This window comes from Mesorhizobium sp. RSR565B, from assembly GCF_054719465.1.
The window spans coordinates 1,118,798-1,175,301 of sequence record NZ_JBTTIE010000001.1; the positions used below are offsets into that span (position 1 = coordinate 1,118,798).

Sequence of the window (56,504 nt, forward strand, 5' to 3'; positions counted from 1 at the left end):
TGTCAGCCTCTTCCACCACCTTGCCGGCGTAGAGCACAGACACTTGCTGGCTGATCTTTGCAACGACGCCGAGATCGTGGGTGACGAACAGGATCGCGGTGCCATGCTCGCGCTGCAGCTCGGCGATCAGTCGCAGGATCTGCTTTTGCACGGTAACGTCGAGCGCGGTTGTCGGCTCGTCGGCCACGATCAGCCGTGGCTCGGCGGCGAAGGCGGCGGCGATCAGCACGCGCTGGCGCATGCCGCCGGACAGCTCGTGCGGATAGCATTTCAGCACCCGGTCGGGATCGCGGATCTGCACCTCATCCAACAATTGCCGGATACGCCTGTCCGCCTTGTCACCGTTCCAGCCGAGAATGCGCACCAGCCGGTCAGTCATCTGCGGACCGATGCGGCGCGACGGGTTGAGCGCAGTCAACGGATCTTGCGGGATCAGCGCCGTGCGGGCGCCGATCAGCGTGCGCCTTGCCTTGGGCTGCAGCCTGCCGAGGTCTTCGCCTTCGAGCTGCATGGCGCCTTCGACGATGCGCACGCTTGACGGCAGCACACCGAGCACCGCCTTGCCGATCATCGTCTTGCCGGCGCCGCTCTCGCCGACAAGAGCACGCACCTCACCCCGCTGCACGGAGAGCGACACCGAGCGCAGCACGCGCTGGCCGTTCGGCAGCACGGCGCTCAGATTGGCAATATCCAGGCAAGCGCTCATCGCAGCACCGGATCGAAGCGCGTCTTCAGCGCCTCGCCGAACTGGCTGAACGACAGCACGGTAAGGATCAGCGTGATCAGCGGAAACACCAGCACCCACCAGGCCTGGTGGATCGACAGCCGACCCTCGGCGATGATGCCGCCCCAGGTCGGATCGTCGGTCGAGATCGACAGATTGACGAAGGACAGGATCGCCTCGACGATGACGGCGATGCCCATTTCCAGCGACAGCAGCGCCACGACTGACGGCACCACATTAGGCAGCACCTCGCGCAGCATGATGCCGATGCGGCCATAGCCGGCGATGCGGGCGTTCTCGACATAGTCCATGCGCGACTGGCCCATCGCTTCGGCGCGGATCACGCGGCAGAAGCGCGTCCAGTCGATGATGGCGATGGCGAGGATGACGGAGCTGAGGCCAGTGCCGAGCACCGCGACCAGCAGGATGGCGAACAGCACCGGCGGAAACGCCATCCAGACATCGACGATGCGCGAAATGATCCGGTCGGCCCAGCCACCGAAATAGCCGGCGACCAGTCCGAGTGTCGAGCCAACGAGGCAGGCGGCAATCGCCGCCGCAAAAGCGACGATGAAGGCGATGCGGCCGCCGAAGATCAGCCGGGAGAGGAGATCGCGGCCGAGGCTGTCGGTGCCCAGCCAATAGCCGGATTCCGCACCACTCATCCAGAATGGCGGCAGCCGTTCCAGCATCAGGTCTTGCGCCAGCGGGTCCTGCGGTGCGACCAGCGGCGCGAAGATCGCGGCCAGCAGCGCCAGCAGCAGCCAGCCGCCGGCCAGCCACAGCCTCGGGCCGAGTCCGCGCCGGGCGATGCGTGCCTCATCCATGGCGCAGCCTCGGATTGAGCAGCGCGTACATCATGTCGACGCCAAGATTGATCAGCACGAACAGCAGCGCGAACACCAGCACGATGCCTTGGATCAGCGGCAGGTCGCGGTTGATGACGGCATCGATCGCCATGTTGCCGAGCCCTTCGTAGGAAAACAGCCGCTCGACGATGACCGTGCCGCCGACAAGGAAGGTGAACTGGACGCCGACGAGAGTCAGTGTCGGCAAGGCAGCGTTCTTCAGCGCCTCGCGCAGGATAACCTGCGTTTCCGAAAACCCCTTCACCCGGGCCAGCACGACATAGTCGAGGTCAAGCACTTCCTTCAGCGACTGTTTCAGCAACTGCGCGATGATTGCCGCCAGCGGCAATGCCAAGGCTACTGCCGGCATCAGCATGTGTTTCAGCAGATCCCAGGTCAGGTCGAAGCGCAGCCGAAGCAAGCTCTCGAAGAAATAGAACTGGGTGACGAAGGGCAGATCGAGCTGCGGCGACACGCGGCCGGAGATATCGAAGATCGGCACCAGCACGCCAAACAAAAGGATCAGCACGAGGCCCCACAGGAAATCGGGAATGGAAAGGGCGGCGCCGCTGGCGATATCGATGCCGGCTTCGACCGCCGTGCCGCGCTCGCGGGCTCCGAGGATCGCCGTCGTGCCGCCGAGCCCAACCGCCATGACGAGCGCGATGATGGCAAGTTCCAGCGTTGCCGGCAAACGATTGAAGACAAGGCTGAGCACATCTTGCCTGAGCGAAATCGAGGTGCCGAAATCGCCCCTGACGACGCCGGACAGCCAGATGAAGAATTGCTGCACGATGGTCTTGTCGAGCCCGTAGAGTGCACGCAGCCGGTCGATGTCGGCATCTGTCGCACCGGGGGGCAGCATCATGGCGATCGGGTCACCAGGCGCGACGCGGATCACGACGAAGACGACGACAGCCACGCCGAACAGCGTGATCAGCATCGTCAGCAGACGGATCAGGAATCGTTGCAGGAGCATTCTGGTGTTGGCCCAGTGCGTTTCTAACGAAGAGCCCCCTCATTCGTCCGCTTCGCGGCCACCTTCTCCCCGAGGGGAGAAGAGGCCACGGACAGCTGAGCTGGTCTCTTCTCCCCAGCGGGGAGAAGGTGGCCCGAAGGGCCGGATGAGGGGGCCGCTCAGCGAAGGGTGGCGCCCACAAGCCGATATCAGGCCGGGGTCATCAGCGCCGGCAGCAGCGCGCCGGACACATGCTGCACCACGTTGACGCCCTTGGCATGCACGATAGGTTGCGCATACTGAATCAGCGGCAGCACATAGGCCTGCTCGGCGATATACTTGTCGACAGCCTTCCAGCCGGCGATGCGCTTGGCCTCGTCCTTCTCGCCCCAGAGCGGATTGATCATGTCGATCAGGTCCTGGCTGTCCCACACCGAGTGCGGGCTCGGCCCATACATGGCAAAACCCGTCGACGTCGTCGGGTCGCCGATGGCGTTGCCCCAATTGTAGAAGGCGGCCGGCGCCAGCTTGTCGGCGGCGCGCAGTTCATAGTGCTTGGCGATCTCGTAGACCTCGATCGTCGCCTCGATGCCGACCTTACGCCACATGCCGACGATCGCCTGGATCATCTCATAATCCTTGGGCTTGAAGCCCTTGGTCGTCTGGATGGTGAACTTGACCGGTTTTTCCGGCGAATAGCCGGAAGTCGCGAGCAGCTCCTTGGCCTTTTCCGGATTGTGCTCGACCTTGATCGAGGCGTCGAAGGCCGTGTACTCCGGGGTCTCCAGCGTAGCGATCGGTTGGCCATAGCCGCGCAGCAGCCGCTTGACCAGAAGCTCCTTGTCCACAGCCATGACGGCGGCCTGGCGGACGTTCTTGTCCAGCATCGCTTCGATGTCGTTGAAGAAGATCATGCCGATGTCGGAAACGGGCTTGCACGAGCCGGCAAGCCCGTCCTTGGCGATCAGCCGGTCATACTCTTCATAGGGGACCTCCAGCGTCACCTGCGAGGAACCGGATTCGATTTCGGCAACGCGGCTCGCCGCATCAGTGACGAACTTGATCGTCACATTCTCGAAGGCCGGCTTGTCGCCCCAATAGTGCGGGTTGGCCTTCAGTCGAAGGAAAGCATTTCGCTCGAATTTTTCCACCATGTAAGGGCCGGTGCCGATCGGCGCCTTCTCGAAACCTTCGGCGCCGACCTTCTCATAATAGGCCTTCGGCAGGATGTAGCCGGTCAGGAACGACATCCATTTAAAGTAGACCGGATCGAACTGCACGACGTCGCCGGTGATCTTGTTGCCGTCGATCTTGAAATTGTTGACGTTCTTCCAGACGAACTGGATCGGATTGCCGGTCTTTTCGTCGCCCGCCCGCTGCAGCGACCAGACCACGTCCTCGGGCGTGAAGGGCGAGCCGTCATGCCAGGTCACGCCTTCGCGCACCGTCATCGTCACCTTGGTGCGATCCTCGTTCCAGCCCCATTCGGTGAGCAGGCCAGGCGCAAAGGACAGGTCCGGCTTTTGCGGAATGAACTGGTCGAACACTGACTGGTAGAGGCCCTGGATCGTCGGGTTGACGGCCGAGGGTCCGGTGGTCGGATCCCAGGACGGCAGGTTGACGTTATAGGCGATGGTCAGCTCGCCCGCTGCCGCCTTGGCGATCTCAGGCAGGCCGATCGCCGCCACCCCAAGTGCCGCGGCACTGTATCCCAGCAATTCTCGTCTGTTGATTGTCATGGTCGTTCCCCTTGTTGGTTTTGTTGTCTTTGCGCGGCACTATCAGTTTATCGATCCGGGCTTCGTGGGCAGCAGCGCCTTGCCTCTCGTCGCCTTCATGAAATCTTGCGAGCTACCTCCCGCCAAGCTGTTGCGCGAGCATGAAGCCGGAGGCCGCGCCGGTGCCGGCGCCGGGCCATGTCGCGGCGCCTATGAGATGCAGATTGCCGACCGGCGTGTTCCAGCCGGCATAACCGCGCGCCGGGCGGAACAGGAAATTCTGTGCCAGATGGTGGCTGCCGCAGACCTGGTCGCCACCGACGAGATTGGGGTTCTCACGCTCGAGGTCGATTGGCGAGAACACTGCACGGCCGAGGATTTTCGCGTGCAGTCCGGGTGCGTAGATCTCGATGGTGTCGAGCACGCGTTCGGCATAGACGTCCTTGACCTGATCCCAATGCGCGGGCGCGATCCTGCCTGCCGCATCGCCCAGGATTTCGGCGGGCAGCATGCGCACCTGCACCCACAGCACATGCTTGCCCTGCGGCGCGCGTGACGGATCGACCGCTGTCGGCTGACCGACGACCAGCACCGGTTCGCCCGGCAGCATGCCCGCCATCGCCTGCTGATAGGTGCGCGACATCGCGTCGAGCGAGGGCGACAGATGCACATAGGCGAACTGCCGCAGCTCGGCCCCGGCGCGCCAGTCCGGCAGGTCGTCGAGCGCCAGATGGATCATCATCGTGCCCGGCGCGTGCCGGAACTTCTGCATAGCCGTGTCGAAGCCGGTGTCGCCGGAACCGTTGGGCAGCAACTTGCCGGTCAGCCTCCTGGGCGCGACGCCGGCAATGACCGCCTTCGTTACCGTATGCGTCTCACCGGACGCAAGCCGCACGCCGGTCGCCTTGCCGGCGGAAACGGTGATTTCGGCAACCTCTGTCCCTGTGACGATCTTGCCGCCCGCCGAGGTGACCATACCTGCCAGCGCCCGGATGATCGTGTCGGCGCCGCCCTTGCCTAGCACCATGCCAAAGGTCTGGTTGGCCATGGATTCCAGATAGGGGAACACGGCGCCGCCGGCGATGTCGGGTGCAAAGTCGAGATGCATGCCCCAGGTGGCAAGCGTTGCCCGCACATGAGCGGACTCGAAATTTTCCTCCAGCCAGGCGCGCGGCGATGACAGCAAAAGCCGAGCGGTGTCGAATGCGCCTGACATGCCCTTCTTGCGCCACAGGTTCCAGGCGGTGCCGGCAAGCGCGCGGGCACTCATCGGCGAGCCCAGCAGCCGGAACAGATGCTCGGCCTCTGCCGGGAAGGCAGCGACCAGTCTGCGCCATGTCGCGGCATCGGCAGCGGAGAATGCGGCCATGCGGCTGGCAGTCTTTTCCAGGTCATTGCTGACGCCAAACCAGCGTCCGTCCGGAAAGGCGCTGGCGAAACAGTCGGCGACCGGCGCGAACGCCAAACCCTGCGCTTTCAATTCATTTGCATATTTCCGGTGGAAGGCGGAGCCGGCGAACAGGCTCAGATTCATCGCACCGAAATCGTGGCGGAAGCCGGGAAGCGTATATTCGTGTGTCTGGACGGCGCCGCCGATTGCTGCACTGCGCTCGAAAATCCCGGTTTTCCAGCCCTTGAGTGCCAGATGCGCAGCGCATGCCAGACTGTTGTGGCCCGCCCCGACAAAGATGGCGTCGAACTCGCTCACGCCCCGTTCCCATTTCCTTTATGCTTAAAGATAATTGCAGATGCATATGTTTTCGTCTAGTAGGATATTAAGGGCCGAGACGAGCCTTGATCATCACCGACAAGAGGGAACTTCAGATCATGGACACGCAAAAACTCCTCGGCGAAGTCGCCGGCCAACTGCTTTCAGGCGCCATCAAGGTGGTCGACCTCTCTGCGCCGCTCGGACCCGACACGCCGCTGATCAAGCTGCCGCCGGAGCTTGCCGTCGACACGCCGAAGGTCGAGATCCACAACATCTCCCGCTACGACAAGAACGGTCCGTGGTGGGCATGGAACTGGCTGAAGCTCGGCGAGCATTCGGGCACGCATTTCGATGCGCCGCAGCATTGGATCAGCGGCAAGGATTATCCGGACGGCGCCACCGACACCATTCCGGCGCAGAACTTCGTCGGCCCGGTCAATGTCATCGACTGCTCGAAGGAAGCCGCCGCCGATCACGATTTCCTGCTCACCGTCGACCACATCAAGGCGTGGGAAGCCAAGCATGGCGCCATCAACGCCGGCGAGTGGGTGGTGATGCGCACCGACTGGTACAAACGCAATGGTTCGGAAGCCGAATTCCTCAACGCCAATGAGACCGGCCCGCATACGCCAGGTCCGACGGCCGAAGCCATCCAGTATCTGATCAGCAAGGATATCAAGGGCTGGGGCTCGGAGACGATCGGCACCGATGCCGGCAAGGCCGGCGGCATGGAGCCACCATTTCCCGCGCACACGCTGATGCACAAGGCCAATCGCTATGGCCTCGCCAGCCTCTGCAACCTCGACCAGCTGCCGCCGAAGGGCGCCATCCTGATCGCCGCACCGCTCAAGATCGAACATGGCACCGGCAGCCCGATCCGCGCGCTGGCGCTGGTGTCGAAAGGCTGAGAAAGCACGCTGAGGTGAGCCAGCCGGATCACATCATCGTTGGCAGCGGCATCAACGCGCTGGTCTGCGCGGCGATGCTTGGCGGCAAGGGCGCGAAGGTGCTCGTCCTCGAGCGCAACGACCGCATCGGCGGCTGCATGCGTACCGAGGAGATCACCGCGCCCGGCTTCATCCATGACGTGATGGCGACCACCTTCGTGCTGTTCATCACCTCGCCGGCCTTTGCGGCATTGGGCAGCGATCTCGCGCGGCACGGGCTGGAGTTCTGTCACACCGGCACGCCAACCGGCGTGCTGCGGCCGGACGGCAGCCATGCCGTGCTCACCACCGACCGCGCCGCCAACGTCGCTGCAATCAATGCGATCGCCCCCGGCGATGGCGACCGGCACGCCGACGATGTCGGCAGCATCGAGCGCAATGCCGGCCTGCTGTTCGGCCTGCTCGGCGGCAGCCTGTGGTCTTATCCGACAGCCAAGCTGTTGGCCGGCAATGCCTGGCGGCGCAGCCCGCGTGGCCTTGCCGCTTTTCTGGGTGAGGCACTGGTGCCGGCGCGCAGCTGGTTGGAAAGCACCTATCAGTCCGAGACAATCCGCGCGCTGTGGGCGCCCTGGGTGCTGCATGCCGGGCTTGGACCGGAAGATGCTTTCTCAGGGCAGATCGCCAAGGTCATTGCCTTCGCGCTGGAAGCGGCCGGCGCGCCGATCGTCAAGGGCGGGGCGAAGACCCTGCTCGCCGCCTTCGAAGCCTTGATCCGTGAACGCGGCGGCGAAATCCGCACCGGCGCCGATGTCGCCTCGATCGTCCAGAGCGGTGGCCGCGCGACCGGCGTGCGGCTGGCATCCGACGAAACGATTACAGCAAACAAGAGCGTCATCTGCTCGGTCACGCCGACGCAGCTTTACGGCCGGCTGCTCGGCGCGGATCCTCCCAAAGCCGAGGTCGAGGCGACACAGAAATATCGCTACGGCAAAGGCAATTTCCAGATCCACTATGCGCTGGCCAAGCCGCCGGCATGGCGCGGCGAAGGCCTCGACAAGGTGGCGCTGCTGCACCTGACGCCGGGGCTCGACGGCGTCTCGAAAGCCTGCAACGAAGCCGCGCGCGGCATGCTGCCGGAAGTGCCGACCATCTGCGTCGGCCAGCCGCATGCGCTCGATCCGTCGCGCTGTCCGCCTGGCAAAGCAATTCTGTGGCTGCAACTGCCCGAGGCGCCCCGTCACATCAAGGGCGATGCCGCAGGCACGCTGCATGCACCGGCTGGCGGCCGCTGGACCGACGCGCTGCGCGAGGTCTATGCCGACCGCGCGGAGGCGATCCTCGCCAGCCACATCGACGGCTTCAAGGATAGCGTCATTGCGCGCCGCGCCTATTCGCCGGCCGATCTCGAAGCGATGAACATCAACCTGGTCGGCGGCGACCCCTATGGCGGCTCGTCGACTATCGACCAGTCGTTCCTCTGGCGGCCGTTCAAGACCAGCCGCAACCATCAGACCGGCATCAAGAACCTCTACCATATCGGCGCCTCGACCCATCCAGGCGCGGGCCTCGGTGGCGGTTCCGGCTTTCTCCTGGCGGGGAGGCTGTGATGGAGCAGAAGGTTCTGGAAAAGCGCCAGCGCATCTCGACCCTCGGCCAGATCGGCCTGCAGCAATTCGCGCCCTATCTGATGAACCGCATCATGGGGCGCTACAACGCCACCTTGCGCGACGATTTCCGCAAGCAGGGCCTGACTATTCCGCAGGTCCGCACGCTGGCCGTGCTGTCGGTCACCGACGGCGTCACCGTCAACGACCTCTCGGTCTACACCGTCATAGAGCAGTCGACCTTGAGCCGCACGCTCGACACGCTGGAGGGACAAGGCTTCGTGCGACGCGAGCAAGGCGTCACCGACAGCCGCATCCGCCATGTCTTCCTCACCGATGAGGGCCGCGCAGAGTTCACCCGCGCCTGGCCGGCTATGCATGACGCCTTCGAGGCAATGTTCGACGATGTCGACGATGCCGAATATGCAGCACTGATCGCGACGCTCTTGAAGATGCTCAAGAACATTCGCAAGCACGAAATCTAGACGTACGCGCTGCCAAGTTTCGGCGGCAACGGAAGGTTGGAAAAATGGCCGAACGGTCTTTTGCCAAGGAAGTCGAAAAGCTCCGGCTCGGCGCCGGCGAGGAGTTTGCCGGCGAGGGCATCCTCGCCATCACCAAGGCGCTGCTGCAATGCGGCGTCGGCTATGTCGGCGGATACCAGGGCGCGCCGATCAGCCATCTGATGGACGTGCTGGCCGACGCACAGGAGATTCTGGGCGAACTCGGGGTGCATTTCGAGGCGAGCGCCTCGGAAGCCACCGCCACCGCCATGCTGGCGGCCTCGGTGCATTACCCCATTCGCGGTGCGGCGACCTTCAAGTCGACCGTCGGCACCAATGTCGCGTCCGACGCACTGGCCAACCTCGCCTCCGGCGGCGTCACCGGCGGCGCGCTGATCATCGTCGGCGAAGACTATGGCGAAGGCTCCTCGATCATGCAGGAGCGCAGCCATGCCTTCGCCATGAAGAGCCAGGTCTGGCTACTCGACCCGCGCCCCAATTTGCCGTCGATCGTCAAGGCGGTGGAGGATGGTTTCGAGCTGTCCGAGGCATCCAACACGCCGGTGATGCTGCAGGTGCGCATCCGCTGCTGCCATGTGCATGGCCATTTCATCGCCAAGGACAACAAGCGCCCGCCGATGACGGTGGCCGATGCGCTCGACGCGCCGCGCCGCGACACCGGCCGCATCGTGTTGCCGCCCGCCTCCTTCCTGCACGAGAAGGAGAAGGTGCAGAAGCGCTGGCCGGCGGCGGTGGAGTTCATCGCCAAGAACAAGATCAACGAATTCTTCGGTTCGGACCATGGCTCGGTCGGCATCGTCATGCAGGGCGGCATGTACAATTCGGTCATCCGCGCCTTGCAGCGGCTCGGCCTTGCCGACACCTATGGCGAGACGGATGTGCCGCTCTACGTTCTCAACGCCGTCTATCCCCTGATCGATGACGAGTTCCTCACCTTCTGCGAAGGCAAGCAGGCGGTGCTCGTGGTCGAGGAGGGCCAGCCCAACTACATCGAGCAGACCTTTGCCGCCATGCTGCACAAGGCCGGGCGCGGCACCAGGCTGGTCGGCAAGGAGTATCTGCCGATGGCCGGCGAATATACCGGCCAGGTCATGCTGGACGGCATCGGCGCCTTCCTGCGCGCCGAGGCCCCGCATCTCTTGCCGGGTGAGGTGCGCGCGCCCAACAAGGTCGGCGACGGCGTTGACGCCGCGGACCTGATCAACGTCGTGCCGGGACGTCCGCCAGGCTTCTGCATCGGTTGCCCGGAGCGGCCGATTTTTGCCGCGACAAAGCTGGTCGAGCAGGAACTCGGGAACCACCACATCGCATCCGACATCGGCTGCCATTTGTTCTCGATCATGCCGCCTTTCGAGCTCGGCGCCACCACCATGGGCTACGGGCTGGGGCCGGCATCGGCATCGGCGTTCAATTCGCCCGACGCCAAACGGCGGTCGATCTCTTTCGTCGGCGATGGCGGCTTCTGGCACAATGGCCTGACCTCCTCGATCGGCAACGCGGTCTTCAACAAGAACGACGGCGTCATCGTCATCGTCGACAATTTTTACTCCGCCGCCACCGGTGGGCAGGACATCCTGTCGTCGCGTGCGGGCAACAAGACCAAGTCGACCAAGCATCCGATCACCGAGGCGGTGAAGGGCATGGGCGTCAAATGGCTGCGCCATGTCGACCGCACCTATGACATCACCAAGATGCAGGACACGTTACGTGAGGCGCTGACGACGGACGAAAAGGGTCCCAAGGTCATCGTTGCCTCGTCTGAATGCATGCTCAATCGCCAGCGCCGCGAAAAGCCGCTGGTCGACAAGGCGATCAAGGATGGGACTCGCGTCGTCAAGCCGAAGTTCGGCGTCGATGAGGATATCTGCACCGGCGACCATGCCTGTATGCGGCTGTCCGGCTGCCCGTCGCTGTCGGTAAAGTCGCTCGACGATCCGTTGCGCGACGATCCGGTGGCATCGATCGACCAGAGCTGCGTCGGCTGCGGCAATTGCGGTGAAGTGGCGGATGCAGCGGTGCTGTGCCCTTCCTTCTACCGCGCCGATGTCGTGCACAATCCCCGCCGCTGGGATCGTTTTCTGGAAGGCACGCGCCGCGCCGTGATCGGCCTGCTGCAGCGGCGCCGTGAAAGCCGCAGGTTGACGTTCGCCGATGCTTGACCAGGCTTCGCCCTTGCGCCCGAAATCCGATGCCGCCGATACCGAGCCGGTGATCAAACTCGCTTTGCTCGCGGTCGGCGGCCAGGGCGGCGGCGTGCTCGCCGACTGGATCACCGATGTCGCCGAGCGCAATTCCTATGTCGCGCAATCGACCTCGGTCGCCGGCGTCGCCCAGCGCACCGGCGCTACGATCTATTACGTCGAGATGGCCCGCGACACCGGCCGGCTGCCGGTCTTTGCCCTTTCGCCTTCGCAAGGCGATGTCGACATATTGATCGCCGCCGAGCTGATGGAAGCCGGCCGCGCCATCATCAGGGGCTTCGTCACGCCCGATCGCACCACGCTGATCACCTCCTCGCACCGTATCGCCGCGGTGTCGGAAAAGATCGAGCCGGGTGACGGCCGGGCCTCGTCTTCCAAGGTACGCGCGACGGCGGAAGCTGCATCGAAACGCTTCATCGCCTTCGACATGGAAAAGATCGCCGCGGACAATGGCTCAATGATCTCGGCCAGTCTGCTTGGCGCGCTGGCCGGCTCCGACGCATTGCCGTTCACGCGTGAAAGCTATGAGCAAGCGATCGGCGCCGGCGGCCGGGGTGCGAAAGCCAGCCTTGCTGCCTTCGCCGTCGCCTACGACCGCGCGCGCGGTACGACGGCCCCCGCGCCACAGCCGGCAGAACCGGCCACGGTCGACCCCGCTCCGGGTGCAGGGCGCGTGAGCGGTCCGCCGAACCTGCTGCAGGGTTGGCAGGCGCTGGCCGCCCGCATCGACCTGATGCCCGCGGCGGTGCGCGACATGGCGCTCCGGGGCCTGAGAAAGGTCGTCGACTACCAGGACATCTCCTATGGCGGCGAGTATCTCGACCGGCTCGACCAGGCGGTCGCGCTGGATAGCGCTGAACATGCCCATGCATTGTCCATCGCTGCCGCCAAGCATCTGGCCAACGCGCTGTGCTACGACGACATGATCCGCGTCGCCGATCTCAAGACACGTTCGACGCGTGACCGGCGGGTGCGCAAGGAGGTGGGCGTCAAGGACGGCTCCATCCTGCAAGTGACCGAATATTTCCATCCGCGCATCGAGGAGTTCTGCGGCACCTTGCCGGCGGGGTTTGGCAGCTACATCGAGAACCGGCCGAAACTTGCCGGCTTTCTCGACCGGCGCATCAATCGCGGCCGGCGCATCCGCACCGACAGCTTTGCCGGCTTTGCGGTCCTCTGGTTGATTGGCGGCCTGCGCCGCTGGCGGCGGCGCCTGTTGCGCCACAAGGTCGAGACGGCGCATCTGGAGCGCTGGTTTGCGCTGGCGCTCAGCCACGCGCCTCAGGACTACGCGCTCGCCGTCGAAATCTTGAACTGCCGCCGGCTGATCAAGGGCTACAGCGACACCCACCTCCGCGCCCAGTCCAAATTCGATCGCGTGCTGTCGGCGCTCGATCTGGTCAGGAGCCGCGATGACGCTGCCGACTGGATCAGGCGGTTGCGCGAAGCTGCGCTGAAAGACGAGAAAGGCGACATGCTCGATGGCGCGCTGAAGACGGTGGCATCGTTGTCTGATCATGGTGTGGGAAGAGGTCGAGCTTAGGCTGGTACCTCTACGCTACTGCCGCCGTTTCCCTACTCCCACTGGATTCGCGGATTGAACACGCCGCTTCAAGCGATCGCAGCTCGGCTTCCACCCGGATTGCGGGAAGCGTTGCCGGCGGATCTGCCGGGCGTCAGTCGCGCGATATGGACAGCCCCGAGAGAAGCGGAGCGTACGCGGCGAGCCTGCGGGATACGAACTCTGTGAAGAGCCGCACCCGCTTCGTCTTGCGTGTCTCGCCTTGCGTGAGAAGCCAGAGTGTCCCATGCATGGGCACGTCGATCCCCGGCACCCTCACCAGCAGGGGGTCGGTATCTCCGACGAAGCACGGCAGTTTCGTTATCCCAATCCCCTGGTGCGCCGCGATGATCTGCGTCTCGGCGTCAGGTGTCCTGAACGGTACTCCCGTGACGTGAACTTCTCCCTCGCGCGCCCAGTCCGGAATTCCATGATTGTCTATGCCTATCCATTGGATAGGATCAGGCGTGCCCGCACGCCACGCGGCTAGTCGATCGCGAGACATGTAGACGCCGCTGAACAGCTCCGGTCCCTTCAGGCCGTGAAGATTGAGCGGCAGGGTCTTGCGGTCGGCGACAATGCGGATCGCGACGTCGGCCTCTCGGTTGGTCAGATTTGCCAGCTCACCGGACGACAAGATTTCCATCTCGATGTCGCGATGCAAACGCGCGAAGTCGGCGAGATCCGGCATGAGCAGGTGTGTGGCGAGGAACGGTGGAAGCGTCACCCGCAAAAGTCCGCGCGCGCTCTGGTCACGACCGAAGACGCGCGTCTCCAGCAGGTGCGACGACGCTTCCATCTGGGTCGCGAGATCGAGGACCTCTTCGCCCGCAGCCGTCAGGCGGTAGCCGGAAGGCAGCTTTTCGAACATCTGCGCCCCGAGGCGTTCCTCGAGCTGAGCGATGCGTCGCAGCACGGTCGAGTGGTTCACACCGAGGCGCGCGGCGGCGGCACGCACGGAGCCTCCGCGCGCGGCGGCAAGAAAGTAGCGAACGTCATCCCAGTCGATCATGGTGCATTCCTGCGCAGCGCAGTGCGGCTTGCAAAGCCCATACTAACACGATCAGCCGTAGTTCGTGCGGTCATCGTAGCCTTCAATCATCTAGCTGGATCGTTTTCGCACCAGCGATGTGCGCGATTGCGCACTCACCGCCCGACTTCGGCGAACCCATCTTGAGGCTCTCGCGGGACTTTCCCGTACAGCCAAAGATACGAGACGGCGAAACGAAGGATGCATGACATGAACAGACTGAATGGAAAGACCGCTGTGATAACCGGCGGCGCTACGGGCATCGGCCGCGCCGCAGCCAAGCGCTTTATCGAGGAGGGCGCCTTCGTCTTCATCTTCGGCCGCCGGCAGGAAGCGCTCGACGCAGCCGTGGCCGACCTTGGGCCTAGTGCCCGCGCGGTTAAGGGCTCGGTCTCGGATGAGGCCGACCTGGACCGACTCTACGCTGCGGTGAAGGCCGAGCGCGGAAGCCTCGATATCGTCTTCGCCAATGCCGGGGCAGGAAGCCCGCTTCCGCTCGGCCAGATCACCGCCAGGCACATTGACGAAACCTTCGACACCAATGTGAAGGGTACGATCTTCACGGTCCAGAAGGCGCTGCCGCTGATGAGCCAGGGCGGTTCGATCATCCTGACCGGGTCGAGCGCCGGCACCACGGGCGCTCCGGGGTTCACTGCCTATAGCGCGAGCAAGGCGGCAGTGCGCAACCTGGCGCGGACCTGGGCGGAAGACCTGAAGGGCACCGGCATCCGCGTAAACGTGCTGTCGCCCGGAGCGACGGCGACCGAACTCGCGAAGGAGGCGTTAGGCGAGGAAGGCCAGAAGGCCTACGGCGCGATGACCCCGCTCCAGCGCATGGCCGATCCGGCGGAGATCGGCGCCGCGGCCGCCTTCCTCGCGTCGCCGGACAGCAGCTTCATGACCGCCAGCGAGGTCGCCGTCGACGGCGGCCTGGCTCAACTCTGACCCCCAGCGCGGTCCGTACCTGGCCCGTGCGCAACGAAAGACAAAGAATTATGAAAAAACTCGAAGGCAAGATCGCAGTCATCACGGGCGGAAGCAGCGGGATCGGATTGGCCACAGCCAAGCGCTTCGTAGAAGGAGGAGCGCACGTCGTGATTACCGGGCGAAGAGAGAAGGAGCTGAAGGAGGCCGCAGCCTTCATCATGAAAAACGTTACGACGGTCGTGGGTGACGTGTCGCTCCTGGAAGATCTGGATCGCCTCTATGCCGTCGTGAAGGAGAAACATGGTCATATCGACATTCTCTTCGCCAACGCCGGCGCGGGGACGATCGCACCGCTCGCCGTCGCTACCGAGGCACATTTTGATCAGACCTTCGATGTGAACGTGAAGGGTCTGTTCTTTACGGTGCAGAAGGCCCTTCCCCTGTTCAAAGACGGCGGTTCGATCATCCTGAATTCTTCAGTGTCGAACGTGTTGGGGCTTCCAGGGTTTAGTACCTACGCCGCGAGCAAGGCGGCTGTACGCAACTTCGCGCGCGCTTGGACACTGGAATTCAAAGACCGCAAAATCCGCGTCAATGCAATGAGTCCGGGACCAATCGAAACGCCGGCCTTGGAGACAACGACTGGCCTTACGCCTGAGCAAGCCGAGCAAGCGGCCGCCCAGTTTGCGTCACAGATCCCAATGGGCCGCAGGGGCAAACCAGAGGAAATCGCTGCTGCCGTCACGTTCCTCGCCTCCGATGAAAGTTCTTTCGTCACCGGCGTGGATCTCGCCGTCGACGGAGGCATGGCGCAAGTCTGATCCCGGCATTAGCACCAAGATCGGAGAAGCACTATGAACTATGCAATCGTAGGATTCGGCAATATCGGACAGGCCCTTGCCAAGGCGTTTGCCCGAAACGGCATCGAAGTTTCCGTTGCAACCACACGCGACCCGGAAAGCTTTGCCGCCGATGCGGCCGCGATCGGACCCACGATCATCCCCAAAAAACTGGCGGAAGCCATCAAGGCAGACATCATCTTTTTGGCTGTCCGCTTCGAGGCGCACCCGGATGTCGCGAAGGCGCTCCCCACCTGGCAGGGGAAGACGATCATCGATGTGACCAATGCCTATGGCGTGCCCCCGGAGGAACTGGGAGGACAACCTTCTTCCAAGTTCATCGCGCAGGCCTTCTCTCGCGCAAAACTGGTCAAGGGCTTCAACCATTTGGTCGCCCCGGTGCTTGATCAGGATCCGGCCGTACATGGTGGCCGGAGGGTCGTGTTCCTGGCAAGCGACGATGACGCTGCCGCAACACAGATTGGGGAGCTTGCGGAAAATCTCGGTTTCGCGCCGATCAAGCTTGGCGGGGTGTCGGAAGGTGGCCTGCTGGTCCAGGCGCGCGGAAACAGCTGGGGTCATCTGATCTTCAAGGACCTGGTCAAATTCGACTGACGAGCGCGACGTCCTCGGCAAAGAGACGACGCACGCGATCGGAACTCGGATCGGATCAAGCCCGATCCGATCCGAGCAAATGGAGAAATCACTATGAGCACCGAGAAGAATATCCACTCCTAAGGAGATTTCGATGTACGACCAATCCAAGGTGTCCGAATTAATCCGGTTCGCACGAATCGAGGCGGGCTCCACCGTGATCGACGTCTACCCTGGCGACGGAGACTGGACGCGCCTCTTCTCCGACATCGTCGGATCAGAGGGGCGGGTCTACAGCTTCGTGCCGGCCGAAGTCGCCCACTTCAAGAACGATCCGGTCGGCCTCATGCGGACGCTCGCGAAGGAGCCGGGCCGAGAGAACGTCGAAGCCGCCTCGGCGGACCTCGTCGCGATGCCGGAGGTCACGCAGGCAGCCGATGTCCTATGGCTGCACCTGTTTTACCACGATCTTCACACCGCCCTGATCCAGAAGAAAGGTGCGACGGCGGCCGACTTCAATCGAGCTGTCTACAAGCGGCTGAAACCCGGTGGGTCCTACGTCATCGTTGACCACGCCGCCGCCGCTGGGTCGGGCACGAGCGACCTCAGTCGCTGCATCGGATCGACTGCATTCGTCCGCGAGGAGGTGGAGGCGGCCGGCTTCGTACTGGACGCGGAAAGCACCGTGCTGGTGAATAATGATGACCCGCACTCGATCAAGGTGTTCGATCCCGCGACCAAGGGCGAGACCGATCGCTTCGCGTTTCGGTTCGTGAAGCCCTGACAGCTCCCGGGCGCCGACTTCATGTCGACCTCCCATTGAGTCCATCAACTCGGGTTCGCACCCGTCAAGCTGGGAAAGCTCAACGAGGATGGCGCGCTGTGCACGCACGCGATGCGGCAGCGCCTTGAAGGCGTCCGAGGTGATGATGGCCACAGGTTCTGGAGCACACCTGCCGCAGGTTCCTGATCTGAACCTGATGAAATGACGGAAGTCGCCGCGCCGTTTAGGGAGCCGGCGCATCCCCTCAGGATGCGCCGGGACAAACGGTTCAAGAATGGTGGATTTCCGTTCCCAGCACCTTCAGGCATTCACGGATGAATGCCGCAAGCGCGGTCCAGCCTTTGGCTGAAACCATGGTCCCATCGACATAGGCGTCGGTGGGAGACAAATCGATATAAGTGCCGCCGGCAAGCGTCACCTCCGGCTCGCAAGCGGCGAGCGCCGCCACCTTCTTGCCGCGCACGACGCCGTCCACCGCGATCAGAATCTGGACGCCATGGCAGATCGTGAAGATCGGCTTTTTTGCCTCGTGGAAATGGCGCACCATTGCCTGGATCCGCTTGTCGGTGCGGATGTATTCGGGGCCACGACCGCCGGCGCAATACACAGCGTCGTACTGGCTCAGCTGCCTCTCGGCGTCGGCGAAGGTCTTGTTGATCAGCGCATTGTGGCCGGGCTTTTCGGTGTAGGTCTGATCGCCCTCGAAATCGTGCAGCGACGTCTTGATCATGTCTCCGGCGCTTTTGTCGGGGCACACGACATGAACGGTGTGTCCCACCGCTTCCATCGCCTGCTGATAGACGAAGATTTCATACTCCTCGGTGAAATCACCGGTCAGCATCAGGATTTTTTTGGCTGGCATGTCTTTTCCTCTCGGCTTGTTTCAGGGGCGAGGTGCACTGCGCGCCTCCTTCCCGGTATCGAAATCGGCTCAGAACGAGAATTCGTAGGCGGCAGGCTGGGCGGACAGCGGCGCGCCGCGCTTGAGGGTGCCTCGGGCAAGCAGCATCGCCAGGCTACTCGAACGCAGGCAGGAGCCTGTCCCGCGAATTTTCGATGTGCGCACGCATGGCTTTTTCGGCGGCGTCCGGATCGCCCGCGGCAAAGGCAGCGAGAATAGCCTCGTGCTCGTCGAGCGCCTCTTCGGTCACCCTGGAGTGATACATCAGCCGGAAGATATGGAAGTGGGTATGCTGGTGATTCAGTGTCTCGCGAATGAGTTCGTTTTGGGCGAACTCGACGATCTTGTCGTGGAAGATCGCATCCTGACGGGCGAAGTTCGAATAGCGCAGGCGTTCGTCTTTCCCCACCCGCCGAGCCATGACGCCGGCCGTCTCCTGCAGCGCGGCAAGGCGCTCGCCGTCCATTGTTGCGGTGGCTTTGGCCGCGGCGGCAGGTTCAAGCAATAGACGCAGCTCGTAAAGCTCGTCGAAGCGCCGGCGGGTGATTTGCGGGGCGGCGCGATAGCCGATCAGGTGGGTTTTCAGAACCAGCCCTTCCCCCTCCAGCCTGCCAAGCGCTTCACGAATGGGGGTATGCGAGACGTTGAATTCCTTGACGAGATTGTCGACGGTGATGCGCGATCCCGGAGCAATCCTCAAAGACATGAGCTGCGCGAAGATTGCTTCGTAAACGTCGCCAGCCAGACTGTTGGCGCGCTGAATACGACCGGTCGCACGGGCTTCATTGTCAACCGTCAGGTCCGTGTTCTGCATCGTTTGCCTCTTGACAGAACCACCCACTAACATGATGCTCCGCGAAACTCAATCCTATATCCTATACGATTTTATGAGGATATCGCATGATCATGACCTGCAGCGCCGAGGTCGGCCTCTGGCACGAAGCCAAGCCTGTCGGCTTCCAATCCGTCTTCGCAGGATTTTGTGCATGAGCTTGTTTGCAGCGGCGCGCCTGCCGAGCGAGATTCTGTTTGGCAAAGGCCAGCGCCATGTCCTGCCTGCCATTGCCGCCAGACATGGGCGGCGTGCGTTCGTCTGTACCGATGAACGCTTCGCGGCGACGTCGCAGTTCGCCGAGATTCTGGCTGGCTTGCACAACGCGGCGATCGAGGCGCTGGTCTTCGACCGAACGCTGCCGGATGTGCCGCGCGACAGCGTCGCCACCTGCATTGCGGAGGCGAAGGGTTTCAAGCCCGACATGGTGATCGGAATCGGGGGCGGCAGCTGCCTCGACATGGCCAAATGCGCTGCACTTCTGCTCAGCCATGGCGGCAAGCTCGAGGACTACTATGGCGAGTTCAAGGTACCCGGCCCTACCCTTCCGGTAATCGCAGTGCCGACGACGGCTGGAACAGGCTCCGAGGTGACCCCCGTCGCCGTGATCTCCGACCCGGATCGGACGCTGAAAGTGGGTATCGCCAGTCCGCATCTCATCGCGGCAGTGGCGCTTTGCGATCCGGATCTGACGGTGACCTGTCCACCGTCCTTGACGGCGATCGCCGGCGCCGACGCGCTGACGCACGCAATCGAGGCCTATACAGCGACCAAACGCGGCGTCGACCCTCATTTGCCGCAACAGCACGTGTTCATCGGCAAGAGCGCTCTGACCGACCATTTCGCGCTTCTGGCCATCAGGCTGCTCGGCCGCAGTCTCGAAAAGGCATATCGCGACGGATCGGACGAGGATGCGCGCGCCGACGTCATGATGGGAGCGCTGGCCGCCGGTTGCGCCTTCGGTACGGCGGGAACGGCCGCCGCCCATGCGGTGCAGTATCCCGTTGGCGCGCTTACCCACACCCCGCATGGCCTGGGAGTGGCCACGATGCTGCCCTATGTGATGACCTACAATCTGGCCGCAGCAGCCGCGGAGATTGCGGAAGTCGGCACTGCTCTTGGCCTTTCCCTTCAGGGCGGCGGCGCCGATGCCTTGGCGCACGCCACCATCCGTGAGGTGAGCCGGCTGTTTGGCGCCATCGGCATCACACCGACATTGGCCGAACTGGGTCTTCCCGAAGACAAGATCGACTGGACGGCTGAGCAGGCGCTGGGCATCGACCGGTTGATCAAGAACAATCCGCGTCCGTTCGACCGCGCCGCGATGCGACAGCTGGTCAGGGCTGCCTATGACGGCGACATGTCCGCCACCATGATGTGATCGACCAGGAGTTCATCCAATGAACATTGCCGCAGGCATATCCGACGAGGATCAAGATATGTTCGACTACGCCACGGTCTCGCACGGTCTCTACATTGGCGGACGCTGGCGGCCCTCATCGGAGGGCCGCGTGATCGAAGTGGTCGATCCCTCGACCGAAGCCGTGATCGCTGCGGTTCCCGACGCCACGCTCGCAGACGCCGCCTCGGCCGTCGACGCGGCCGCAAAGGCGGCGGCCGGCTGGCGCGAGACCCCGCCACGCAGGCGATCGGAAATCCTGCGGCGCTGCTTCGAACTGATGACCGAACGGGCGGAGACGTTGGCCGCGCTGATCTCGCTGGAGAACGGCAAGGCGCTGCGCGATGCGCGCGGTGAAGTCGCCTACGCCGCTGAGTTTTTCCGATGGAACGCCGAGGAGGCGGTCCGCATCAGCGGCGAGTTCGGCCTTGCACCCTCGGGCGCGAACCGGATCATTGTCGACTACCAGCCCATCGGCATTTGCGTGCTCATCACGCCATGGAATTTCCCAGCCGCCATGGCGACACGTAAAATCGCTCCGGCGCTGGCGGCCGGCTGTACGGTGATCCTGAAGCCCGCCAGCGAGACACCGCTGACGGCCTATGCGCTTGCGGCGCTCTACGAGGAAGCCGGCGTGCCGCCCGGCGTCGTCAACGTCCTGACGACCTCGACCCCCGGACCGGTGACGGCGGCCATGCTGGCCGATCCGCGCGTGCGAAAGCTGTCCTTCACCGGCTCGACCGGCGTCGGGCGCGTGCTGCTGGCCGAAGCCGCAAAGCACGTCATTTCCTGTTCCATGGAGCTTGGCGGCAACGCACCCTTCATCGTCTTCGACGACGCCGACCTGGAAGCCGCCCTCGACGGTGCGATGGTTGCCAAGATGCGCAACGCCGGCGAAGCCTGCACGGCCGCCAACCGGCTTTACGTCCAGGCCGGCATCCATGATGCTTTCGCGGAAGGCTTGAGCAAACGCATGGCTGCACTCAACCTGGGCCCGGGCACAGACTCAGACACAGAATGCGGGCCGATGATCACCAGGAAGGCTGTGCACAAGATCGACCGGCTTGTGCAGGACGCCGTTGCCCGCGGCGCCAAAATCCTGTGTGGCGGCGGCGTATCTGAAGGCAGAGGCTTTTTCTATCCGCCAACGGTGCTCAAGGACGTGCCGGCCGACGTTGCCATGGCTCACGAGGAGATCTTCGGTCCGGTGGCGCCGATCATGCGCTTCGACAGCGAGGCGGAGGTCATCGCCAAGGCCAACGACACAGAATACGGTCTCGCGGCCTACATCTACACGCGCGACCTGGCCAGAGGAATGCGCGTGGCATCAAAGATCGAGTCGGGCATGATCGCGCTCAACCGCGGCCTGATGTCGGATCCGGCGGCGCCCTTCGGCGGAGTAAAGCAAAGCGGGCTGGGGCGAGAAGGCGGCCAGAAGCATGGCGTTGCCGAGTTCATGGAGGCCAAGTACATCGCCGTGACCCTGTGAGCGGACATCACGCCAAAGATCCGTTTCGCATTCGCGATCATGTGGTCGAGTTCGACGACATCGTCGCCGAGATCGTTCGCAGAAGCGAGGAGACCAGGGCGAACGTTCCCATGGTCGCCGATGTGGCCTACGGGGCTGACGCCACCGAAACCATGGATCTGTTCTTTCCCGAGGGCAAACGGGACCGCCTGCCGGTGCACATGTTCATCCACGGGGGCTATTGGCGCATGTTCTCCAAGCGCGACTATTCCTACGTCGCCGAGACCGTTACGAACGCAGGTGCGATCGCGGTCATTGTCGACTACGCGCTGATGCCGACCGTCAGGATGGCCAGGATCGTCGACCAGGTGCGCCGCGCCAAGCGGTGGGTATTTGACAATGTCGCACACCATGGCGGCAATCCCGGCCTGCTGACCGTTAGCGGTCATTCCGCCGGTGCGCATCTGGCAACAATGCTTTTCGACGGTGACGAGCGGCCTTCCGGCATCAAAGCTGCGCTGCTGCTTGGCGGCCTTTACGACCTGAAGCCATTGCAGATGTCGTTCCTTGCCGCCGAGATCGCGATCACCGACGAGGAGGCCGGCCGATTCTCGCCGATCAATCACAGTTTCGATCCATCCGTGGGCGTAGATATCTTGGTCGGCGCCGATGAAACGCCGCCGTTCCACAGCCAGGCCGCACTCTTCACGGACCACCTTGACAAGCAGGGACTGACTGTTTCGCGCACGACCCTTGGCGGGGCCAATCACATGAGCAGCGTCCGTGACCTTGGCTTGGCTGGTACCGAGGCCTCGTCACTGCTGGCCCGCGTCGTGGCCGCCTGAGACTTCCGCCAGAAGCGCTGCTGGACGCGACCGTTCAGCAAAGTAGCGTCGCAGCATCGGGTACCGACAGCGGTGGCCAATCTCCCGCCACCGGTCCCCATACCGTAAGCCCGCCGTCGATGTCGACGTCGACGTGGTTCATGCTTTCCAGCGTGATTGAGCTTGATAACCGATGTCGGCGATCGCCGTCATGCCGGCAGCGCAGTTGAGTTCTCAAAGCCAACCGGCCAAAGATGCCCCTCAGGGGAGAGCGGGCCGGCGTTCCGTAACCTCGCCTTCAGAATATGATAGCCCGCCGCACCCGGAGAAGGGAATCTGCGCTCTCAAAGCAGCATCGACTGCTGGGCGGAGATCCCAGCCGTCGCGCCGTGCGATATTGCCAGGGTGACCGATGGCGGCGTGAGGGGGTTGGCGAGGTCGCCCGCGGCGTAGATGCCGGGCATGCTGGTTTCGCGGCGCTCGTCGACCTTGAGGATTACGCCGAGGGGCGTATCGACCGTGGCGAGGCCCAGTGATTCGTGCAGGCTTGCGGACGGCTTGTTGCGCGGATGCGCGAACAGGATGTCGACCGCGACTTTGGGGCCGGTATCGAGCTTGACGGTGGCGTTATGCCCCCCGTGATGGGCGATCTCGCTGATCCGGCCGTCGACGACAGGTATGTTGCGGCGCGCCAGACCGGCCCGGATATCGGGCGGAATGTCGTGACCATCAGCGAAGACCGTCAAGCTGTCGGTCCAATCGTGGAACAGCCTGACCTGATTCATCGACTGTGGGCCGGACCAGACGAGGCCCCAATGCTGGCCGGCGACTTCAAAGCCGTCGCAATAGGGGCAGGGCACGATGGACGTGCCCCAACCTTCGGCAAAGCCCGGAACATCAGGCATCTGGTCGGCGACGCCATAGCTCAGGATCAGCCGGCGCGCGCCGAGGCTTCCGCCATCGCCAGTGAGGACGGAGAAATCGTCGATGGCCCCGGAGAGGCTGTCGGCCCGGGCATTGACCAGCTTGATCGTGGGATAGCGCGCCAGCTGCCGCCGCGCCTCGGCCAAGATGTCCAGCGGTGGCTTGTGATCGTGGCCGAGCAGGCCATGCGAGTGGCCGGCGAAGCGGTTGCGCGGCAGGCCGGTATCGAGAACGGTGACCTTGCGGCGGGCACGACCGAGTTGCAGGGCGCCGGCGAGACCGGCAAAGCTGCCGCCGATGATGATGACGTCATCCATGATGGGCTCCGTGTTGTGGATGAGGGGCTGGTTGGACCTGGTTGAAACCTACCCATCGGCTTGCGCATTTCAGAAACTACATGGTATCGTAATCCAAGAATTAGGATACTGTCAAGGACTGGAATTGTCGTGACCGAAAATAGCCAGGGCCGGCGCGGCCGGCCCGCCAACGAGGCGCTTGGCCAAACGATACTCGACGCTGCGTCCGAACTCTTTGTGGAATTGGGGTTTCAAGCGACCACATTGGACAAGGTCGCCCAGCGGGCGAAGATATCCAAACTCAGCATCTATCGGCACTTCGAGAACAAGGAGGCGCTGTTCAGCGCGGCCATCGCGTCCGGCTGCCATCAGTTGTTTGCACCACAGGCCCTTCTTGAAGGCGTCGGCGGTTCGGTCGAGGATCAGCTCATGGCGGTGGGATCATCCCTACTTCGCACGCTGTTGAGATCAGATGTCCGCAGTGTCGAAGCCATGGTCATGGCCGACCAGACGAATCCAAAGTCCTTAAGCAAGCTCCATTACGAAGCCGGCCCCGCCAATGTCATCGCCCAAATCGAGGCCCTGTTGCGTCAGTTGCACGCGAAGGCGGTTCTGATCGTGCCCGATCCTCTCCGGTCCGCCCGCTTGTTTGCCGCGCTTTTCAAAGGATCCGATCTTTTGATTATCGCACGCTTCGATGAGGCGAGAGCGGCGGACGACAACGAAATCGAATCCTATTGCCGGTCGGCCGTCGCCATGTTCATGGCTGCGCACGGCTAGCAGTCTGCCCTGCCCGCTAATCATTGTATTTCTGCGAAATACTCCGCTAGAGCCGCCGTCGCGATGGCGCCCATCCACCTCGTGTCGATCGCGTCGGGGTCGGACTGCGCGCCCGCCGGTGAGCGGCATCTCCTACCTGCTCCGGTCACACAGCGCTGACCCTTGAGCGCCTCCGCCGACCTGTGAGGGCGAGGAAGAGAATGCCGGTTATGGCCGCGAGAATCGAGCAGATGAGGTGTCGATCGCCGCGAAGGGACACCTGCGGACGGAACGTTTTTGGTACACTTGAGTACGTCCATTCGTGGGTCGGGCTCCAGCGGCTCGTGCCCGACGCGCCCCGGGGAAGGCCGCTGGTGCCCGCGACAGATCCTTCCAAGGTGCGGGTCTGGAACGGCCCAAAAATTCTCTCGAGCTCCCGGAACATCGGCCCGCCCCTGTGGTTCGACAAGCAGCGGCACAGTCGATCCAACCAGGCATCGGCCCGCTTAGGACAGGCGCGAGGTCCCTACCCACAGATCTTGCGAAAATAGGAGCAAGCTATGCGAGCGTTGGTCTGGCACGGCAAGGAAGACATACGCTGCGATCAGGTTTCGGACCCGGAAATTGAGGATGAACGTGACGCGATCATCAAGGTGACGAGTTGTGCCATATGCGGCTCCGACCTTCACCTCTACCACAACTATGTGCCAGCCATGCTGCCCGGCGACATCATGGGCCACGAGATGATGGGAGAGGTCGTTGAGGTCGGCAAGGGCGTCAACGGCGCTCTGAAGGAGGGAGACCGCATCGTCGTGCCGTTCACCATAATCTGCGGTGAGTGCGACCAGTGCAAGCGACAGAACTTTTCGGTTTGCGAACGCACAAACCGCAAGAAGAATCTCGGTGACAAGGTGTTCGGGCACACCACCGCGGGTCTGTTCGGCTACACTCATTTGACCGGCGGCTATCCCGGGGGACAGGCGGAATACATGCGTGTGCCGTTCGCCGATGCCACGCACGTAAAGGTGCCTGACAGCCTTACCGACGAGCAGGTTCTCTTCCTCGGCGATATTTTTCCTACCGGATGGCAGGCGGCGGCACAGTGCGACATTGAGCCCACCGATACGGTTGCGGTGTGGGGCTGCGGCCCAGTCGGGCAGATGGCCATACGCAGCGCCCTGCTGCTCGGCGCCAAACAGGTGGTGGCGATCGATTGCCTGCCGGAACGGCTTTCCATGGCCGCGGCCGGCGGCGCCATCGCCATCAATTTCGCCGAGGAAAGTGTCGTCGAACGACTGCGGGAACTCACCGGCGGAAAGGGCCCGGAGAAGTGCATCGATTGCGTCGGCATGGAAAGCCACGTCTCGCTGGCCCAGCCCGATACCGTCTACGATCGCGCAAAGCAGTTGATGCTGATGGAAAATGATCGACCGCACGTTCTGCGTGAGATGATCTATGTCTGCCGGCCGGCCGGCGTGATCTCGATCCCCGGCGTCTACAGCGGGCTGGTCGACAAGATTCCGATGGGACAGGCAATGAACAAGGGGCTCACCTTCCGAATGGGGCAGACCCATGTCAACCGTTGGACCGAGGATCTGTTGCGCCGCATCGAAGATGGCCAGATCGACCCATCCTTCGTCATCACCCATACCGTGGGGCTCGAGCAGGGACCCGAGATGTACAAGGTGTTTCGCGACAAGCAGGACAGTTGCATCAAGGTTGTACTGAAACCGTAGGGAAATCGTCATGAACGTGATTGCCAAACTTACCAACATCACCCGATCGCCTGGCGATCCCAAAGTGCTGAAGACTGGGCAGAGTGCGGTCGCGGCCTCCGATGGCCTTGCCCGCAAGCTCGGCTGGTTCAGCATCGCGCTTGGCGTCGCCGAGCTGGTTGGCGCCGAACGGATTGCCGGCGCGCTCGGCATGCGCGGCAAGGAAGATCTGATCCGCGCTTATGGGGCGCGGGAAATAAGCAGCGGCATACTCTCGCTTTCAGTGGACAAGCAGGCCGGGCTTTGGAGCCGGGTGGCCGGCGACGGCCTGGATATCGCGACATTGCTGACAGCATATCGGCATGGCAACCCAAAGCGCGATAATGTAGGCCTTGCGCTTGCCATGGTCGCCGGCATCACATTGCTCGACATCATCGGTGCGAAAAGCGTGACCGCGCGCCACTCTCGGAGCAGGACCAAGCCACGCGACTACAGCGATCGAAGCGGCTTTCCCGGAGGCACTGCCGCAGCCCGCGACCGCGCCCGCTCGCAGCGCAGCCAGGAGGCCGGCGCAGCCTGATAGAGATTTCCGAACCCTGGCGCCATGCGACCTGGACAGGTGGCATCTCGTCGGGCCCTAACGCCAGAGGTGGTTGCTCTCGGCGAGCCGACTTTGCTGGAACAGAGTGGACCGTCGAGTGGCCGTTCTCGCCGTCCCCTGGATCACCGCCGCGCATGGTTGTGTGGCCGGTGCGTTAAAGGCAGGAAGCAAGCAGCGATGCGACCAGGCGTCTAGCCTTCCATGTCTCTTACCTTGGCCAGGTTCCGGCGATCCTCAGGCCGAGCCGCGTTCGGGAAGCTCGGTCTCTTCCGCCACCCCTTTCCGCAGGTCTCGGCGCAAGCGTTCCGCTTCGTCGGAATTATTATCGTCGTCTGTCCGCTCGAGTTCGCGATCGATTGTCTCGCGCGACCCCTCTGCCGGATCCTGTTGCGGAGATGTGTTCGGGCCGGTTTCGATCTTGCCGTCGCCGGGAACGGTGCGGTCGCGAGACTTCGTCATCTTCAGCTTCCCTTTCATCTGTCATCTGCCTCGGCATCTCCGATGGCATGAATTTTGGCCGCTTCCCTGCCGAACCGGATCGTCGACGCTTTGTTCCGGGAAAGCCCCCCGCAGGTTCGTGCTGGTCGGCCCCGGGGCATTGGTCGATGCCCTTGCCGGGAAGCATCCTATGCCAACGAGGTCGGCGGCAGCCTCATCAATGTCGTTATCAACATATGGGCTGTGAAGGCGTTTTCGGCCCGGACACGCGAGCACGCCAGGCTCGCGGCGAGTTTTCGAACCGAAGCAGATGCGCAGCGTAACAACTGGATGTATACGGAAAAGGCTGGCTCATCCACGACATCGCGCTTTCGGTAATGGCCGGCGGCATGCTCGCCTGGGCGGTCCGGCAGCTGGTAGCGAACTGGTCATAGGCCTTTGCAAAGCCGCGTCGATGAAGCGGGTGCGGTAGCGCTGGTCGGTGTAGCGTCGAGGCATCTGTCAATCGGAGACAAGCGCGACCACTTTTGGGACCTCACTGTTTTTTCCACCGGGACTCGACATCTCACTATCATAGTTGATTGTGGCTGCCGGTGACCCTGCGTAATGGATAGCCATTCCAACTCTCCAACAGGAAAACGGTATGTTGTATCCGGGTCGGTTTTTGGGGCCAAGCGAGATTGAGATGCTCGCCCAGGTTTGTCACACGGTCTGCAAAGAGCGCGCCCTACCTCTTGCTTCGCAGAACGGAGAGCGCATAGCTGCCCATATACTCAGGCTGTTTATGAATGGCTTGATTGAGCAGAATGAACTGCTCGATGCTGAGAGGAACTGGGCTCTTCGGCTTGACCGTTCGGTCCAGCAGACGATGTCAACTACGCGCACATGAGAGGCCGCGGGACCCAGTTTGGTTCTTACAGCCGAACACCCGCCGCTATCTGAGATATGTTGCGGGGTTTTCTTCGCCGCGGAGTGATCCGATACAGTGCGCGGAAATCATGGCAATCCTGTTCGCAGTGATTCTATTGAGCGTAGTCGCAGTCCCAGTCTTGGTAGTCGGAAAGCCGCCAAGGCCAGTTGGGAGGAAACCTGACATTTAAGCGTTTGTAGAGCCCTTCCACCGGGCAACTCACCGAAATGCTTCTTGCCGTGCATGATGGAATATCGACGGCCGTTTTGGCGGGCAGGAGCGCCAATGCGGAAATAGTAGGCGTGGTCGACCTCACCAACAAAGCTGAGGTCGACATCGGCATCACCAGCTTGGGAAGAGCCATCCAGTTCGTGGCCAACGCCTCGGTGCTTGGATACGACATTCGCGGCGCCATGGTCTTCTATGGCGCGCCCGGTACCCCGAGCCTAAGGGCGAGAGAGTGCGAGCGCTTGTGGGCGCAGTTTGGCGGCGCGCTTCTACAGCCGTAGCTCTATCAGGACGTTCGCCCCGCCCGTTCTTGGTATGAACGCGTACGGAACTGAGGCGCTACCCAGCCGCAGCGGGAATGGCTCAGTGGTAGCTCTAGCTGGCGACCGCACCAAGCAGCTTTTCGGTGATGGGCTTTGAGCGGCTGAGCCAGCGTGAGAACGTTCGGCCGCATATCTGCCGGTGCCTGCTTTCATGTAACTGGGCGGGGCTATTGGGGAGCCGTGTTGACCACTGGGCCCTTAGCCGAGGGAAGCACAGTACGGCAACCTCGCTCTTTGCTGGCTAACATCCTTCCGCTCTCAGGGACCGGACCATGTGCACAACAACAGGGTCATACGGTTTCTTTTCGGATTTCCGATAATTCATTGTGAAAAGCGCGGCACGCTGGTTGCAGACCATAATTGCACGGACGTAGCGAATCTCGCCATTCTTGACCCCGGAGTAGCTGGCCCATTTCGGGGCTAGGCGCCGATAGGTCAGTCGCCAACCGGCCTTTTCGTCCTCGATCATGCGATGTTCAATCTCGGCGCGAAAACTTGCTTTGCCCAGTCGCGCGCCCCAAACGACCAGAAACGCGTCTCTTGGGCCCTGAAAAGCCGCGCCCTGCTCCGAATTCTGGGTCAGGACGAAATTCGGAGGAATATCGAAACTAAAGCCAAGCTGTCGGACGCCGAAGGGCTGCCACGCCTCGGCCTGAAGCAACGTGGTCCAAAAGAGAAAAACTGTAAGTCCCAGCAGGAGGCGTCGCATTGCTCTGATTTAGCGCTGGCTAACATGGTGTCCAGACGGACAGAGGTCCGTGACATAAAAAATATGCATCATGGCCGCGCAGCATATGGACGCGGGATTCGCGATTGACGGCGTGCGGTCGAAACGGCTTCCGTCCCACGAAAGGAGAGGACGCAGAGGGAATTGGTGCGTCGGTATGATCGACTGGCAGAAAATTGGCGAGGCCGAATGTCCAACGTTCATTGCCCGCAAAAATGGGCGCCGGTTCCTCTTGTGCCTAGGGAAGAGGAGCCGAATTATTCCCTGGCGAAGACCCTGATCTACCTCAGACGGGGGCATGCCTCAGTAACTTCGCCGTGACCTGATCCCTTCGGGGAACAATCACATCGAGCTCCAGTTTGGCCTTCAAGCGAAAGCACTGATGGAGCATGCCATGAGATTTCCACACAGCACGACGGCCGCGGCCGCCGTTTTCATTGCCCTGACCTCCCCCGCACTCGCCCAGACAAGCGGAACACCATCACCCTCGACACCTGCACCCGCTCCGGCAACCGAACCGCCGACCGCCGGACAGTTGCCGGATGCGACCGGACAAGCGGATGGACCAACACGCGAAATGATCCGCCAGATGGTTGAGCAAGCTGTCCGTGACCGACTGCAGCAGGATCGCGGTTCCGAAGAGGGTTTCCGCGAGGAAGATAGTCGCAACTATCAAGGCGATCGCAACGAGGATGCTGACCGCCACGATGAAGATGGCGACCGTTGGCAGAACCACGGTGACCGCGATCGTGGACACAGAATGGCTGGACGCTGGCATCATCAGATGATGCGCGGTGCCGGCATGCGACTGATGTTCGGGCTGTTGGACACCGATGGCGACGGATCGGTGTCCGAGGACGAGGTTCAACGCGCGGTGGGCAGGATGTTCAGTAGCGTTGACGAGAATGGTGATGGCAAGATCGATGTGAACGAGATCCAGTCCTTCATGCATGGCTCCAGCATGCATGGCACTGATAGCGAGGACACGCCGTAGCTGTGTTCAAAGGGAATGCCCTCCCTCGGACAAAGCGGGCGCGTGGCGGCCGATCCCGAAGCGGTGTCTCTTGGCTGTTAGGCGCCCGGCCAGCACCCTTTAGGCTTGAGCTATTCCCGCAGTCCCGCGAGACGCCAGCCGTGACAAAAAAGGCTTCGCATTGCTGATCGAGGAACGATCGAAGCCGACCAACGCAAGGTCACTCGGGCGCTCGGTCTTCCAGCAGAACGAAGGATGCGGCGATCAAGTCGTCGCCATTGATACGTCCTTGGCTGTCCTCCAACATAGTTGCAACCTTGTGGAAGGCCATCATTTCACCCGCGTCAATCTGCGCTTCACGCATCTTGGCTGTGAGATCAGCCACGCGATTTCCTAACGAATGTGATTTTGCAGTCTCGCAATTCGACATGATTAGTCATCCTTTGCCTTGGGGTTTCACGCTGCCGAACGCAATGCTTCAGCGGATGTTCCGAATTTGGCCATCAGTCTTATGGGATAGGACTTGCGTCTGATTGCGGTTGGAAGAAGCCCGAACGGCGGAACACGCAGCCGGACGCCGAATTGGAAACCCACCGTCGATCGAAGTCCCTTGTCGCCGGTTGAGATCCCGCCATCTTCACTGTCGAGAGGGTGGCGGGATCGCCTTCCGAGGAGCGAGCGCATATGAGGTAATAGATATTTGGCAGATGTACTCACGGCCATCCTGCTCGCTTCTTTTGTCTGCGCATGTTCATTCTTTTCGGGAAACCCCATCTCTCCAACAACACGCAACAACCGCGTTGCTACCCACGATTGATGCGATGACAACTGCATCAACAAAGCAAAGCCTCTTCGCCTAAGGTGCGATTGCCGCGGGCTTTTTCGACTTGAAGGTCGTCCAACGCGCCCGGTGGTCAGGCCATGGCGTTCAGCGGGAGCCAGGTAGACTCATCGCGAAAATCCCGCAGCGAGGCATGTCGCAAGTCCTCCTCGCCGCGTGCGGATACTGGAATCCGCCTGGCTCGTTGTGACAGGCATGCGAAGATGAGTGTCGGCGCATGGACGCGGAAAAACCCGCCAGCGTGAGCCAGCGGGCCTTGTGATGGGATGGCCCGCGCGTGCGGTCAAGGCTGCGCGGGCCGACCATGATGAATGAGGGGACATCTTGGTCACCGGCACGACCGATGAAGAACGAGCCGGGTGTGACAAAACACCCTTGGAGCGAGAATGTTCCCGTCCGCACAAAAAAGCCCGCCGGCGTGAGCCGGCGGGCAGCCGCTATTTTGCCGTCAAGCGGACAGACCGCTTGCGGCCCACCCACTGCAGCATTTTCCACTTTGAGCCGGAATCATTCTCAACTATGGTTCGCCAGGCTTAAGGCATGGGGGATTGCCGATGGTTTTATCACGCAGGGGTGTCGTGCTCGGCGGTCTGGCGCTGGTCGCGGTCGGTGGAACCAGCAATATTGTTCAAGCCGCGGGGGCAAAATCCTTTTTCGCCGGTACCGCCAGCGATAACGATTTCGTCTATCGCAAGACCAACTTCGCCAAGATCGACAAGAGATGGCATCGCCAGATCGTCAAGTATTTCAGCAGCGAGCCGGTCGGCACCGTTGTGGTCGATACCCGCCACCACTTCCTCTACCTCATCATGGAAAACAAGACTGCCATCCGCTACGGCGTCGGCGTCGGCAAGGAAGGCTTCAAATGGTACGGCCGCGCGACGATCGATCGCCGCGCGCTGTGGCCGCAATGGGTCCCGCCCCCCGAAATGCGTGAGCGCAAACCGGACCTGCCGCCCATGATCGCAGGCGGCGCGTCCAACAATCCGCTCGGGCCGCGCGCGCTCTATCTGTACCGCGACGGCGCCGACATCGGCTACCGCCTGCATGGCACGCTGGAGCCATGGAGCATCGGCACCGACGCTTCCAGCGGCTGCATCCGCATGTTCCCCGAAGACATCATCGACCTCTACCAGCGGTGCCCGATCGGCACCGCGGTGGAGGTCCTGCCGCACATCGCCGACCAGGCGCCCGCTTCCACCACTGTCGAATGATTGGCGCATCATGAACCGCATGATTGAAAACACGCGCCGGCTGCTCGCCGCCGGCCTGCTGGTTGTGGCCACATCCTGCTCGACCAGCAACACGCTGGCCCCGTCGACGCCCGACGTCACCAACGCCGAGATTGCCGGCTTCCAGAACGTGCAGCCGGGCAGCGAGGAGGATTTTATCCTCAATGTCGGCCGCCGCACCTACTTCACGAAAGGTTCGGCCGCGCTCGATTCTGTCGCCAAGGCCACCCTCGACACCCAGATCGCCTGGTTGACAAAGCATCCGCGCTGGCTGCTCAAGCTGCAGGGTTTCGCCGACGATCCCGGCGCAAGCGAAACGGCGCTGTCACAGCAGCGCGCCGATGCGGTGATGGACTACCTCGCCGCCGGCGGCATAGACCGGAACCGCATGTGGGCCAAGGGCTACGGCAAGGACAGGCTGGTCCGCGACTGCCCCGACTCCGCCTGCAGGTCGCAGAACCGCCGCGTTGTGTCTAATTTGCGCGATGAGAGGGACGAGTCGTAGAGGCTGCTGTTTTGCTGGTCGCCAAATCAGTCTCACAACGCGACGGCGGCATGGCTGCAATGCGCCTATCGGGGACATTCACCCAGCGTTTGCCCCTCCCCGAAAGCTGACGCTCCGGTTGAACCCGGAGTGAAGTCAGCTTCCCGTCTACCAACCTCCGGTTCAGGGTCTGGTGGGAGGCTTCGGCATCCGCCTCGACCAGTTTGCGGACGTGGCGGTTGTCCGCGATCCTGATCGCGCATGAGCCTCGCCACATGTCGGTGTGCTACCGGGAGTGGGCGCCGTGGAGCTGGCAGGTACGCTCGCTCAAAGCATCGGCCGTCCACCGGTGACCTCGTAGAGTGCGCCGGTGGTGTAGCTCGATCCTTCCGAGGCAAGCAGCACATAGGTCGCTGCAAGCTCTGCCGGTTGCCCGGGACGCTTGAGCGGTGTGTTCTTCCCGAACTCCTTGACCTTCTCAGAGGGCATTGTCGACGGGATCAGCGGCGTCCAAATCGGCCCGGGAGCGACCGCGTTTACCCGAATGCCGCGTTCAGCTACCAGTCCTGCAAGTCCGGCGGTGAAGTTGGCGATCGCTCCTTTGGTAGTGGCGTAGGCAAGCAGTGCCGGCGATGGACTGGTCGCGTTGATCGAGGATGTGTTGATGATGGTCGAGCCGGGTTCCATGTGCTTCACTGCTTCCTGGGACAGATAGAACATCGCATAGACATTGGTGCGAAAGGTGAGATCCCATTCCTCCGCGCTGATGTCCTCAAGCTTCTCGAACGACGCCTGGTGGGCTGCATTGTTGACGAGGATGTCCAGGCGCCCGCATTCATCGATAGCTCGCTGCACAAGCGACCGCGCGAAGATTTCGTCCGAGATGTCGCCGCGTGCGAGCACCGCCTTGCGCCCCGCTTCCTCGACCAAGCGCGCCGTCTCCTGCGCGTCTTCGTCCTCTTCAAGGTAGGAGATGATGACGTCGGCGCCTTCGCGTGCAAATGCGATAGCCACCGCCCGGCCGATGCCCGAGTCCGCGCCGGTGATCAGCGCGACGCGGTCCGTCAGCTTACCGCTGCCGCGATAGCTCTCCTCCCCGTGGTCAGGCCGTGGATCCATCTCGTCGGTGTAGCCGGGCATGTCCTGCTGCTGTTCGGGAAGCGGCGGCTGAGGATATTTCTGCTGGGCATCCTGCATGTCAGGTCCTTTTTTGGTTGGAGTTGCGGTTGTGTCGATCCGGTTCCGTGATCGGTCCCTTGGCGGCTTTCGAGCCACCGCCCCATTCCTCGGCCTTGCACGCTTGGTCGCCGCCCATGAGGTCCGGCGAACCGCGATTTGCGGTGCCGCTGTCGGTCTTGTTCAACTCGTGCTCCTTCTTGCGTGTGGTCAGTCTTTCTCGCCGGCGGTAATCATCGACCTCAGCGGCTCTTGCGCCACATTCGCCTCGATTTCCGCGCGTCCGGGGGTATCCGGTAGCGCCTTGCGGAAATTTCTCGCATAATCCGGTGGCATCTTCGGTGGCATCATCGGTTCGTACGGGTCGACCACGGCCTCGATGACCACCGGACCCTCAGCAGCCAGGGCAGCGTCGAGAACACCTTCCACCTCCTCGGCGCGAGAGACGCTGTAGCCGATGCCGCCCATGGCTTCGGCGGCCATGGCGAAGTCGATGGGCTGGAGTTCGCAGGCGAATTGCGGGTTACCGAGGAACATCATCTGCTCCCAGGCGATCTGATTGAGCATGCCGTTCTTGAGCACGAGCACCTTGAGTGGGACCCGGTACCGAACTGCCGTCGAGAACTCGCCGAGTTGCATCGCGAGACCGCCGTCGCCGACGACCGCGAAGACCGGCCGGCCGGGAAAGGCCAGGCCCGCGGCGATCGCATAGGGCAGTCCGCATGCCATCGAGGCCAGCGCGCCCGAGACGCCGAAGGCCTGCCCGTCACGCAGCTCGATATGGCGGGCCGCCATCTCGGTGTTCTGGCCGGAATCGGCAACCAGGATCGCATCATCGGGCAATCGTTTCCCAAATGCGCGTGTAACCACCTGGGGCTTGAGCGAAGTGGCGGCCTTTTGCTCCGACTGCGCCATCATCTCGCGCCAGCGTCGCATGCCCGCCTGCGCCTTCTCGAGGAAGCTGCGATCATCCTTGCGCTTCAGGCGCCTGTTCAGCAATCGCAGCGTCACGGCGGCATCGCCGGCAAGGCCGGCCTCAACGGGATAGCGCAGGCCGATGCGCTGCGGGTCGCGCTCGATCTGCACCCCGCGCGCCTGTCCCGGCTTCGGGTAGTATTCGATGTAGGGAAAGGTCGAGCCGACGACGAGCAGCGCGTCACATTCCTCCATGATTTCCTGCGACGGCAGCGTGCCGAGAATTCCGATGCCGCCAGTCGTCAGCGGGTGATCGTCGGGCAAGGCAGCCTTACCGAGCAAGGCCTTTGCGACGGGGGCACCAAGCAGCTCCGCCGTCTCTTCCAACTCGTGCCTGGCACCAAGCGCGCCCCGACCGGCGAGGATCGCGACCTTCGTCGCCCCGTTCAGGATCTCGGCGGCTTTCGCAAGTTGTTCTTCGTCGGGAAGCCTGCTTCCTTCGAACCAACGATCCGGCGTATGCGACGGTTTGTTGCGCTTCGAGCGCTTGGCTTGGTAGAGCGTGTGCTCCTGCACATCGCTGGCGATCGACAGATGCGCAACGCCGCGACGTGCCAGCGCCGACCTGCAGGCGAGACCGGCCAGGCTTTCCATATGCGCCGCGTCGGAGACCTGCGCGTTGAAGACGGCGACATCGCTGAAGACGCGCGTCAAGTCGACATCCTGCTGGGTGAAGGTCTCGATGAGGTCGTGGAACTGCATGCCGGTAATGGCGAGCACCGGCGCTTGGTCGAGCTTGGCATCGTAGAGTCCAGTCAGGAGGTGTGTGCCGCCAGGGCCGGAAGTTGCGAGGCAGACACCGAGCTTGCCTGTCCATTTTGAGTAGGCGCACGCCATGAACGCCGCGGATTCCTCGTGCCGCACCTGAATGAAGCGGATGCGGTCCTGCCGCTTGCGCAGCGCCTCCATGATGCCATTGATGCCGTCGCCCGGCAGGCCAAAGATGATATCGACGTTCCAGTCGATCAGCGTCTCGATGAGGATGTCCGCGGCGGTCGGCATGTCTCAGTCCTTACCGCGATGCGGATCCCGCCGCCTGGCTGCTCTTGTTCGCGGTCTTGTCAGTCTTACGCTGGTCTTTGTTGCCGCCGCGATTGCCGCCATGCAACTCGTCGGAAGATTGAGCGGTCTTGCCGTCTTCCAAATTAGTGGCCATGCGCAAAGCTCCCTACATCCGGCCTGCCTAACCAGAAAGTCGGTGAGATGTTCCGTGCCCGAAGGCAAGGCCGCCTAGTCAGGTGCCGAAGGCAAACGTGTCAGTACCACCCGATGAGGCGCTGTTCGGCAGTCAGCGGCTGAACAGGCGAGGTGCGATCGAACAGACGAAGGCATCGAACTGCTGCGAGGCCGAGGATTGCATGTAGTGGCCGAGGCTGTCTGATCGCCAAAAGCTCTCGCGGCAGAGCTGGCCGATGTTCAGGTCGCGTCTTCGCAGGTCCCTATAGCCAGAGCGCAACGCCGCCCGGACCGTCCCCATAGGCGAACTCCTCGCACCCCTCGTCGACGATTTCTCGCGCGGGATTCCGCCTCAGTGGCGAAAGGACTCGTTCGTCGCGCACACCGCGGCGGGCGATGTGCGCCTCGACCATGCGGTGCCTGGCGTGCCGGTAGTCTGGGATGGCTCCTCGATAGCCTTAAAAAGACGGCAGGCTTAGTCGTCCTGCCTGCGCTTGTGGTGCTCGCTCTCCTGGTTTTCGCCGCGGATCATCTGGCGATCGTCCTTGTCGGTCAATTCCACGCCCTCGTCGCGTAGATTGGCGCCGTCTTGCCGCGCCTCGCGCTCCTGCTTGGATGTCTTCAGCTCATCCTCGGCATTGAAATCGTCGCCGGCATTGCTGGAGTTCTCGCGCTTTTCGATGATGCGCAGCTGCTGCTCGTGGGTCTTCCGGCCGGCCATGGCAAGGTGCCTCCTACTTGTTCGTGCGTCCGGTCTGGTCAGGGTTGATGCCGCCCTGAGGCGTGACGTCGTTCTCGACATCGCCTTCGAACGTATTGTCCCCATCGAGAGCATCGCTCTCGTCGAGCATATCGCCGCCCTTGACCGCGCCCTTCGAGGTGCCGATTCCCGGGTTGTCTCGCAGATCCTTGTCCGTGGGCTGTTTAGTCTTGGGGTGTTGGTTGGTCATGGAATTTCTCAGCGCTGGTTGAGCTTGGACGAAAGACGGTCCTGGCGCTGTCCAACTTCAACGTGGAGAAAATGTTCCGGAACATATTCGCTTGTCAGGTGCGCGTAAGCGGCCAGGCGGCCGCCGTCTCGGCTAGCGAAACTCCAAGCATGCCACATTACATCCCATTCCGAGGCGAATTGGCAGGCTAAAGTGAAAATCGAGACGGTCGAAAGCTTGCAAGGAGTGGGTGCTCTGTTCCGGTGGCGATCTCGGTTGCAAGCAGTTCGCCGGCAATCAAGCCAAGTGTTGCGCCGCTGTGGCTGAAGGCGACGTAATACCCCTCGATCTCCCGCAACTGGCCGAAGACCGGCTCGCCGTCTCCGGGGATCGGCTTGGGCCCGACACCGTAGCTCTCCAATTCCAATTTCGGATGACCGTCGAGAACATTCGACGCTTCGTCGAGAAGCCCCTGGATGGTCGATGCTTTTACGCGATAAGTCCCGTCCGGATTGACTACCACCTCTTTTTCCGACCAGGCAGAATCGAGCGCGAGGGCGCCATCAGGCGTCGGCCGGATGGCGACGCGCGGCGTGTTGAGCACGGCGCGTAGAGGCAAGTCGACTGGCTTGGTGCTGACCAGCAGCGCGATCGGTGTCCCATCGGCAATACGCTGACCGGCCACGGCAACCATTCGCGGCACATCCGCACCGGTCGCCAGAAGCACCGCGTTGGCGGCGAAGCTGATCCCGCTGGTGGTGGTGACGCCGGTGGCGCGGCCGTTGGCGACGGTGACGGTAGCGCTTCCGGCCTCGGTGACCACCTGGCCGCCCCGCTCCACGAATTCCGCGATCAATATTTCGATCAGCGACGGCAGGTCGACCCAGCCCTCGCCCGGGTTGAAGATCGCGCCTTGAGGCGTGACAGCGCTTGCGCAGACACCCGGCGCGACCAACCTTATGGCGTCCGCGGACAGATGCTGCGCATCATAGCCGAGACGTTTTTCGTGAGCGAAGACATCGGCGATCTCGTTTGAGGCATCGTCCGCATCCCACGTCAGGCCACCGTCGAAACGCAGCCAGGCGGCATCCGGGCATCGCGCCGACAAACTGCGGTAGCGGTCGATACCGATCATGCGCAGGCGATGATATTCAGCCGAGCGCCTGCGCGCCGAATTGATCCAGGCGAGCGAGCGGCCGGAAGCTCCCTTGGCGAGCGGTCCATCATTGACCAGCACGGTCTCGATGCCGAGCCTTGCAAGATGAACGGCCGAGGAGACGCCAAAAATGCCGCCGCCGACAACAACGACCTTGGAAACCTGATGTGATGCAGCCATGAGATATCTTTCACTGGTGGAGGTTGGTTTGGGCGGCCGTCTTGAAGGGCTCATGCGTGATCAAAGCACTTCGGCAAGGAAGTGCTTCAGACGTGGGCTTTTCGGCGTGTCGAAAATCGCTGCAGGCGTGCCGGCCTCGATGATGCGGCCTTCATCCATGAAGACGACCTGATCGGCGACCTTGCGGGCGAAGCCCATTTCATGTGTCACCACGACCATTGTCATGCCGCGCCGGCCGAGATCCGCCATGAGGTTGAGCACGCCCTTCACCAGTTCGGGATCGAGTGCGCTTGTTACCTCATCGAACAAGATGACCTCCGGGTCCATCGCCAATGCACGAGCGATTGCCACACGCTGCTGCTGGCCACCGGAAAGGCTCCCTGGACGGTGGTGTTTGCGGGTCGCAAGCCCGACGTCGGCAAGGCGCGCCTCGGCGATGCGCTCAGCTTCCTGTACAGGGAGCCCCTTTACCTTGGTCAGCGACAGCATGACGTTTTCGAGCGCGGTGTGGTCGGGAAACAGATTGAACTGCTGGAAAACCATCCCGACACGCCGGCGCAGTTTTTCAGGCTTCATCGCCAGGATGCTCGCACCATCGAGCAACACCTCACCGCCCTTGGGCTCGACCAGGCGGTTGAGGCAGCGCAGCAGGGTCGACTTGCCCGAACCTGATGGGCCGATCACGCATGTGACCGTGCCAGGCTTGACTGCCATGCTGACGCCTTTGAGAACATCGAGGTCGCCATAGGCCATGTCGAGATCGGTGATGGCGAGACTGCCGCCCTTGAAGCGGGGCAGCGCTGAGCGGGCATCAGAGCCGGCCTCCGAAGGTGCACTGCCGGTGGCGCCCTCCAGTTCGCTCACTTCGGCCAGGCCGCTGATGACGAGGCCGGCCTTTTGCTTTCCGACCCGCAGCGAGTTGTCGATGTAGTTGACCACATGGGTCAACGGCACGGTGATGACGAGATAGAACACGCCGGCCAGAAGCAATGGCGAGAGGTTTCCGGTGACCACTGCCTGGTCCTGACCGACACGGAAGATCTCGCGCTCCGAGGCGAGCAGACCGAGGAAGTAGACAAGGCTTGAATCCTTGACGTTGCCGATGAACTGGTTGACGAGGGCCGGCAAGACGCGGCGGATGCCTTGCGGGATCACGATCAGGCGCATGCCTTGGCCGTAGCTCATGCTGAGCGCCCTGCAGGCCTCCATCTGCCCGCGCTCGACGCTCTGGATGCCCGAGCGGAATATTTCGCCGATATAGGCGCCGGCGATCAGGCTCAGCGCAAGAATGCCGAGCGGAAAGGGCGAAGGGCCGAAGATTTCACGGCCGATGCGGGCAAAGCCCTGGCCTATCAGCAGGATGGTGACGATCGCCGGCAGCCCACGGAATATATCCGTGTAGACCCGCGCCGGAATGCGCAGCCAGCGCGATTGCGAGATGCCCATGACCGCCAGGATCATGCCGAGAATGACACCCAGCACCGTCGACGCGGCGGCGAGGATCAACGTGTTCTTCAATCCGATGGTGATCATGCTGGGCAGCACGTCCGCCATGGCCTGCCAGTCGAGGAAACTGCGCCGCAGGTTTTCGAGCCAGTTCATTTGCCCCCCTTTCGGTTGCGCTATTCACATCGTCCGCATCAAGGACGGCGGCGTAATCCGGCCGCCGGCATGAGAGCCAGCGGCCGGGTACGGTCTACTTCTTGGGAAGATACTGGTCGGGCATCGGCGAGCCGGGGAACCACTTTTCATAAAGCGTTTTCCAGGTGCCGTCCTGCATGGCCTCGTGAAGGGCGGTGTTCAGCGCATTGCGGAGCTTGTCGTTGCCCTTGCGCAGGACGAAGCCGGCCGGCGCGTCAAAGGAAGGAATATTGACCGCGATCTTCAGGTTCGCATAGCGAACGCCATAGTCCTTGGCGGCCTCGTAATCGAGGAAATGGGCATCCACTGTTCCATTGTTAAGTGCTGAAACGGCGGAGTTGTTGTCGGGGAATTTGACGAGATCGGTTCCGACAAAATTCTTCGCCGCGTAGATTTCCTGGAGCGTGCCTTGCACGACGCCGAGACGTTTGCCCTTGAGCCCGTCCGCCGACGTGATCGACTTGTCGGCGGTAAGCACGGAGAGATAGCCTGCGATATACCCGTCGGAAAAGTCGACGGTCTTCTTGCGTGCTTCCGTCGTGCCGATTGCCGCGACCGCGACATCGAAGCGCTCGTTTGCAACCGAAGGCATAAGCGCCGAGAATTCCTGGCCGGTGAAGATCACCTGGTCGGGCTTGAATCCAAGGCGGCTCGCCACGTTGCGGAACAATTCGATGTCGAAGCCGGTGAACGACCCATCGGCCTGGGTGAAAGCGTAGGGTTTGGCATCGCCCATGGTTCCGACGCTGATGACCTTCGCATCAATGAGGCCATAGGGATTGTCATCCGCGGCGGCCGCTCCTGAAACCAGCGCGGCGCCGACGCACATCGCCATAAGAGCCATTGCGCCGGTTCTGACCGGGCACATCAACGACTTGAGAATTTCTTTGCTGCTCATGTCTTTCTCCACTCTGAAGGTCTGTTCTTCTTGGTATTCCGTCGAGCCGCCATCTGGCGCCCCGACATGCCGTTGACGAGATTACGGTCCGTCACGCCTCTCGGCTCCACTCCTTTTAAAGAGACCGGTCTCATATTGCGTGAGACCGGTCTCTTTGTTAATCGTTATCGCCACGTTGACCTCCCGTCAACAACTCTTGTAGTCGTCATCCGATGAAAAGAACCGCCCCCAAGACCCCGTCGATAACGGTCAGCGACGTCGCCCGCGCGGCCAACGTTTCGAAAGCGACAGCCGCGCGCGTGCTCGGCGGATACGGCGTCGTCAGCGACATGATCCGCGCGGAAGTCATGGCCGCGGCCAAGGCCTTGGACTATCGTGCGAACGAGCTCGCCCGCAGCATGACGACCGGCCGCTCCGGCATCATCGGCGTGGTTGTCGGCGACATCGAGAACCCGTTCTTCAGCCTCGCGGTACGCGGCATCAGCGACGCGGCAAAGGCAGCCGGGTTCAACGTCATCCTGGCCAATTCCGGCGAGAAGATCGAGGCGGAAAAGGCGGCCGTGAAACTGCTCATCGGCAAGCGCGTCGACGGGCTGATCGTCACGCCGTCGGAATCGCGCGACATCGCGCACCTGCGCGATATCCACCGCTCGGGCCGACCGCTTGCCCTGCTGGATAGGGCGCTGGCAGATCTGGATGTCGATACGGTCACGACCGACGATCGCGGCATCGCCATGCTGGCGACCCGCTTTCTAGCCGATGCCGGCCACCGCAACATCGCCTATGTGACCGCGGTCGACGCCGAAGGGCACGAGTACCGCGATCTCGGGCAGATCTACACCTCGTCGGTCCGTGAGCGCATCGACGGTTTCCTCACCGTGTGCCGAGAGGCCGGACTTGATCGGCCAGAACGCTTTGTTCGCCTTGGCGCGACAAGCCCCACCGAAACGCGCAGGGTTGCCGGCGAGATGCTGTCGGCGCCGGATCGGCCAACGGCGATCCTCGCCTCCGACAGCGTCATTGCGCTGGAGATCTTCAAGGTGACCCGCGAGCGCGGCCTGCGGGTTCCCGACGACATTTCGCTCATCACTTTCCATGATGCGGACTGGACGAGCGTCACCACGCCGCCCATCACCGTTATCGACCAGCCCGTCTACGCGCTTGGCAAGAGCGTCGCGGAATTGCTCATCCGGCGATTGAAGGGAGATTCCCGCCCGGCGGAAAAGCTCATTTTGCCGACCGCCATCATTGCACGCGGATCCGTTGGCCCGCCCTCGAATGGAAAGCCGCAAGTGCGCCAAGCATAGGTGTGACGGCGATACGGCCCACATGAATACGTTAGAACAAGGTCGACGCACTCCGCTTTAAGAATGTACGTCGATCAACCCAGCAAGCACCCTGATCGCAATGCCGCGTCCACCGTCATCGGGACGGCACGTGCCGGCTCATGGTTTGAAGAGCGTGACGATGAGCCAGATGCCCGGCTACTTCTTGGGCCTGCCTGGCTTCAGGGCTGCCAGAAGATTGGTGATCCTGCCCGCCTTTCGGTTGCGGATCTCGGCCTCGTTCTTGCGGCGGACCGCGGCGCGGACAAGCCTGGCGCCGAGATAACGCAAAGGCTCGGGCGGCAGCGACATGCGCCGCTCGATGCCGACCAGACCACTTTCGCTCCAGCGATCCTTTCGCTCGAGCACCAGGCTCGCCAGAATGCGTCCGGCTATCGGCGTCTGCGCGATGCCGGTGCCGTTAAATCCCATGCCGTAGAAGATATTGGGATGATCGCGCAGGTGGTCGAAGACAGGAACGTGTTCAGGCACGCAGTCGATCGGCCCCGACCAGTCATATTCGATCGCCACACCGCGCAGCGACGGGTAGACCCGATGCAGCTCTCGCATATTGTCGCGGCCGTGCTCCGGGCTGCGGTTGAAGCTGGCGCCGAAATTTCCACTGAAGGCGACGTTGCCGCTGCCACGACCGAAGACCACCCTGCCCCCGATGGTGCGCTGGTAGTAGAGCACCTGGGCCTGGGAATCGCAGATCGAGGCACCGTCGCGCCAACCGATGCTGTCGAGCAGTTCGGGAACGGCGGCAGTGGCAATCACCTCGCTGCCGACGACATAAAGATGTCGCCGCAGTTCCGGCAGCGCGGAAAGCCAGGCGTTGGCGGCAAGCACGATTTTGTCAGCCCGTACCGCGCCATGCGCCGTGCGCACCGTGCATGTCATGCCGGGTTCGATGGCGAGGACCGGGCTGCGCTCATGGATGATGACGCCGCGTGCCAGTGCCAGCTTGCGCAATCCGATGGCAAGTTTGGCGGGATGGACCGTGCCGGCAGTGGTCTCGACGACGCCGACATAGGAGGCCGATGAACCGGTGCGGCGTTGAATGTCCTCGGCTGTCAGCGGGCTGAAACGGTTTTCTCCAACAACCGCCGTCAAGGCCACGGCGGTCTCCCAGGCGCCTTCCTGCGCAATGGAGCTTGCTGTCCACAACCATCCGTCCAGCCTCAGGTCCATGTCTATGGTGCCGTTTTGCTGCAGCGTCTTCAGCTCCGCGATCGATGCCACCGTGTCGGCGCACAGCAGGCGCGCTTCCTCGAGACCGACGACCGCACTGATCTGGTCGATTTCGGCGAACCATGAATGGACCTGACCGCCGTTGCGCCCCGAGGCCCCCGATCCGCACAGATCGGCTTCAAGGATCACCACCCGCGTTTGCGGCGCAAGTTCAAGGATCCGCAGCGCCGTCCACAGACCGGTATAGCCGCCACCGACGATCACCACGTCGGCGCGCTCGTCGCCTCGCAATGGCTCCGTCGCAGGGGCGGCGGCAATGTCCTGCAGCCAAAACGACCGGTCAGATGCAAGCGCGACCGCAGGCTGCCGCAAACGAACTGTACTCACGCTTGGGCTCCCTGCGCATCGACAATGAAGCTGGCATATTTGGCTGGCAGCCAATCGGGTATCGGACGCGGTCTCTGGGGAAACCCGCCAAGATGGGTGCAGGTCTGCGCCGCCGCGATCGACGCCCTGTGCAATGCCTCCAGGGCGCCGAGGCCGCCGAAATGGAAGCCGGCGAGGAAAGTGGCAATGAAACTGTCGCCGGCGCCACACGTATCCACGACATCGACAAGCGTCGCCGGCGCATGCACGACATTCGTGCCATCGTCGAAGTAGGAGCCGCGTCGACCACAGGTCAAAACTACCTGCCTTGCGCCGGCCGCCCTGAGCGCGCCCAGCGATGGCTCGATGGGAACATCGACATCGTCCGGTCCGGACGCAAACAAAAGCGGGACACCGTCGAGCGGCAGCGCCATATGGGCGGTCGATAGATCGATGCTGAACGGCACATGGTCCGCCACCAATCGTTGAACAAGGTGCTTGTTGGCGTTGGTGCCGAGATGCACCCAGTCGGCCGCGGCGATGACCGCATAATGCGCGGGCGCCGGCATGTAGTTTTCGCCCACACCGAAGGATTCGTGCAGGAACTTCCGGTCGCCGGATTCATCGCGCAGCAAGGTGACGGCCGTATCGCCGGGACGCCGTTCGACGTCGTCCGGAGATAGGCCGGCACCTTGCAGTTCGGCAAGCACCACGTCGCCTTCGGGATCGTTCCCGACGGCGCCGAAATAGCGCGCGGACCAGCCGTTGCGCCGCCATTGCGCCGCGACATTCAAGGCATTGCCGCCCACCGTCATCAAGTTGTTGGTCAAATAGGCATCAAGGCAATTGTCCCCGACCGCGATAAGCTTTTTCGACCTCATGCCGGCACCGTTGCGCGATCGATATACGGCGCGATGGCGCCAAGGCAGCGTGTCCAGGCTTTTACCGGATCGAGCGCGTAGGAGCCGTTGCCGAACGGCTCGAAGGTGAACTTACCGGCATAGCCGAGGCGCGCGAGTTCGCTGACATAGTGGTCGAGCGGCAGCGTGCCCTCCCCCCACACCAGATGCCCGCCTGGCGTGCCGTCGACCAGATGAACATGCGCCAGCCGCGAGCCGAACAGGTCGACATAGCCGGCCACGGTGTCGCCGGCCGTGGCCATGGCGACAGTGTCGAGCACGATATCGATATTGCCGGCGCCCACCTCATCCAGCATTTGGCGCAGGCCTGCCGCATTATTGACGAGGTTGCTCTCGAACCGCTGCAACGGCTCGAGCAGGCAGCGCACCCCGTTTGCGGCGGCGCGCCGGGCGATCTCGCCGATCGAACCGACCGCGCGGTCCCATGCCGGTTGCCGGGGTTCGCTCTCGTAGCCCCGGCCGGGCGTCAGGAAGAGATAGCGGGCGCCAAGCGCCGCGCAGATGTCGGCTGCACGCCAAAACCGCTCGATGCTGTCCTGGCGCAGTGCGGCGTCGCCGGAGGCAATGTTGATTGGATACAACACCTGCTCAGGCGTAAAGCACCAGGCCGACAGCTCGTTGTCGGCGAGTACCCGGCGAACGGATTCGACACGTGCGTCCGTGGCGTGGAACAGGTCCAGATGCTGGGCAATCCCCCACAGCTCGATCTCGCGCAGGCCAAAGCCTCGGATCGTCCTGGCGACCTCATCGAAGGGGAAGTGCTGGAAGCTGAAATTGGCTCCGATCAGCTGATGAGCAGCGAGCTGCGGCATGAAGGCTCCTTTCGGGAATTGTTATTTGCCGATGCCTTCGGCCAAGCCACGGATGAAGTAGCGTTGCGCGCCAAAGAACACGATCACGATAGGCAGCGCCGAGATCGTCATGGCCGCGAACACCACGGCATAGTTGGTCCCGTGGGTTGCCATGATCGACGTCAGTCCGACCGGCAGCGTCTGCACATCCGAGCCGCTCGTGAAGATCATGGCGAAGAGATATTCGTTCCAGGCGAACAGGACGTGCAGGATGACGCAGGAAATAATGATCGGCCGGCACAGCGGCAAGGTGATGCGCCAGAAGATCTGACCCTCGCTGGCGCCATCCATCGTCGCCGCCTCGTCGATGTCTTCAGGCAGATCCAGCATGTAGGCGCGGATGAGGAAGGTGGTGAACGGCACACGGAACGCCGTGTAGAGAATGATCAGCGCCCAGTAGGTGTTGTAGAGACCGAGCGCCTGCAACATCTTCACCAGTGGAATGATCGCCACCGTGGGGCTCAGCATCAAGCCGCCCAGAACGATGGCGATAACCAGCGGCTTTGCCGGCATCTTGGTGCGGGTCAGGCCGAAAGCCGTCCAGGCGCTGATCAGCACGGTGCATATGGCCGAAGCGACGGTCACCAGCACCGAGACTGTCACGTAGCCACGCACGCCCTGGTTCCACGCTTGCACGTAATTGTTCCACGACCAATGGGTGGGCAGGGCGAAGGGATCGCCGAAGATCTGCGCATTGTCCTTGAAGCCGCTCAGCGCCATCCAGATCAGCGGATAGATGACGACGACACCAAGGCAGACCAGGAATGAATAGAGCAACGTCCTGGCGATGACCGACCACACATTGACGTGCCGGCTGCGACCGGCTGCGACCATCGCACTCATAGCTGCACCCGGCGGCGCTTGGTGTACCAGAGCTGTGCCGCACCTGTGAGCATGGTCAACATGAAGATGACGGCGGCGATCGCCGCGCCATAGCCGAAATTGTCCTCGATGAAGGCCTTCTGGTAGAGCCACGTGCCCAGCACCTGGCTGCTGTTGTTGGGCCCGCCTGCGGTCATCACCATGACCTCGTTGAACACCTGGAACGCGCCCGTGATGGTGACGATGATCATCAACCCCGTCATTTCCCGGGTCAGCGGAAAGGTGATGCTCCACAGGCGGCGAAGAGGACCCGCGCCGTCGATCGTTGCGGCATCGTAGAGGTCGCGCGGGATCTTCTGGATGGCGATGGCGAACAGCAGCGTCGAATAGCCAAAACCCTGCCATTGGCTCATGGCGATGATGGCATAGATGGCGGTGTGCTCATTGCCGAGCCAAGGCATGACGAGCTGGCTCAGTCCAACACGGCTGAGCGCGGCATCCAGCAAGCCGATCTGCGGCTGGTAGATGAAATAAAACAGCAGGCCGGTCACCGTGATCGAGATTGCCGACGGCACGAAATAGACGGCGCGCCACAGCCGGCGCCAGCTTTCGCTTTTCAGGTCCTCGATAATGGCCGCCAGCAGGAACGCGCCGAAGACCTGGAAGATGACGGAGATGAGAGCGTAGAGGCAGTTGTTCCACAGCGCCAGCAGCACGACCGGGTCATGCAGCAGCCGGTCGTAGTTGGCGAGGCCGACATTGGTGACCTCGCCGGTGTAGATGTCCTGGTCGGTGGTGCTGACGATGAAATTGTCGACGATCGGATAATAGACGAACCAGCCGATGAGGATGAGCGCGATCGCCGCCCATCGCAACGACAACAGGTTGGCGAAGCAGGCCCGCCGGCTCTTTGGCCGTTGCGGCCTGGCGACGCCGATGTCGGCGCCGCTGTCCACTGTGTCCGAGGCCCTTGCCATGCTCGCCTGCTTTATTTGGCCGCGGATGCGGCTTTGCGCACCTCGTCCATCACTTGCTCGGGCGTCATCGAGCCGCCCGCCAGCGCCTGCAGGCTGGACAGCCAGACGGCGGCGACGCGCGGTGGGTTGGCCGTATCCAGCCAGGGCATGAGGTATGAGGCGGCGTTGATATCCTTGAGGCCATCGACCACAGCCGCGCTCATGTTCGATTCCGAGGCGCCGCCGATGGTGGCGCTCGGCTGGCCATAGGGTGGCGCAGACAAGACCTGCGCATTTTCCTTCGAGGTCACGAACTTCATGAAATCGATCGCCAGCGGGATGTTCTTCGATGCCGCATTGATCATGTAGCCCTCCGGCGCGCCCTCGATCGACTTGGCGTCACCCTTGGCGCCGGCGGGCACCGGCAGCCGGAAGAATCCGAAATCGGCGGGCTTTAACGCCGACTCCGGCGTGGCGGCCTGATCGAACTCGATGATTTCCTGGTAGTACATGGCCGACTGGGCGTTGGTGAAGGCCTGGAGAGCCGAGGCATAGGATGTGCCGTTAACGCCGGCGCCATCGGTGCAGCGCTCGATAAGCTGGCTGAACTGCTTGAGTGCTGCGATATAGCCTGGGTCGGTGTATTGGGCGGTGGCCGGATCGAAGTCGCGTTCCAGCGCTGCCTGCGGCACGTTGTAGGCGAGCAGCTGGCCTGCAAAGTGGATTGCCGGCCAGGCCTCCTTGTTGCCGAAGGAGATCGGTGTCACGCCGGATTTGCGGATGGCGTCGCAGCTGGTCAGCAATTCCTCGAAAGTGGCGGGTGCCTTGAGGCCGAGCTTGGCGAAGATCTGCTTGTTGTAACCCATGAACTTGGCATCCTGGTAAAGCGGAATGCCATAGAACTTGCCGTTGTATTCGAACGCCTTGACGGCGGCCGGAGACAGCGACTTGCCCCACTCGGTATCGGGACCAATGACGGGCGTGAGATCAACGGCGCGATTGCCGCGCACGAAATTGCCACCCCAGCTGCCTGTCCAGGAGAAATAGATATCGGGCAGCGAGTTGGAAGCGACCAGCGTCTTGGTCTTGCCCTTCACGCTGTCGTCGCTCTCCTGGATAAGTTCGACCTTCACATCCGGATGGAGCTTCTCATAGGCCTGTGCCAGGCTGACGAAATAGGGCGACAGCTGTTGCAGCCCGAACTTGGTCAGGACCGAAAGCGTGCCGGTGTATTCCACCTTGGCGTTTGGGTCGGCCGTGACAGCCGGCGAAGCGGCGGAACTGCCGCTTATCGACAACCCCAATGATGATACCGCGGCCACCGTGACCGCCACGACTTGCAGCGAACGTTTCATGGATAGCTCCTTCAGAGGTAAGAGGGGATCAATATTCCACGCGTTTGTAGTAGCGACGGGTGGTCAGCGGGTGGTTGCGCAGCACCTCGAGATGGGCGCTCAGCCGCTCGAGCAAGGTGGCGAGCAGAACCGGCGAGATCATGCCGCGGACCTTTGCGGAGGTGCCCGGCAACTTGACCGAGGCCGCGTCCAGCGTGCGAACGCGGTCCGTGTAGCGCTTGGCGAAGTTCTCGACCCGGTCGGCCAGGGGCCGAAGGGCATCTTCGCCCTTGAACACGAAAACGCTGACGCCCGGCTCGACCAACTCGAGCGTACCGTGGAAGAAGTCGGCGGCGTGCACCGGGCGGGTGCGAATCCACTGCATCTCTTCGAGGATGCACATGCCGTAATAGTGTGCCTCCGGCCACACCGAGCCGGCGCCGGTGAAGATGTGATAGGTATCGTCCTTGATTGTCTGGGCCAGTTCGGCCGCCCTGTCCTCAAAGGCAGCCTTGGCGTCGGCAAGCAGATCCGGCAGCAGTTTGAGTTCGGCGACAGTGCCATCAAAATCATCATATTCGCCGCGCTCTTCCAGCAGGGCCAGGACGATCAGCAGCGTCTGCAGGTAGAAGGATTCCGACGAGGTGTCGTCTTCGGCGAAGTTCGTGAAATTGTGGTCAGCCTCCCGTGCGATTGGCGTATCCGAATGGCCGGTGAGCGAGATCGTGCGCACGCCGCGTTTTTTCAGGAAGGCCATGAGCGCGACGCCTTCCTTGGTCGTGCCCGACAAGGACGGGATGATCACCACGGCCTTGCTGTCGAGACCGGCGGGCGGATCGATCACGACCTGCGCCGGATAGGCACCGCTCACCGGGAAGGTGGAGCAGCGCTGCGCCAACTCGATCGCGGGCAAGGTTAGAAGCTGCACGCCGCCGGTGCCCATGAAAAACAGCCGCTCGACGCCATCTGCCAGCAGTGTGCGCATCAGTGAGCGAACCTCACCTGCGACGGCGACGGCCCCGCTTTGGATCTTCACGAAGCGGTCCCTATCGAAGTTCAGCATGACGTTTTCCTTGCATTTCGCATGTTACAGGCCTCTAGCCCGCCTTAGGCGTCGGGGGGCCGTCTAGCTCGTTTTCCCAATGTGAGATCGATCTCACAAGCAATAATGGGCACGCAATTTCGCCAATGGCAAGTCCTTTAGACGAAATTCTCCGAACTCGAGGGGTTTGCTCTTTAGCGCACAGCGCGCCGGGCAACCGATCCGCGTACGATCAAGCGGGTCTGAAATCGGGTACGGCGCGGTGCAACCTTTTTGCCGGCAAGCCGCTCCAGCAGGTATCTGGCGGCGAGCGGTCCGATCTCGGAGATGGGTTGCGCCACGACCGTTATCTGCGGATCGGTGAACGTGGCGAGGTTGAAGTCATCGAAGCCAACCACCGACACATCATGCGGAATCGAGAGCCCCATTGAACGCAGGCCAAGAAGCGCGCCTTGCGTCATGAGGCTGTCCACCGTGAACAGTGCGGTCGGGCGATTGCGCCGGCTGAACAGGCGGATCGTGGCTTCGATGGCGTGCTCGACGGTCGAGCGCGATACGCCGATGAGCGCTTCATCGATTGCGATCCCATGCGAGTGGAGCGAGTTTTGGTAGCCAGCCAAGCGTTCCTGTGCCGTAAAGATGCGTGACTCGTCGCGCAAAAGACCGATCCGGTGGTGACCGTTGCCAACTAGATAGTCCACTGCCTCGCGTGCCCCGCCCTCGTTGTCGACGACGACGCTGTCGCATTGCAGGTCCTTTACCACGCGGTCGATGAGCACGATCGGTGCGCCTTCGCGGGCCAGTTGCACAATATGCTGGCTGTCGGTTGCAGACGTTGGGGCAAGGATGAAGCCGCGAATGCTGAGCGAGCGAAGGCTCTTAAGCAGTTCTTTCTCCTGTTCTACATTCTCCTCGCTGCTGGCAATCAGAAGATTGTGGCGGTGCTTGCGCAGTTCCACCTCTATGTCGTGCGCGATTCGGGCGAAGAACGGATTCTGGATATCGCCGGGCACGAAGCCTATGATCGGCAATTGTCCGCTGCGCAGCGCCTGCGCGACGAGGTTGGCCCGATAGCCCAGCCTTTCGGCTGCCTCAACCACGCGGAGCGCCGTCTCGTCGCCAACGTAACCATAGCTGTTGAGCGCCCGGGCGGCCGTGGCGCGCGACACCTTAGCCGCTGCGGCAACGTCCTTTAGTGTGATTCCTTTCTGGGCCACAGGTAACCGTCCTTCTTGGATCTGAACATTGCGTCAGATCATTCTCGGCTCGTCTTGCCGGCATCGTTGTGCGGCATATCGGACGATTCTCAAACTGCGAACATAGCTTTCGCAACTCCTTGCCACCTAATCGAGATACGCGCGCTGTTTGGCTATCTGGAAATTTGATCCACGAATGCACCTACATGTTGTGCAGTCAGTTCATTGCCTTGCACTGCCAGCATACGGCAATGAGTTCACGCCATGGTCCAGGCGGCCTCCCTGGCATCGATCATAACACCGATGGAGACGACTAGCCTTGCCGCCAAACTCGTCCAGCGATTGGAGGCGAGCTTTCAAAAAGGCCGAGCCAGACGCTCAAGGCCCGCTGCACGGAGAGCCACAGGCTGGGAGACTCTGAGCAAATCGGGAATCTGAGTCGCTTGCTCTGAACCGTCGGCATCATGCTGCTAACCGGTTTTGATCCTTCGGGGCTCCGCATTGGCAATAGCGACGAAAATGCTGTCGAGCAGACCCTTGTCGCGGAAGGAACTTGCCAAGCAAGGGCACCTCGGCCAAGTACGCAAACAACGCCCGGAGACGAGGCGCATCCGGCAGCACCCTTTTGGGGCCAGATAGAGACTCAGAAACCCAAAGCTTTCATCTTCCCGCTATTGAAACGGAGGACTCGATCGTGACGCGTGCGCCCGACCATCGCCAACGGTGGGCTCCAAACTGATCGAAACTTCTCGTCGACCTTTGCAAGGTGATTGATCATCGGGGAGACCAAAGCCGAAACACTGGGGTTGGTGTCTCCAGGGACGCTGAACGAAAGCTTCAGGGAAAATCCCAAATCTGCCGATTTCCCTGGCGCTGTCATTGCAACGATCGAGACAATCAGGGAGACCGGACCGGAGGCACGAGAGGCCGCGTCCTTCCGTGGGGTCGCTCCTCCAAACCGTTTGACGCAATTTAGAGATGTTGCCTTGACCCCGCACTAGCGTCTACTGCATCTGCTAGTAGGAGCGTCACGAATGGCGAGAAAGTCTGTCCGACGCAAGTCAACGATTTATGACATCGCGGTGGCGGCAAAGTTGTCCCCGACAGCGGTTAGTCTCGTCCTCAATGGCTCGTGGCAACAGCACCGGATCAAGGCGGAAACCGCAGCGACCATCCTCGATTGGGCTGAGCGGCTTGGCTATGCTGTCAACCTCAAGGCACGAGGATTGCGGCTTTCCCGATCCGGGCTCGCTGGAATGATCTTGCCACATTACCGCAATCGCTTCTTCGCCGGATTGGCCGAAGCCTTTGAAGCGGAATCCCGCGTCCACCGCTTGTGCCCGATCGTCGTCAGCACCCATCGCAATCCTGATAACGAGTTGAGTGTGACGGAAACCCTGCTGGCCCAGCAGGTGGAATTTCTCTTCCTTGCGGGCGTTCGTGACCCCGATCCGCTGAATGATCTGTGCCGGGCAGCGGGCGTCCGGTGCATCAACATCGATCTGCCAGGCCGCCGGGCTCCCTCAGTTGTTTCTGACAACTACGGGGGCGCCAAGGCGCTCACAGAGATCATTGTTCAGAAATTGAAAGAACGAGGGGGCTCCACCGAAGATCTCTTCTTCTTTGGCGGGGTCAGCGATGATGACGCAACACGTAGCCGTTTGCTGGGTTTTCACGATGCGCTGGCAGCGCATGGGATTGTTACGGGCCCGGGCACGATTGACTGCTGCGGATACGCACCGACCAACGCTGCTCGGTCTCTCGCTGCACGATACGCTCAGCTTGGGCATCTGCCCTCAGGTATGTTCGTCAACGGCGTGACCGCACTTGAAGGAACATTGCGGTTCACTTCGACGCTAGCCTCAAGTGAGCTTGGACGGGTTGTTGTCGGAAGCTTCGACTGGGATCCATTCGCGGCGCATTTGCCCTTCGATGTGACCATGGTCCGACAGAATGTCGAGGTGATGATTGCTGAAGGATTTTCGCTTCTGGAGAATTATTCGATAGACCACTTTCCGCTGGTGACCGTACCGACCAGCTTTGGGCGAACCGGAGAGCATGACGGCGCCCAAGAAGATTGGGATTCGGCATCCAAATCGAGCATCGACCACTAGCAATTCTTTGTCACGAGACATCGTTGCAGAAGTTCAACTCCGTTCATCAGCACCTCGGATCTGGGTAGCACCGCCTCCACCCAAGGCTCGCGGGGGATCGCATGTCCTTTCTACGGGTGCAGCCTGAGTGCGAAAGGGCGGATCGTTTACATCAATCGAGAAATGTTTTTAGACGCTGGTGGCGTGACCGCCTTGCTAAATCTATTTAGCACCTTGACCGCCCGGCATTCAAAGTCTTTTATGGCGCGTTCTGGGAGGAATGCGGCGCCGAGTGCGTCAATGCCGTCGGGCACAAAGGGGTGGGCCAAACAAAGCCGACATGGGCAATAGGCAACTCAAAAACTCGTCAATCAGGGAGGAATTAAATGTTAGCAAAAACTATACTCGCGGCAGCGTTCGGCGCAGCCCTTTCCGTCGCCACAATGAATGCTGCGCTGGCAAAGGACGTCAAGGTTGGAGTCGTCGTGAAGATCGGCGGCATTCCCTGGTTCAATGCCATGGAAACGGGAATAAAGGAAAAGTCGAAAGAGCTTGGCGACGACGGCTTCATGGTCGGGCCGACCAGCGCCGACCCGGCACTTCAGGTCCGCGCGATCGAAGACCTGATAGCTCAGGGCGTCAGCGTAATTGGCGTCGTGCCGAATGATGCAAACGTTCTCGAGCCGGTTCTAAAAAAGGCGCGCGACACGGGCATCAAGGTCATAACCCATGAATCGCCAGACCAGGTGAACGCTGATTGGGACTTCGAAATGGTCTCGGCCGTTGGTTTCGGTGAGGCCCATGCCAAGCTATTTGCCGAGAAAATGGGCGGCAAAGGCAAGTACGTGGTGTACGTGGGTTCTCTTACCGTGCCCGCACACAATGCCTGGGCCGATGCTGCAATCGCCTACCTGAAGAAGAACTTTCCCGACATGCAGATGGTTGGCGACAGATATGGCGTGGCCGAAAGCGCCGATGACAGCCGGAAGACGGCTCTGGATGTGCTTGCCGCCAATCCTGACCTCGGCGGCTTCCTGACGTTCGGCAGTCAGGGACCGATCGGCGCCGGACGCGCGATCGAGGAGCAGAAGCTTGGTGACAAGGTGGTTCTTGTCGGTTCATTCTCGCCTAGTCAAGGCAGCGCAATGCTCAAGTCCGGCATTATTGACGGCGGCTATATGTGGAATCCTCTGGAAGCGGGCAAAGTATTCGTAACGATGGCTGATTTTCTGGCGGGCGGCGGTGAAATCACCGACGGCATGACGATCGAAGGTCTGGGTGTCGTTCACCCTGACTTCAAAACCGGCACCATCATCGTGGACGCTGTGCAGCCTATCACGGTCGAAACTGTCGATGGTCTTGCAGCCCTAGGGCTTTAGATGGCGGACCATGGCTGGCGTGCCGGGGTGGCAGATCAATCCCGGCACGCCCCATCCTTGTCATTTCAGAAGGGCCCGCCGTGAACCTCGTCGCGTCTACGACGCAGGACCTCCCATCGGTTCTGTCGTTTAGCAACATAAGCGTCACATTTGGTGGCGTTAGAGCCCTCCAGGATGTCGCCTTCGAGGTTCTCCCGGGTGAAGTGCAATGCATCGCCGGTGAGAACGGCAGCGGCAAGAGCACCCTGATCAAGGTAATCACCGGCGTTTGTCAGCCGCTAGCCGGCGCAAACATGTCGATCGCCGGAAAGTCTGTCGACATCATGTCGCCGGCTGCGGCGCGCAGCGCCGGGGTGGAAGTCATCTGGCAGGACCTCGCACTGTTTCCTGAAATGACAGTCGCGGAAAATATCGGGATCAGAACTGTCCTCGGCAAAATGCCTCGGCTCGTCGATCATTCGCGCATTCGCGAGGTGGCGCGAGGGCTGTTGGCGCGGCTTGGCGCCGACCTCGATGTCGACGCGCCTCTGCGTAGCTTTGCAATCGCCCAACGTCAGATCGTCGCCATCGCCCGGGCGCTCGCCGGCGATGCGAAGGTTATTTTCATGGACGAGCCCACATCGTCGCTTACTCAATCGGAAACAGACCGGTTGCTCGCGATCGTTCGAACACTCTCGAATGAAGGCATGGCCATCGTCTTCGTCAGCCATCGCCTTGCAGAAGTTCTGGAGATCTCAAGTCGCGTCACCGTTCTGCGCGACGGTAAGGTCGTTGGGGTGTTCCCGACCGCCGGAATGACCCAATCACGCCTAACCGAACTAATGACCGGCAAGACTTTCGACCAAACCGTGAGCACGAGAAACCTTAGTGGATCACCCGTCGTGTTGAAGATCGACCGATTGACCCGCGCAGGCGACTATGACGACGTTTCGCTGACAATACGGCGCGGTGAAACGCTTGGCCTGACCGGGCTACTCGGCGCCGGTCGCACAGAACTCGCGCTTTCGATTTTCGGCATGCTGCGCCCAGACCGCGGCAGCATCTCACTTAACGGGACGGTTCTTCATCTGAACTCCAACCGCGACGCAATCCGGGCAGGTATTGGCTACCTCTCCGAAGACCGCTTGTCCCTTGGTCTCATACAAGCTCAGTCCATCGCCGACAACGCCGTTATCCCGGTGCTCGACAAGATCCTTGATCGAGGGCTGATCTCCTCGGAGAAGAAGGATGCGCTCGTCAATCATTGGATCGAGGAATTGGCGATAAAAATCGGGCGGCATACGGATGCGATTTCCACACTCTCGGGCGGCAACCAGCAAAGGGTGGCCATCGCCAAATGGCTGGCGGTCGGCCTGAAACTGATCATTCTTGATTCGCCAACCGTGGGGGTGGACGTTGGCGCGCGGGCCGGCATCTTCGAGATTGTCGCCAAGCTCGCTGCCGAAGGCCTGGCGATTCTGCTGATATCCGATGAAGTGCCGGAGGTCTATTTCAACGCCGATCGCATCCTCCATATGGCCGCGGGCAAGATAGTCGCCGAATACGACCCGCACGCCATCTCGCTCGGCGACCTGGAAGCTGCCGTCTATGCGTAACCGCGGCAAGCTCTTCCGGGCTCATCCCACCGAGACATGGCTCGTTGTGGTTCTTCTCATCATGAGCGCAGGTCTCTCCGTTGCGAGCGACAAATTCTTCACCATTGCCAATCTCTTCAACCTGCTCAACACAAGCTCGACAAATCTGATCTTCGCGGTTGGGCTGCTGGTGGTGTTGATCGCTGGGGGCATCGACATCTCCTTCGCTGTGGCCGCGTCAGTGGTTCAATACGTCGTGGCGCTGGCTCTAGCCCAAATGGGAGGTGGTGATTGGTTCATCGGCCTCACCTTGGCGGCAATTGTCGGGATCGCCCTGGGTGCGGTGAACGCCGGCCTCATCTACTATTTCCAGATCATTTCAATCGTTGTCACCATCGCCACCTTCAATATTTTTTTCGGCCTGCTGATGTTCTTCACGCACGGTGTATCGATCTACAATCTGCCTGCATGGTGGACGCATCGCACTGTGCTTTTCGAGTTCCAACAGGCGAATGGCAATTGGGCCGAGCTAACACTGC

The 56,504-nt window shown here is 61.9% G+C and carries 53 protein-coding genes and 2 pseudogenes (2 of these 55 running past the window's edge); 24 read left to right on the plus strand and 31 right to left on the minus strand.

Translation table 11 applies throughout. The features are described 5' to 3' along the window. From ACYG9R_RS05460 to ACYG9R_RS05485, 6 genes and pseudogenes are all read right to left on the minus strand, one after another. Positions 1-706, minus strand: the 5' portion of a protein-coding gene (locus ACYG9R_RS05460) for an ABC transporter ATP-binding protein (protein WP_023823588.1). It extends 173 nt beyond the left edge of the window; 706 of the gene's 879 nt are visible here — the first part of the coding sequence; it begins with the start codon at positions 704-706; the stop codon falls past the left edge of the window. After that, on the minus strand, positions 703-1,551 hold the full coding sequence (locus ACYG9R_RS05465) for an ABC transporter permease (protein WP_023710062.1): 849 nt from the start codon (positions 1,549-1,551) through the stop codon (positions 703-705). Before ACYG9R_RS05465 ends, ACYG9R_RS05460 begins: the two co-directional genes overlap by 4 nt. After that, positions 1,544-2,551 carry an ABC transporter permease gene (locus tag ACYG9R_RS05470; RefSeq protein ID WP_023740549.1) on the minus strand — a complete coding sequence of 336 codons (1,008 nt, stop codon included), beginning with the start codon at positions 2,549-2,551 and terminating at the stop codon, positions 1,544-1,546. Before ACYG9R_RS05470 ends, ACYG9R_RS05465 begins: the two co-directional genes overlap by 8 nt. A 42-nt stretch (positions 2,552-2,593) precedes the next feature. Continuing rightward, a pseudogene (locus ACYG9R_RS05475) lies at positions 2,594-2,706 on the minus strand (endonuclease domain-containing protein); the annotation flags it as partial. A 33-nt stretch (positions 2,707-2,739) separates the two neighbouring features. Beyond that, positions 2,740-4,269 (minus strand): ABC transporter substrate-binding protein, encoded by a 1,530-nt coding sequence (locus tag ACYG9R_RS05480; RefSeq protein WP_023823589.1) that lies wholly within the window; start codon positions 4,267-4,269, stop codon positions 2,740-2,742. Between the two features lie 112 nt (positions 4,270-4,381). After that, positions 4,382-5,956: a phytoene desaturase family protein gene (locus ACYG9R_RS05485; protein WP_023823590.1), complete on the minus strand. Its 1,575-nt coding sequence runs from the start codon at positions 5,954-5,956 to the stop codon at positions 4,382-4,384. Between the two features lie 119 nt (positions 5,957-6,075). Here ACYG9R_RS05485 and ACYG9R_RS05490 point away from each other — a divergent pair, with 119 nt between their 5' ends. From ACYG9R_RS05490 to ACYG9R_RS05510, 5 genes are read left to right on the plus strand one after another with little or no spacing between them, the layout of a single operon-like run. After that, positions 6,076-6,867, plus strand: coding sequence for a cyclase family protein (locus ACYG9R_RS05490; RefSeq protein WP_023823591.1), 792 nt, complete (start codon positions 6,076-6,078; stop codon positions 6,865-6,867). 14 nt (positions 6,868-6,881) lie between these two features. Further along, positions 6,882-8,453 carry a phytoene desaturase family protein gene (locus ACYG9R_RS05495; protein WP_023823592.1) on the plus strand — a complete coding sequence of 524 codons (1,572 nt, stop codon included), beginning with the start codon at positions 6,882-6,884 and terminating at the stop codon, positions 8,451-8,453. Continuing rightward, positions 8,453-8,935, plus strand: a complete 483-nt coding sequence (locus ACYG9R_RS05500) for a MarR family winged helix-turn-helix transcriptional regulator (RefSeq protein WP_023726247.1) — start codon at positions 8,453-8,455, stop codon at positions 8,933-8,935. Before ACYG9R_RS05495 ends, ACYG9R_RS05500 begins: the two co-directional genes overlap by 1 nt. 44 nt (positions 8,936-8,979) lie before the next feature. Continuing rightward, positions 8,980-11,133 carry a thiamine pyrophosphate-dependent enzyme gene (locus tag ACYG9R_RS05505; protein WP_023726246.1) on the plus strand — a complete coding sequence of 718 codons (2,154 nt, stop codon included), beginning with the start codon at positions 8,980-8,982 and terminating at the stop codon, positions 11,131-11,133. After that, positions 11,126-12,718, plus strand: coding sequence for an indolepyruvate oxidoreductase subunit beta family protein (locus ACYG9R_RS05510; RefSeq protein WP_023726245.1), 1,593 nt, complete (start codon positions 11,126-11,128; stop codon positions 12,716-12,718). The genes ACYG9R_RS05505 and ACYG9R_RS05510 overlap by 8 nt, the downstream gene beginning before the upstream one ends. A gap of 133 nt (positions 12,719-12,851) precedes the next feature. Here the strand turns inward: ACYG9R_RS05510 and ACYG9R_RS05515 are convergent, their stop codons facing one another. After that, positions 12,852-13,748: a LysR family transcriptional regulator gene (locus ACYG9R_RS05515; protein ID WP_023823593.1), complete on the minus strand. Its 897-nt coding sequence runs from the start codon at positions 13,746-13,748 to the stop codon at positions 12,852-12,854. 228 nt (positions 13,749-13,976) lie between these two features. On the opposite strand from ACYG9R_RS05515, the gene ACYG9R_RS05520 reads away from it, so the two are divergent. The 4 genes and pseudogenes from ACYG9R_RS05520 to ACYG9R_RS05535 all read left to right on the plus strand — a co-directional run bounded on the left by ACYG9R_RS05520 (position 13,977) and on the right by ACYG9R_RS05535 (position 16,910). Next, the gene (locus ACYG9R_RS05520) at positions 13,977-14,711 is read left to right on the plus strand and encodes an SDR family NAD(P)-dependent oxidoreductase (RefSeq protein WP_031204609.1); all 735 of its coding nucleotides are present in this window, start codon (positions 13,977-13,979) and stop codon (positions 14,709-14,711) included. Between the two features lie 50 nt (positions 14,712-14,761). Then, positions 14,762-15,514: an SDR family NAD(P)-dependent oxidoreductase gene (locus tag ACYG9R_RS05525; protein WP_023823597.1), complete on the plus strand. Its 753-nt coding sequence runs from the start codon at positions 14,762-14,764 to the stop codon at positions 15,512-15,514. A gap of 33 nt (positions 15,515-15,547) precedes the next feature. Next, positions 15,548-16,147, plus strand: coding sequence for an NADPH-dependent F420 reductase (locus ACYG9R_RS05530; protein WP_023823598.1), 600 nt, complete (start codon positions 15,548-15,550; stop codon positions 16,145-16,147). Positions 16,148-16,280: 133 nt separating this feature from the next. Next, a pseudogene (locus ACYG9R_RS05535) lies at positions 16,281-16,910 on the plus strand (class I SAM-dependent methyltransferase). A gap of 268 nt (positions 16,911-17,178) precedes the next feature. On the opposite strand, the gene ACYG9R_RS05540 reads toward ACYG9R_RS05535, so the two are convergent. Together ACYG9R_RS05540 and ACYG9R_RS05545 are read right to left on the minus strand one after the other, a co-directional pair. Beyond that, positions 17,179-17,772 carry a DJ-1/PfpI family protein gene (locus ACYG9R_RS05540; RefSeq protein WP_023686902.1) on the minus strand — a complete coding sequence of 198 codons (594 nt, stop codon included), beginning with the start codon at positions 17,770-17,772 and terminating at the stop codon, positions 17,179-17,181. 154 nt (positions 17,773-17,926) lie between these two features. Then, positions 17,927-18,625, minus strand: coding sequence for a GntR family transcriptional regulator (locus ACYG9R_RS05545; protein WP_023704694.1), 699 nt, complete (start codon positions 18,623-18,625; stop codon positions 17,927-17,929). A 172-nt stretch (positions 18,626-18,797) separates the two neighbouring features. On the opposite strand from ACYG9R_RS05545, the gene ACYG9R_RS05550 reads away from it, so the two are divergent. Genes ACYG9R_RS05550 through ACYG9R_RS05560 form a run of 3 tightly spaced genes read left to right on the plus strand, consistent with a single transcriptional unit; the run spans position 18,798 to position 22,355 of the window. Beyond that, positions 18,798-20,024, plus strand: a complete 1,227-nt coding sequence (locus tag ACYG9R_RS05550) for an iron-containing alcohol dehydrogenase (RefSeq protein WP_023823600.1) — start codon at positions 18,798-18,800, stop codon at positions 20,022-20,024. 58 nt (positions 20,025-20,082) lie between these two features. Beyond that, complete coding sequence (locus ACYG9R_RS05555; protein ID WP_245260058.1) at positions 20,083-21,531, plus strand: NAD-dependent succinate-semialdehyde dehydrogenase; 1,449 nt, start codon at positions 20,083-20,085, stop codon at positions 21,529-21,531. Between the two features lie 41 nt (positions 21,532-21,572). After that, complete coding sequence (locus ACYG9R_RS05560; protein WP_245260039.1) at positions 21,573-22,355, plus strand: alpha/beta hydrolase; 783 nt, start codon at positions 21,573-21,575, stop codon at positions 22,353-22,355. A 323-nt stretch (positions 22,356-22,678) separates the two neighbouring features. On the opposite strand, the gene ACYG9R_RS05565 is transcribed toward ACYG9R_RS05560, so the two are convergent. Further along, a complete protein-coding gene (locus ACYG9R_RS05565) occupies positions 22,679-23,575 on the minus strand; it encodes an NAD(P)/FAD-dependent oxidoreductase (RefSeq protein WP_023823603.1) in 897 nt (298 codons plus the stop codon). Positions 23,576-23,704: 129 nt separating this feature from the next. Between ACYG9R_RS05565 and ACYG9R_RS05570 the strand changes: the two genes are divergently transcribed. From ACYG9R_RS05570 to ACYG9R_RS05580, 3 genes are all read left to right on the plus strand, one after another. After that, positions 23,705-24,334, plus strand: coding sequence for a TetR/AcrR family transcriptional regulator (locus ACYG9R_RS05570; protein WP_023823604.1), 630 nt, complete (start codon positions 23,705-23,707; stop codon positions 24,332-24,334). Between the two features lie 539 nt (positions 24,335-24,873). Further along, positions 24,874-26,049, plus strand: coding sequence for a zinc-dependent alcohol dehydrogenase (locus ACYG9R_RS05575; RefSeq protein WP_023682758.1), 1,176 nt, complete (start codon positions 24,874-24,876; stop codon positions 26,047-26,049). Between the two features lie 10 nt (positions 26,050-26,059). Then, positions 26,060-26,608, plus strand: coding sequence for a hypothetical protein (locus ACYG9R_RS05580; protein ID WP_031199265.1), 549 nt, complete (start codon positions 26,060-26,062; stop codon positions 26,606-26,608). A gap of 255 nt (positions 26,609-26,863) precedes the next feature. On the opposite strand, the gene ACYG9R_RS05585 is transcribed toward ACYG9R_RS05580, so the two are convergent. Continuing rightward, positions 26,864-27,088, minus strand: a complete 225-nt coding sequence (locus ACYG9R_RS05585; protein WP_155922421.1) for a hypothetical protein — start codon at positions 27,086-27,088, stop codon at positions 26,864-26,866. A gap of 1,191 nt (positions 27,089-28,279) precedes the next feature. Between ACYG9R_RS05585 and ACYG9R_RS05590 the strand changes: the two genes are divergently transcribed. Beyond that, positions 28,280-28,486, plus strand: coding sequence for a hypothetical protein (locus tag ACYG9R_RS05590; RefSeq protein ID WP_023825912.1), 207 nt, complete (start codon positions 28,280-28,282; stop codon positions 28,484-28,486). A gap of 283 nt (positions 28,487-28,769) precedes the next feature. On the opposite strand, the gene ACYG9R_RS05595 is transcribed toward ACYG9R_RS05590, so the two are convergent. Then, positions 28,770-29,237, minus strand: a complete 468-nt coding sequence (locus tag ACYG9R_RS05595; RefSeq protein ID WP_023823605.1) for a hypothetical protein — start codon at positions 29,235-29,237, stop codon at positions 28,770-28,772. A gap of 412 nt (positions 29,238-29,649) precedes the next feature. On the opposite strand from ACYG9R_RS05595, the gene ACYG9R_RS05600 reads away from it, so the two are divergent. Continuing rightward, positions 29,650-30,249, plus strand: a complete 600-nt coding sequence (locus ACYG9R_RS05600; RefSeq protein WP_031196712.1) for an EF-hand domain-containing protein — start codon at positions 29,650-29,652, stop codon at positions 30,247-30,249. A gap of 199 nt (positions 30,250-30,448) precedes the next feature. Here the strand turns inward: ACYG9R_RS05600 and ACYG9R_RS05605 are convergent, their stop codons facing one another. Next, positions 30,449-30,613: a hypothetical protein gene (locus ACYG9R_RS05605; protein ID WP_023667766.1), complete on the minus strand. Its 165-nt coding sequence runs from the start codon at positions 30,611-30,613 to the stop codon at positions 30,449-30,451. Between the two features lie 1,010 nt (positions 30,614-31,623). Here ACYG9R_RS05605 and ACYG9R_RS05610 point away from each other — a divergent pair. Together ACYG9R_RS05610 and ACYG9R_RS05615 are read left to right on the plus strand one after the other, a co-directional pair. Further along, entirely contained in the window at positions 31,624-32,283 is a 660-nt protein-coding gene (locus ACYG9R_RS05610; RefSeq protein WP_023682764.1) for a L,D-transpeptidase, read from the plus strand. Positions 32,284-32,293: 10 nt separating this feature from the next. Next, a complete protein-coding gene (locus ACYG9R_RS05615) occupies positions 32,294-32,806 on the plus strand; it encodes an OmpA family protein (RefSeq protein ID WP_023667764.1) in 513 nt (170 codons plus the stop codon). A 306-nt stretch (positions 32,807-33,112) separates the two neighbouring features. Here ACYG9R_RS05615 and ACYG9R_RS05620 read toward each other — a convergent pair whose 3' ends face one another. The 10 genes from ACYG9R_RS05620 to ACYG9R_RS05665 form a co-directional block, all read right to left on the minus strand. Then, the gene (locus ACYG9R_RS05620) at positions 33,113-33,982 is read right to left on the minus strand and encodes an SDR family oxidoreductase (protein ID WP_023707232.1); all 870 of its coding nucleotides are present in this window, start codon (positions 33,980-33,982) and stop codon (positions 33,113-33,115) included. 1 nt (position 33,983) lies between these two features. Further along, complete coding sequence (locus ACYG9R_RS05625) at positions 33,984-34,148, minus strand: hypothetical protein (RefSeq protein ID WP_023710084.1); 165 nt, start codon at positions 34,146-34,148, stop codon at positions 33,984-33,986. Between the two features lie 23 nt (positions 34,149-34,171). Then, entirely contained in the window at positions 34,172-35,938 is a 1,767-nt protein-coding gene (locus ACYG9R_RS05630) for a thiamine pyrophosphate-dependent enzyme (RefSeq protein WP_023710085.1), read from the minus strand. Positions 35,939-35,948: 10 nt separating this feature from the next. Beyond that, positions 35,949-36,092 carry a hypothetical protein gene (locus tag ACYG9R_RS05635; protein WP_023686882.1) on the minus strand — a complete coding sequence of 48 codons (144 nt, stop codon included), beginning with the start codon at positions 36,090-36,092 and terminating at the stop codon, positions 35,949-35,951. 132 nt (positions 36,093-36,224) lie between these two features. Then, entirely contained in the window at positions 36,225-36,413 is a 189-nt protein-coding gene (locus ACYG9R_RS05640) for a hypothetical protein (protein WP_023707234.1), read from the minus strand. Positions 36,414-36,587: 174 nt separating this feature from the next. Further along, the gene (locus ACYG9R_RS05645) at positions 36,588-36,833 is read right to left on the minus strand and encodes a hypothetical protein (RefSeq protein WP_023707235.1); all 246 of its coding nucleotides are present in this window, start codon (positions 36,831-36,833) and stop codon (positions 36,588-36,590) included. A gap of 13 nt (positions 36,834-36,846) precedes the next feature. After that, positions 36,847-37,062, minus strand: coding sequence for a hypothetical protein (locus ACYG9R_RS05650; protein WP_023686879.1), 216 nt, complete (start codon positions 37,060-37,062; stop codon positions 36,847-36,849). A 187-nt stretch (positions 37,063-37,249) separates the two neighbouring features. Beyond that, positions 37,250-38,377, minus strand: a complete 1,128-nt coding sequence (locus ACYG9R_RS05655) for an NAD(P)/FAD-dependent oxidoreductase (protein WP_023707236.1) — start codon at positions 38,375-38,377, stop codon at positions 37,250-37,252. 60 nt (positions 38,378-38,437) lie between these two features. Beyond that, on the minus strand, positions 38,438-39,979 hold the full coding sequence (locus ACYG9R_RS05660; protein WP_023820869.1) for an amino acid ABC transporter permease/ATP-binding protein: 1,542 nt from the start codon (positions 39,977-39,979) through the stop codon (positions 38,438-38,440). 94 nt (positions 39,980-40,073) lie between these two features. After that, positions 40,074-40,916, minus strand: a complete 843-nt coding sequence (locus ACYG9R_RS05665; protein ID WP_023823606.1) for an ABC transporter substrate-binding protein — start codon at positions 40,914-40,916, stop codon at positions 40,074-40,076. A 212-nt stretch (positions 40,917-41,128) separates the two neighbouring features. Here ACYG9R_RS05665 and ACYG9R_RS05670 point away from each other — a divergent pair, with 212 nt between their 5' ends. Further along, positions 41,129-42,223 (plus strand): LacI family DNA-binding transcriptional regulator, encoded by a 1,095-nt coding sequence (locus ACYG9R_RS05670; RefSeq protein WP_023707239.1) that lies wholly within the window; start codon positions 41,129-41,131, stop codon positions 42,221-42,223. Between the two features lie 177 nt (positions 42,224-42,400). Here the strand turns inward: ACYG9R_RS05670 and ACYG9R_RS05675 are convergent, their stop codons facing one another. The 8 genes from ACYG9R_RS05675 to ACYG9R_RS05710 all read right to left on the minus strand — a co-directional run bounded on the left by ACYG9R_RS05675 (position 42,401) and on the right by ACYG9R_RS05710 (position 50,940). Next, a complete protein-coding gene (locus tag ACYG9R_RS05675) occupies positions 42,401-43,819 on the minus strand; it encodes an NAD(P)/FAD-dependent oxidoreductase (protein ID WP_023823607.1) in 1,419 nt (472 codons plus the stop codon). After that, entirely contained in the window at positions 43,816-44,679 is an 864-nt protein-coding gene (locus ACYG9R_RS05680; protein WP_023695150.1) for a PfkB family carbohydrate kinase, read from the minus strand. Before ACYG9R_RS05680 ends, ACYG9R_RS05675 begins: the two co-directional genes overlap by 4 nt. Beyond that, positions 44,676-45,530, minus strand: a complete 855-nt coding sequence (locus ACYG9R_RS05685) for a sugar phosphate isomerase/epimerase family protein (protein WP_023686872.1) — start codon at positions 45,528-45,530, stop codon at positions 44,676-44,678. Before ACYG9R_RS05685 ends, ACYG9R_RS05680 begins: the two co-directional genes overlap by 4 nt. A 21-nt stretch (positions 45,531-45,551) precedes the next feature. Beyond that, positions 45,552-46,412: a carbohydrate ABC transporter permease gene (locus ACYG9R_RS05690; protein ID WP_023686871.1), complete on the minus strand. Its 861-nt coding sequence runs from the start codon at positions 46,410-46,412 to the stop codon at positions 45,552-45,554. Next, on the minus strand, positions 46,409-47,368 hold the full coding sequence (locus ACYG9R_RS05695; protein ID WP_023682778.1) for a carbohydrate ABC transporter permease: 960 nt from the start codon (positions 47,366-47,368) through the stop codon (positions 46,409-46,411). Before ACYG9R_RS05695 ends, ACYG9R_RS05690 begins: the two co-directional genes overlap by 4 nt. 11 nt (positions 47,369-47,379) lie before the next feature. Next, on the minus strand, positions 47,380-48,702 hold the full coding sequence (locus ACYG9R_RS05700) for an ABC transporter substrate-binding protein (protein WP_023823608.1): 1,323 nt from the start codon (positions 48,700-48,702) through the stop codon (positions 47,380-47,382). A gap of 28 nt (positions 48,703-48,730) precedes the next feature. Next, entirely contained in the window at positions 48,731-49,744 is a 1,014-nt protein-coding gene (locus ACYG9R_RS05705; protein WP_023740515.1) for an SIS domain-containing protein, read from the minus strand. A 173-nt stretch (positions 49,745-49,917) separates the two neighbouring features. Then, positions 49,918-50,940 carry a LacI family DNA-binding transcriptional regulator gene (locus ACYG9R_RS05710; protein WP_023823609.1) on the minus strand — a complete coding sequence of 341 codons (1,023 nt, stop codon included), beginning with the start codon at positions 50,938-50,940 and terminating at the stop codon, positions 49,918-49,920. Between the two features lie 1,013 nt (positions 50,941-51,953). Between ACYG9R_RS05710 and ACYG9R_RS05715 the strand changes: the two genes are divergently transcribed. The 4 genes from ACYG9R_RS05715 to ACYG9R_RS05730 all read left to right on the plus strand — a co-directional run. Further along, positions 51,954-53,033, plus strand: a complete 1,080-nt coding sequence (locus ACYG9R_RS05715; protein WP_023667744.1) for a LacI family DNA-binding transcriptional regulator — start codon at positions 51,954-51,956, stop codon at positions 53,031-53,033. Positions 53,034-53,398: 365 nt separating this feature from the next. Then, positions 53,399-54,391, plus strand: coding sequence for a substrate-binding domain-containing protein (locus tag ACYG9R_RS05720; protein WP_023704355.1), 993 nt, complete (start codon positions 53,399-53,401; stop codon positions 54,389-54,391). 80 nt (positions 54,392-54,471) lie between these two features. Next, a complete protein-coding gene (locus tag ACYG9R_RS05725) occupies positions 54,472-55,986 on the plus strand; it encodes a sugar ABC transporter ATP-binding protein (RefSeq protein WP_023823610.1) in 1,515 nt (504 codons plus the stop codon). Next, a protein-coding gene (locus tag ACYG9R_RS05730) for an ABC transporter permease (protein ID WP_023823611.1) crosses the window boundary here: on the plus strand, positions 55,979-56,504 show its 5' portion. 482 nt of this gene lie beyond the right edge of the window; the window shows 526 of its 1,008 coding nt (coding positions 1-526); it begins with the start codon at positions 55,979-55,981; its stop codon lies beyond the right edge, outside the window. The genes ACYG9R_RS05725 and ACYG9R_RS05730 overlap by 8 nt, the downstream gene beginning before the upstream one ends.

What these genes read in the sequence shown, in the direction of transcription:
- ACYG9R_RS05705 (WP_023740515.1), bottom strand. Translation starts at nt 49,744, where the DNA reads ATGCTGAACTTCGATAGGGACCGCTTCGTGAAGATCCAAAGCGGGGCC.
- ACYG9R_RS05630 (WP_023710085.1), bottom strand. Translation starts at nt 35,938, where the DNA reads ATGCCGACCGCCGCGGACATCCTCATCGAGACGCTGATCGACTGGAAC.
- ACYG9R_RS05715 (WP_023667744.1), top strand. Translation starts at nt 51,954, where the DNA reads ATGGCGAGAAAGTCTGTCCGACGCAAGTCAACGATTTATGACATCGCG.
- ACYG9R_RS05645 (WP_023707235.1), bottom strand. Translation starts at nt 36,833, where the DNA reads ATGGCCGGCCGGAAGACCCACGAGCAGCAGCTGCGCATCATCGAAAAG.
- ACYG9R_RS05585 (WP_155922421.1), bottom strand. Translation starts at nt 27,088, where the DNA reads ATGACGAAGTCTCGCGACCGCACCGTTCCCGGCGACGGCAAGATCGAA.
- ACYG9R_RS05580 (WP_031199265.1), top strand. Translation starts at nt 26,060, where the DNA reads ATGAACGTGATTGCCAAACTTACCAACATCACCCGATCGCCTGGCGAT.
- ACYG9R_RS05670 (WP_023707239.1), top strand. Translation starts at nt 41,129, where the DNA reads ATGAAAAGAACCGCCCCCAAGACCCCGTCGATAACGGTCAGCGACGTC.
- ACYG9R_RS05530 (WP_023823598.1), top strand. Translation starts at nt 15,548, where the DNA reads ATGAACTATGCAATCGTAGGATTCGGCAATATCGGACAGGCCCTTGCC.
- ACYG9R_RS05700 (WP_023823608.1), bottom strand. Translation starts at nt 48,702, where the DNA reads ATGAAACGTTCGCTGCAAGTCGTGGCGGTCACGGTGGCCGCGGTATCA.
- ACYG9R_RS05650 (WP_023686879.1), bottom strand. Translation starts at nt 37,062, where the DNA reads ATGACCAACCAACACCCCAAGACTAAACAGCCCACGGACAAGGATCTG.
- ACYG9R_RS05500 (WP_023726247.1), top strand. Translation starts at nt 8,453, where the DNA reads ATGGAGCAGAAGGTTCTGGAAAAGCGCCAGCGCATCTCGACCCTCGGC.
- ACYG9R_RS05505 (WP_023726246.1), top strand. Translation starts at nt 8,980, where the DNA reads ATGGCCGAACGGTCTTTTGCCAAGGAAGTCGAAAAGCTCCGGCTCGGC.
- ACYG9R_RS05685 (WP_023686872.1), bottom strand. Translation starts at nt 45,530, where the DNA reads ATGCCGCAGCTCGCTGCTCATCAGCTGATCGGAGCCAATTTCAGCTTC.
- ACYG9R_RS05640 (WP_023707234.1), bottom strand. Translation starts at nt 36,413, where the DNA reads ATGGGGACGGTCCGGGCGGCGTTGCGCTCTGGCTATAGGGACCTGCGA.
- ACYG9R_RS05660 (WP_023820869.1), bottom strand. Translation starts at nt 39,979, where the DNA reads ATGAACTGGCTCGAAAACCTGCGGCGCAGTTTCCTCGACTGGCAGGCC.
- ACYG9R_RS05615 (WP_023667764.1), top strand. Translation starts at nt 32,294, where the DNA reads ATGAACCGCATGATTGAAAACACGCGCCGGCTGCTCGCCGCCGGCCTG.
- ACYG9R_RS05680 (WP_023695150.1), bottom strand. Translation starts at nt 44,679, where the DNA reads ATGAGGTCGAAAAAGCTTATCGCGGTCGGGGACAATTGCCTTGATGCC.
- ACYG9R_RS05520 (WP_031204609.1), top strand. Translation starts at nt 13,977, where the DNA reads ATGAACAGACTGAATGGAAAGACCGCTGTGATAACCGGCGGCGCTACG.
- ACYG9R_RS05480 (WP_023823589.1), bottom strand. Translation starts at nt 4,269, where the DNA reads ATGACAATCAACAGACGAGAATTGCTGGGATACAGTGCCGCGGCACTT.
- ACYG9R_RS05600 (WP_031196712.1), top strand. Translation starts at nt 29,650, where the DNA reads ATGAGATTTCCACACAGCACGACGGCCGCGGCCGCCGTTTTCATTGCC.
- ACYG9R_RS05610 (WP_023682764.1), top strand. Translation starts at nt 31,624, where the DNA reads ATGGTTTTATCACGCAGGGGTGTCGTGCTCGGCGGTCTGGCGCTGGTC.
- ACYG9R_RS05555 (WP_245260058.1), top strand. Translation starts at nt 20,083, where the DNA reads ATGTTCGACTACGCCACGGTCTCGCACGGTCTCTACATTGGCGGACGC.
- ACYG9R_RS05545 (WP_023704694.1), bottom strand. Translation starts at nt 18,625, where the DNA reads ATGCAGAACACGGACCTGACGGTTGACAATGAAGCCCGTGCGACCGGT.
- ACYG9R_RS05565 (WP_023823603.1), bottom strand. Translation starts at nt 23,575, where the DNA reads ATGGATGACGTCATCATCATCGGCGGCAGCTTTGCCGGTCTCGCCGGC.
- ACYG9R_RS05655 (WP_023707236.1), bottom strand. Translation starts at nt 38,377, where the DNA reads ATGGCTGCATCACATCAGGTTTCCAAGGTCGTTGTTGTCGGCGGCGGC.
- ACYG9R_RS05720 (WP_023704355.1), top strand. Translation starts at nt 53,399, where the DNA reads ATGTTAGCAAAAACTATACTCGCGGCAGCGTTCGGCGCAGCCCTTTCC.
- ACYG9R_RS05665 (WP_023823606.1), bottom strand. Translation starts at nt 40,916, where the DNA reads ATGAGCAGCAAAGAAATTCTCAAGTCGTTGATGTGCCCGGTCAGAACC.
- ACYG9R_RS05550 (WP_023823600.1), top strand. Translation starts at nt 18,798, where the DNA reads ATGAGCTTGTTTGCAGCGGCGCGCCTGCCGAGCGAGATTCTGTTTGGC.
- ACYG9R_RS05510 (WP_023726245.1), top strand. Translation starts at nt 11,126, where the DNA reads ATGCTTGACCAGGCTTCGCCCTTGCGCCCGAAATCCGATGCCGCCGAT.
- ACYG9R_RS05515 (WP_023823593.1), bottom strand. Translation starts at nt 13,748, where the DNA reads ATGATCGACTGGGATGACGTTCGCTACTTTCTTGCCGCCGCGCGCGGA.
- ACYG9R_RS05490 (WP_023823591.1), top strand. Translation starts at nt 6,076, where the DNA reads ATGGACACGCAAAAACTCCTCGGCGAAGTCGCCGGCCAACTGCTTTCA.
- ACYG9R_RS05635 (WP_023686882.1), bottom strand. Translation starts at nt 36,092, where the DNA reads ATGGCCACTAATTTGGAAGACGGCAAGACCGCTCAATCTTCCGACGAG.
- ACYG9R_RS05620 (WP_023707232.1), bottom strand. Translation starts at nt 33,982, where the DNA reads ATGCAGGATGCCCAGCAGAAATATCCTCAGCCGCCGCTTCCCGAACAG.
- ACYG9R_RS05695 (WP_023682778.1), bottom strand. Translation starts at nt 47,368, where the DNA reads ATGGCAAGGGCCTCGGACACAGTGGACAGCGGCGCCGACATCGGCGTC.
- ACYG9R_RS05575 (WP_023682758.1), top strand. Translation starts at nt 24,874, where the DNA reads ATGCGAGCGTTGGTCTGGCACGGCAAGGAAGACATACGCTGCGATCAG.
- ACYG9R_RS05540 (WP_023686902.1), bottom strand. Translation starts at nt 17,772, where the DNA reads ATGCCAGCCAAAAAAATCCTGATGCTGACCGGTGATTTCACCGAGGAG.
- ACYG9R_RS05690 (WP_023686871.1), bottom strand. Translation starts at nt 46,412, where the DNA reads ATGAGTGCGATGGTCGCAGCCGGTCGCAGCCGGCACGTCAATGTGTGG.
- ACYG9R_RS05525 (WP_023823597.1), top strand. Translation starts at nt 14,762, where the DNA reads ATGAAAAAACTCGAAGGCAAGATCGCAGTCATCACGGGCGGAAGCAGC.
- ACYG9R_RS05465 (WP_023710062.1), bottom strand. Translation starts at nt 1,551, where the DNA reads ATGGATGAGGCACGCATCGCCCGGCGCGGACTCGGCCCGAGGCTGTGG.
- ACYG9R_RS05470 (WP_023740549.1), bottom strand. Translation starts at nt 2,551, where the DNA reads ATGCTCCTGCAACGATTCCTGATCCGTCTGCTGACGATGCTGATCACG.
- ACYG9R_RS05595 (WP_023823605.1), bottom strand. Translation starts at nt 29,237, where the DNA reads ATGCGACGCCTCCTGCTGGGACTTACAGTTTTTCTCTTTTGGACCACG.